The sequence below is a fragment of the Paenibacillus sp. KS-LC4 genome, assembly GCF_036894955.1.
GTDB lineage: Bacteria > Bacillota > Bacilli > Paenibacillales > Paenibacillaceae > Pristimantibacillus.
On sequence record NZ_CP145905.1, the window covers coordinates 2,982,915 to 3,040,585 of the forward strand.

The 57,671-nt window shown below is 48.0% G+C and carries 46 protein-coding genes and 2 riboswitches (2 of these 48 cut by a window edge); of the genes, 41 read left to right on the plus strand and 5 right to left on the minus strand.

Going from position 1 to position 57,671, the window contains the following annotated elements; all coding sequences use genetic code 11:
* The 3 genes from V5J77_RS12725 to V5J77_RS12735 all read left to right on the plus strand — a co-directional run.
* Positions 1-193, plus strand: partial view of a DUF2277 domain-containing protein gene (locus V5J77_RS12725; protein ID WP_338556322.1) — the 3' portion only. It extends 86 nt beyond the left edge of the window; the window shows 193 of its 279 coding nt (coding positions 87-279); its start codon lies beyond the left edge, outside the window; its stop codon occupies positions 191-193.
* Between the two features lie 84 nt (positions 194-277).
* Positions 278-478 carry a hypothetical protein gene (locus V5J77_RS12730; protein WP_338556324.1) on the plus strand — a complete coding sequence of 67 codons (201 nt, stop codon included), beginning with the start codon at positions 278-280 and terminating at the stop codon, positions 476-478.
* Positions 479-588: 110 nt separating this feature from the next.
* Positions 589-1,821, plus strand: a complete 1,233-nt coding sequence (locus tag V5J77_RS12735) for an aminopeptidase (protein ID WP_338556326.1) — start codon at positions 589-591, stop codon at positions 1,819-1,821.
* Between the two features lie 73 nt (positions 1,822-1,894).
* Here V5J77_RS12735 and V5J77_RS12740 read toward each other — a convergent pair whose 3' ends face one another.
* Entirely contained in the window at positions 1,895-2,608 is a 714-nt protein-coding gene (locus tag V5J77_RS12740; protein WP_338556328.1) for a YHYH domain-containing protein, read from the minus strand.
* Between the two features lie 541 nt (positions 2,609-3,149).
* Here V5J77_RS12740 and V5J77_RS12745 point away from each other — a divergent pair.
* Entirely contained in the window at positions 3,150-4,889 is a 1,740-nt protein-coding gene (locus tag V5J77_RS12745; protein WP_338556330.1) for a proline--tRNA ligase, read from the plus strand.
* Between the two features lie 91 nt (positions 4,890-4,980).
* Here V5J77_RS12745 and V5J77_RS12750 read toward each other — a convergent pair whose 3' ends face one another.
* A complete protein-coding gene (locus tag V5J77_RS12750; protein ID WP_338556332.1) occupies positions 4,981-5,325 on the minus strand; it encodes a helix-turn-helix domain-containing protein in 345 nt (114 codons plus the stop codon).
* A 136-nt stretch (positions 5,326-5,461) separates the two neighbouring features.
* Here V5J77_RS12750 and V5J77_RS12755 point away from each other — a divergent pair, with 136 nt between their 5' ends.
* From V5J77_RS12755 to V5J77_RS12790, 8 genes are all read left to right on the plus strand, one after another.
* On the plus strand, positions 5,462-5,833 hold the full coding sequence (locus tag V5J77_RS12755) for a DoxX family protein (RefSeq protein WP_338556334.1): 372 nt from the start codon (positions 5,462-5,464) through the stop codon (positions 5,831-5,833).
* A 207-nt stretch (positions 5,834-6,040) separates the two neighbouring features.
* A riboswitch (purine riboswitch) is annotated at positions 6,041-6,143 on the plus strand.
* Between the two features lie 107 nt (positions 6,144-6,250).
* Positions 6,251-6,811 carry a phosphoribosyltransferase gene (locus V5J77_RS12760; RefSeq protein ID WP_338556336.1) on the plus strand — a complete coding sequence of 187 codons (561 nt, stop codon included), beginning with the start codon at positions 6,251-6,253 and terminating at the stop codon, positions 6,809-6,811.
* 101 nt (positions 6,812-6,912) lie between these two features.
* Entirely contained in the window at positions 6,913-7,968 is a 1,056-nt protein-coding gene (locus V5J77_RS12765; RefSeq protein WP_338556757.1) for an aromatic ring-hydroxylating dioxygenase subunit alpha, read from the plus strand.
* Between the two features lie 254 nt (positions 7,969-8,222).
* Positions 8,223-9,335 carry an MFS transporter gene (locus tag V5J77_RS12770; protein ID WP_338556338.1) on the plus strand — a complete coding sequence of 371 codons (1,113 nt, stop codon included), beginning with the start codon at positions 8,223-8,225 and terminating at the stop codon, positions 9,333-9,335.
* 334 nt (positions 9,336-9,669) lie between these two features.
* Positions 9,670-10,656, plus strand: a complete 987-nt coding sequence (locus V5J77_RS12775; protein WP_338556340.1) for a phosphotransferase — start codon at positions 9,670-9,672, stop codon at positions 10,654-10,656.
* A gap of 14 nt (positions 10,657-10,670) precedes the next feature.
* Positions 10,671-10,946 carry an SDR family NAD(P)-dependent oxidoreductase gene (locus V5J77_RS12780; RefSeq protein WP_338556342.1) on the plus strand — a complete coding sequence of 92 codons (276 nt, stop codon included), beginning with the start codon at positions 10,671-10,673 and terminating at the stop codon, positions 10,944-10,946.
* Positions 10,909-11,040 carry a hypothetical protein gene (locus V5J77_RS12785; protein ID WP_338556344.1) on the plus strand — a complete coding sequence of 44 codons (132 nt, stop codon included), beginning with the start codon at positions 10,909-10,911 and terminating at the stop codon, positions 11,038-11,040. The genes V5J77_RS12780 and V5J77_RS12785 overlap by 38 nt, the downstream gene beginning before the upstream one ends.
* A 59-nt stretch (positions 11,041-11,099) precedes the next feature.
* Positions 11,100-11,181: riboswitch (ZMP/ZTP riboswitch) on the plus strand.
* A 46-nt stretch (positions 11,182-11,227) separates the two neighbouring features.
* Positions 11,228-12,355: a GNAT family N-acetyltransferase gene (locus V5J77_RS12790; RefSeq protein WP_338556346.1), complete on the plus strand. Its 1,128-nt coding sequence runs from the start codon at positions 11,228-11,230 to the stop codon at positions 12,353-12,355.
* A gap of 134 nt (positions 12,356-12,489) precedes the next feature.
* Here the strand turns inward: V5J77_RS12790 and V5J77_RS12795 are convergent, their stop codons facing one another.
* Positions 12,490-13,692, minus strand: a complete 1,203-nt coding sequence (locus V5J77_RS12795; RefSeq protein WP_338556348.1) for an MFS transporter — start codon at positions 13,690-13,692, stop codon at positions 12,490-12,492.
* A 158-nt stretch (positions 13,693-13,850) separates the two neighbouring features.
* Here V5J77_RS12795 and V5J77_RS12800 point away from each other — a divergent pair, with 158 nt between their 5' ends.
* Positions 13,851-14,426, plus strand: coding sequence for a TetR/AcrR family transcriptional regulator (locus tag V5J77_RS12800; RefSeq protein WP_338556350.1), 576 nt, complete (start codon positions 13,851-13,853; stop codon positions 14,424-14,426).
* Positions 14,427-14,511: 85 nt separating this feature from the next.
* Here V5J77_RS12800 and V5J77_RS12805 read toward each other — a convergent pair whose 3' ends face one another.
* Positions 14,512-15,381: an AraC family transcriptional regulator gene (locus V5J77_RS12805; protein ID WP_338556352.1), complete on the minus strand. Its 870-nt coding sequence runs from the start codon at positions 15,379-15,381 to the stop codon at positions 14,512-14,514.
* A 148-nt stretch (positions 15,382-15,529) separates the two neighbouring features.
* Here V5J77_RS12805 and V5J77_RS12810 point away from each other — a divergent pair, with 148 nt between their 5' ends.
* The 10 genes from V5J77_RS12810 to V5J77_RS12855 all read left to right on the plus strand — a co-directional run bounded on the left by V5J77_RS12810 (position 15,530) and on the right by V5J77_RS12855 (position 24,122).
* Positions 15,530-18,223, plus strand: coding sequence for a family 78 glycoside hydrolase catalytic domain (locus V5J77_RS12810; protein ID WP_338556354.1), 2,694 nt, complete (start codon positions 15,530-15,532; stop codon positions 18,221-18,223).
* Positions 18,224-18,426: 203 nt separating this feature from the next.
* Positions 18,427-19,023, plus strand: a complete 597-nt coding sequence (locus V5J77_RS12815) for a biliverdin-producing heme oxygenase (RefSeq protein WP_338556356.1) — start codon at positions 18,427-18,429, stop codon at positions 19,021-19,023.
* 76 nt (positions 19,024-19,099) lie between these two features.
* Complete coding sequence (locus V5J77_RS12820; RefSeq protein WP_338556357.1) at positions 19,100-19,606, plus strand: hypothetical protein; 507 nt, start codon at positions 19,100-19,102, stop codon at positions 19,604-19,606.
* An 11-nt stretch (positions 19,607-19,617) separates the two neighbouring features.
* Positions 19,618-20,535, plus strand: coding sequence for a methyl-accepting chemotaxis protein (locus V5J77_RS12825; protein ID WP_338556759.1), 918 nt, complete (start codon positions 19,618-19,620; stop codon positions 20,533-20,535).
* Positions 20,536-20,839: 304 nt separating this feature from the next.
* Complete coding sequence (locus tag V5J77_RS12830) at positions 20,840-21,985, plus strand: MBL fold metallo-hydrolase (RefSeq protein WP_338556359.1); 1,146 nt, start codon at positions 20,840-20,842, stop codon at positions 21,983-21,985.
* A gap of 79 nt (positions 21,986-22,064) precedes the next feature.
* Positions 22,065-22,643: a sulfurtransferase TusA family protein gene (locus V5J77_RS12835; RefSeq protein ID WP_338556761.1), complete on the plus strand. Its 579-nt coding sequence runs from the start codon at positions 22,065-22,067 to the stop codon at positions 22,641-22,643.
* Positions 22,644-22,692: 49 nt separating this feature from the next.
* Complete coding sequence (locus tag V5J77_RS12840; protein WP_338556361.1) at positions 22,693-22,923, plus strand: sulfurtransferase TusA family protein; 231 nt, start codon at positions 22,693-22,695, stop codon at positions 22,921-22,923.
* Between the two features lie 25 nt (positions 22,924-22,948).
* Entirely contained in the window at positions 22,949-23,428 is a 480-nt protein-coding gene (locus tag V5J77_RS12845; protein ID WP_338556363.1) for a DsrE/DsrF/DrsH-like family protein, read from the plus strand.
* Positions 23,429-23,485: 57 nt separating this feature from the next.
* Complete coding sequence (locus V5J77_RS12850; RefSeq protein WP_338556365.1) at positions 23,486-23,746, plus strand: metal-sensitive transcriptional regulator; 261 nt, start codon at positions 23,486-23,488, stop codon at positions 23,744-23,746.
* A 10-nt stretch (positions 23,747-23,756) separates the two neighbouring features.
* Complete coding sequence (locus V5J77_RS12855; RefSeq protein WP_338556367.1) at positions 23,757-24,122, plus strand: rhodanese-like domain-containing protein; 366 nt, start codon at positions 23,757-23,759, stop codon at positions 24,120-24,122.
* A 168-nt stretch (positions 24,123-24,290) separates the two neighbouring features.
* Here the strand turns inward: V5J77_RS12855 and V5J77_RS12860 are convergent, their stop codons facing one another.
* On the minus strand, positions 24,291-25,169 hold the full coding sequence (locus V5J77_RS12860; protein WP_338556369.1) for a LysR family transcriptional regulator: 879 nt from the start codon (positions 25,167-25,169) through the stop codon (positions 24,291-24,293).
* Between the two features lie 115 nt (positions 25,170-25,284).
* Here V5J77_RS12860 and zwf point away from each other — a divergent pair, with 115 nt between their 5' ends.
* The 18 genes from zwf to V5J77_RS12950 form a co-directional block, all read left to right on the plus strand.
* Complete coding sequence (gene zwf / locus V5J77_RS12865; RefSeq protein ID WP_338556371.1) at positions 25,285-26,811, plus strand: glucose-6-phosphate dehydrogenase; 1,527 nt, start codon at positions 25,285-25,287, stop codon at positions 26,809-26,811.
* Complete coding sequence (tkt, locus tag V5J77_RS12870; RefSeq protein WP_338556763.1) at positions 26,795-28,783, plus strand: transketolase; 1,989 nt, start codon at positions 26,795-26,797, stop codon at positions 28,781-28,783. Before zwf ends, tkt begins: the two co-directional genes overlap by 17 nt.
* 76 nt (positions 28,784-28,859) lie before the next feature.
* On the plus strand, positions 28,860-29,525 hold the full coding sequence (fsa, locus tag V5J77_RS12875; protein ID WP_338556372.1) for a fructose-6-phosphate aldolase: 666 nt from the start codon (positions 28,860-28,862) through the stop codon (positions 29,523-29,525).
* A gap of 128 nt (positions 29,526-29,653) precedes the next feature.
* Positions 29,654-31,072, plus strand: a complete 1,419-nt coding sequence (gene gndA / locus V5J77_RS12880) for an NADP-dependent phosphogluconate dehydrogenase (protein WP_338556374.1) — start codon at positions 29,654-29,656, stop codon at positions 31,070-31,072.
* A gap of 874 nt (positions 31,073-31,946) precedes the next feature.
* Positions 31,947-32,222, plus strand: a complete 276-nt coding sequence (locus V5J77_RS12885; RefSeq protein ID WP_338556375.1) for a phosphopantetheine-binding protein — start codon at positions 31,947-31,949, stop codon at positions 32,220-32,222.
* Positions 32,223-32,225: 3 nt separating this feature from the next.
* Positions 32,226-33,425, plus strand: a complete 1,200-nt coding sequence (locus V5J77_RS12890) for a beta-ketoacyl-[acyl-carrier-protein] synthase family protein (RefSeq protein WP_338556376.1) — start codon at positions 32,226-32,228, stop codon at positions 33,423-33,425.
* Positions 33,426-33,458: 33 nt separating this feature from the next.
* Positions 33,459-33,881 carry a 3-hydroxyacyl-ACP dehydratase FabZ gene (gene fabZ / locus V5J77_RS12895; protein WP_338556378.1) on the plus strand — a complete coding sequence of 141 codons (423 nt, stop codon included), beginning with the start codon at positions 33,459-33,461 and terminating at the stop codon, positions 33,879-33,881.
* A gap of 55 nt (positions 33,882-33,936) precedes the next feature.
* Positions 33,937-35,112 (plus strand): beta-ketoacyl synthase N-terminal-like domain-containing protein, encoded by a 1,176-nt coding sequence (locus V5J77_RS12900; protein ID WP_338556379.1) that lies wholly within the window; start codon positions 33,937-33,939, stop codon positions 35,110-35,112.
* A 4-nt stretch (positions 35,113-35,116) separates the two neighbouring features.
* Positions 35,117-35,857 carry a 3-oxoacyl-[acyl-carrier-protein] reductase gene (gene fabG, locus V5J77_RS12905; RefSeq protein WP_338556380.1) on the plus strand — a complete coding sequence of 247 codons (741 nt, stop codon included), beginning with the start codon at positions 35,117-35,119 and terminating at the stop codon, positions 35,855-35,857.
* Between the two features lie 42 nt (positions 35,858-35,899).
* Positions 35,900-36,175, plus strand: a complete 276-nt coding sequence (locus V5J77_RS12910; protein WP_338556382.1) for a phosphopantetheine-binding protein — start codon at positions 35,900-35,902, stop codon at positions 36,173-36,175.
* A 56-nt stretch (positions 36,176-36,231) separates the two neighbouring features.
* On the plus strand, positions 36,232-38,016 hold the full coding sequence (locus V5J77_RS12915; protein WP_338556384.1) for an ABC transporter ATP-binding protein: 1,785 nt from the start codon (positions 36,232-36,234) through the stop codon (positions 38,014-38,016).
* A gap of 4 nt (positions 38,017-38,020) precedes the next feature.
* Complete coding sequence (locus V5J77_RS12920; RefSeq protein ID WP_338556386.1) at positions 38,021-39,808, plus strand: ABC transporter ATP-binding protein; 1,788 nt, start codon at positions 38,021-38,023, stop codon at positions 39,806-39,808.
* A gap of 64 nt (positions 39,809-39,872) precedes the next feature.
* Positions 39,873-41,900, plus strand: a complete 2,028-nt coding sequence (locus tag V5J77_RS12925; protein ID WP_338556388.1) for a carbamoyltransferase C-terminal domain-containing protein — start codon at positions 39,873-39,875, stop codon at positions 41,898-41,900.
* A 57-nt stretch (positions 41,901-41,957) separates the two neighbouring features.
* Positions 41,958-43,982, plus strand: coding sequence for a carbamoyltransferase C-terminal domain-containing protein (locus tag V5J77_RS12930; RefSeq protein ID WP_338556390.1), 2,025 nt, complete (start codon positions 41,958-41,960; stop codon positions 43,980-43,982).
* A gap of 9 nt (positions 43,983-43,991) precedes the next feature.
* Positions 43,992-44,705, plus strand: coding sequence for an alpha/beta fold hydrolase (locus tag V5J77_RS12935; RefSeq protein WP_338556392.1), 714 nt, complete (start codon positions 43,992-43,994; stop codon positions 44,703-44,705).
* Positions 44,706-44,763: 58 nt separating this feature from the next.
* The gene (locus V5J77_RS12940) at positions 44,764-47,325 is read left to right on the plus strand and encodes a non-ribosomal peptide synthetase (protein WP_338556394.1); all 2,562 of its coding nucleotides are present in this window, start codon (positions 44,764-44,766) and stop codon (positions 47,323-47,325) included.
* Positions 47,326-47,347: 22 nt separating this feature from the next.
* Positions 47,348-55,042 (plus strand): SDR family NAD(P)-dependent oxidoreductase, encoded by a 7,695-nt coding sequence (locus V5J77_RS12945; RefSeq protein ID WP_338556396.1) that lies wholly within the window; start codon positions 47,348-47,350, stop codon positions 55,040-55,042.
* Positions 55,043-55,046: 4 nt separating this feature from the next.
* Positions 55,047-57,671 carry the 5' portion of a beta-ketoacyl synthase N-terminal-like domain-containing protein gene (locus V5J77_RS12950; protein ID WP_338556398.1) on the plus strand. It continues 1,380 nt past the right edge of the window, so only the first 2,625 of its 4,005 coding nucleotides appear in the window; its start codon is at positions 55,047-55,049; its stop codon lies beyond the right edge, outside the window.

Here is a 57,671-nt window from a genome sequence, read left to right on the forward strand (position 1 = left end):
CAAAATATCCGGCTATAACGCCCCATCGAAAGCAAATGAGGAGGCTTTCCGCCTTGCAGTTGCCGAAGTCGCTGCTGCTGCGGAAAAGCTGATGGGGACGCTTGTAACGAATGCCGAGCCACGCAATCGCGAAATCGAGACGGAGCGCGCACGCGCCAAATCAGCCAAACGTTTTGGCACAGTCAACGGTTAGCAGCATTATTTAGCAGAAGATCGGGGGAGAGCGCTTATACCTCGATCTTTTTTTAGCGTAAGGAAGGGGGAGAGCAGTTCACTTATGAAATGGAAGGTCATCGCTTATGGAGACAGTCATTTAGTTTGCCGTAAAACGTGGCACTCGCCCTTATGGATGGGAATTGTAAAAAAAGACATTCGCACGGTTACGCTTAAAAATCGAACCTTTTCAGTTGAGGTGTTTGCAGACTGTTCAACGTCTGAGCTTGCCCACAAGCTTCTAAAGCTAGTGGAACGGCCATAGACTAGTCATATTTGTGATCATTTGTAAAGACGATTATAATGAAAGTAAGTTCGTAGTTCTTTTACAAATGTGCGCTGCACATTATCCAATTGAAAAGGGGAATTTTACATATGAATCCTACACAGCAGCAATTAGAAAACTACGCGGCTTTGGCCGTCAGAACAGGTGTCAATGTCCAGAAAGGGCAGACGGTTGTCCTTATGTCTCCGATAGCAGCGGCACCGCTGGCAAGATTAATTGCCGCCAAGGCTTATGAAGCGGGAGCGAGGCATGTACAAGTGGAGTATAACGATGAGGAGCTTGCTCGCATCAAATACAAAATGGCGCCGGAAGAGGCTTTTGGAGAATACCCTATGTGGCGTGCTAAGGCTTGGGAAGGGTATGTCGAGCAAGGAGCAGCGTTTATCACTATTTATTCACCGAACCCAGAGCTTCTGAATGGAGTAGATTCTAATCGGGTGGCGACAGCAACGAAGGCTGCTTCGACTGCGCTCAGCGGCTATCGCGCTGCATTGATGAATCATTCGAACGCATGGACGCTCATTTCTTATGCGACGCCAGAGTGGGCAGCTAAGGTATTTCCAGATGTATCCCCAGAGGAAGCGGTACAAAAGCTATGGGAGCGGATTATTGAGGCGACACGCATCGGTTTGGAAAACCCGATTGAGGCTTGGAGCGAGCATAATGCCAAGCTGCTGCAAGTGGTGGAGCTGCTGAATAGCAAGCGTTATCGTCAGCTGCGCTATAATGCGCCGGGCACTGACTTAACGATAGATTTGCCAGAAGGCCATATCTGGCTAGGCGGAGCTAAGGAAAATGCCAAAGGCGTGCTGTTTAATCCGAACTTGCCGACGGAGGAAGTATTTACGATGCCGCATAAGGATGGTGTAAACGGCACCGTTCGCAGCACGAAGCCGCTCAATTACAACGGCCAGGTTATCGACGGCTTCTCCTTGACGTTTAAGGCTGGTAAGGTGACGGAGTATTCGGCTGAAAAGGGCTACGAAGCGTTAGCGCATTTGGTAGGAACGGATGAAGGGGCAGCGAGGCTCGGTGAAGTTGCATTGGTGCCGCACAACTCGCCGATATCCAACTCAAATGTCATTTTCTTTAACACCCTCTATGATGAAAATGCTTCCTGCCATTTAGCGCTGGGCCAGGCTTATCCGGTCAATCTGGCTGGCGGTACAGCTATGTCACCAGAGGAGCTGCTTGCAAATGGAGCGAATCGCAGTCTTGTGCATGAGGACTTTATGATCGGTTCAGCAGAGATGAACATTGATGGCATTACGCAGGACGGATCAGCAGAGCCTATCTTCCGCAATGGCAACTGGGCAATTTAATACTCTAAAACAAAAAGGAGCGACCCTGATGCGGGGCGCTCCTTTTGTATTAAACGATGGACTAATTAACGTTTTATTTGACAGATACATGAACAGTTGATTGATCAACGGAAGTGATTTTTCCATTTACCCATTTCATGGCAGGTCTGAGAGGAAGGTAATAAGAATCGTTCGCTTTGACTGCCTTTACATCTGTGTAAGTACCGTTTAGATAAATTTTATAAGTTGTATTTTGAATAAGCAACTTATTTTTATTTTTTTTCAGTATAATATCTTCATTCGATGCAATGGAAAGGGAAAATCCAAATGCTTTTGAAAAGTCGCGCAGTGCAATGTAAGATGTATCATTAATGCTGATTAGGCTTTTGCTTGGTGTAAACGTTTTATTATTAATCGACAGATTCAAATCAAGATTAGTATAAATTTGGCCGCTATCTGTATAGTAGTTACAGTCCCAAACTCTTTCATAGTAATTATAATAAGTGTCACTGGAAGTATAACGATCTTCTACCTTTTTGCAATGGGGGTAGGGGGCATATTGATTGTTAATTACATTGACTTTTGTAATTGGTGTTGAGGAGCTTGAACTGGACGAACTAGAGCTGGATGACGAACTGCTGCCGCCATTGTGAGTATGATAACCTGTACATAAGCCTTTTGCTTGCGATTTTGCCGAGCAGTTATGTCCACCACTGCTGTCTGTGCGTCCGGAATGTGCAAACGCTGAGGATGTCATCATACAACAAACGAGTACACATACAAGATAGATTGCTAAATTCTTCTTCATAAAAAACCTCCCAATATTTATATTTTCTATTTGACGTATTTATAATACCATATATACAGATACGAATAGCGTTGCATTTATAATTTTCGAAAAAATTATTTTTAAATTTCTCACACAACGTGAATTACAGTTGTAATTTGGATGTAAAGCAAAATATCGTTGTCACACCAAAATTTATTCGAAAATGAACCCCTTGACTCTTACGATGTTTTCAGTTATTGTAATTGAAATTATAAGGTTCTAAATAAGGATATACTGCAATAGCGTTGACCAAGAAAGAAGCGCTCAAGCTTCGCTGTCCAGAGAAGAAACCCGCAGGCTGCAAGGTTTCTCGTCGCGAACGAGCCTTTTCCTGCCTTGCGAGCTGCGACGGGAATTCAACCGTTGCCGGAGCATGCCGTTATCATGTTTGAGGAGCGCGAGGCTTATTGTTTGCTTTGCGGTCAAACTAGGGTGGTATCACGACACATTCGTCCCTGACGATGTGTCTTTTTTTATTTTTCATACAAAGTCGTTGAATGAACAAAGGGGAGTGCGGCTCATGCGCCAAAGTCAATTATTGCTTCATACATTACGGGATTCACCTGCGGACGCTGAGGTGATAAGCCATCAGCTTATGCTGCGTGCTGGTTATATTCGCCAGCTGGCTGCGGGGATATATACCTATATGCCTCTTGGAAGGCGCGTGCTGCGCAAGGTGGAGCAGATTGTCCGGGAGGAAATGGACCGAGCAGGCGCTCAGGAGCTGCTTATGCCTGCGATGCAGCCAGCTGATTTATGGCGGGAATCTGGACGCTACTCTGTCTATGGACCAGAGCTGATTCGATTGAAGGACCGCCACGAGCGTGAATTTGCATTAGGGCCAACGCATGAGGAGGTCATTACTTCCTTGGTGCGAAATGAGATTAGCTCTTACCGGAAGCTGCCAGTTACCTTGTATCAAATTCAAACGAAGTTTCGAGACGAGCGCCGCCCGCGTTTTGGATTGCTTCGCAGCCGGGAATTTCTCATGAAGGATGCCTATTCCTTTGATGCTGACTGGGAGGGATTAGACGCCTCCTACTGGAATATGTACCTTGCGTATGAACGGATTTTCAATCGCTGTGGCGTTAATTTCCGTGCAGTTGAAGCTGATGCCGGAGCCATTGGCGGAGAAGGCGGGACGCATGAATTTATGGCGCTTGCGGATATCGGTGAAGATACGATTGCCGTATGCGACAGCTGTGCGTATGCAGCCAATTTAGAAAAGGCGGAGTCTGTGGCAGCGACGTTCGAGGAGATGCCAGCAGGCGGGGCGCTTGATGACGGGACGCCAGTGGAGAAATTTTATACGCCAAATATGAAGACAATTGACGAATTGGTTCAGGCGCTTGATGTTAATGCAGCAAATATTATTAAGACGATGATTTGTCTCGTGGATGAGCGCTTAGTCGCCGTGCTTATTCGCGGCGATCATGAGATGAATGAAATTAAAGTGAAAAATGCGCTTGGTGCCGAAAATGCAGCAATTGCCGATGCCGATACCATTCAGCGGCTAACAGGAGCGCCTGTCGGCTTTATTGGCCCAATCGGTCTTGAGCTTCCCTTGCTGGTTGATGAAGCTGTTATGAGCATGACGTCTGCCATCGCAGGTGCCAATGAACTAGACTATCACCAACGTCATATCATTCCTGCACGGGATTTCACTCCTCTGCAAATTGGCGACTTCCGAAATGCGGCACAAGGAGATGGTTGTCCGCGCTGCGAAGAAGGAAAGCTGCAATTTTTTCGCGGCATTGAAGTGGGGCATGTGTTCAAGCTTGGCACCAAATACAGTGAACAGCTTGGCGCTGCTGTTCTGGATCAAGCAGGCAAAAGCATGCCAATGATTATGGGCTGCTATGGGATTGGCGTATCCCGCATTTTATCTGCGGTGGTAGAGCAGCATCATGATGCTGCTGGAATGGTGTGGCCGCTGGCACTTGCGCCGTATCATGTACATCTGATTCCGATATCGGCGAAGGATGAGACGCATATGAAGGTCGCTCAGCAGCTATATGACGAGCTGCAAAGCAGCGGGGTGGAAGTATTGCTCGATGATCGGGAAGAGCGACCAGGCATTAAATTCAAGGATTCGGATCTAATCGGTATTCCGCTGCGTATCGTTATTGGCAAAGATGCGGGGCATGGGCAGATCGAATTTGTTCAGCGCCTTGGCAATCAGAAGGAGCTTATCGGTACTGAAGAAATTGGCGAGCGCGTGAGGCAAATTTTAACCAACCATTATAGAGCTAGGACATAGGCGTATTAAAAAGAGCATTCTCGTTATTGAGTATGCTCTTTTTATGCTGCTTAGCTTAGAGCTACGTTCAAAATCGTGTCAGGCTAGCTCATCATTTAACTTCGCGGCTCTCACCATAACGTTCATTGAGATGCTCAATATGGGATTTCCCCCATTCATTCATGGCCTGCAGCAAGGGGCCCATTCCCATGCCGTATTCCGTAATGGAATATTCAACCTTGGGAGGGATTTGCAAATATATTTCGCGATGAACGATGTTATGGTATTCTAATTCCCGCAATTGCGAGGTAAGCATTTTTTTCGTAATGTCCGGCAGGGCCTTTTGGAGCTCGCTGAATCTCATCGTACCTTGCGAAAAAAGCTGATACAAAATAATAGGCTTCCATTTTCCTACTAGAATTTCTAATGCCGTTTCAACCTTGCAATCCTCGGGCATATGCTCGTTCTCCTCTTTCGTAGCTTAGGGTATCTTTTTGTATACTAGGTTTAATTAAAGTTCCTACTTCTAATAAATTACTCTAGAGCTTATTATACATCTATGATTTAAACATACTCAAGGAGGAATCGTTAAGATGAAATGGCTTGTACGAATATTGCAAGGACTGCTAGTGCTTGGATTTTTAATGTTTGGGTTTATGAAGGTGAGTGGAGATAGTGCCCAAGTGGCGGCCTTTAATGACATTTATGGATATGGTACAGCATTCATGTATGTTGTGGGAGTTGTTGAGATTTTGGGAGCTGTCGGATTGTTGATCGGCTATTGGAGAAAGCAGCTGATCCCTATCTTTAGCGGCTTATTGGCTGCTGTTATGGCAGGAGCTGTATTTACGCATTTTAAGGCTGGTCAAGGATTTGAAGCAGCGGGCATGCCACTCATTTTGCTGGTATTAGCTTTGATCGTGCTTTTCGGACAAATTAAGCTGCTCGCTAATGACAGACCATAGGGAGTCGCAAAGCTTGCAGAGCTTAATCGAGGAAAATATATCGGTAGTCTAAGACAGTATTGACCTGTCGATGACTGCCGCTATTTCTATTACTAAGGTAATTCTAGCAACTATGTGGTAGATAACATTACATAAAAATCGTCATTGACAGTGGAGAAGTGTGGTGTTATTATAATGAAAGATTTTAATGTTAGATAAGTTAACATTAAATCATAAAAACGTTATTCTTGTATAAGCCCATTAATAAGGTATGGGCGTTTCTACAGGCAACCGTGAATTGCCCCAGGCTACAAGAGACTGTTAGCGACTCATTTTTCCTGTTTAGCCATGCCCTAGGGCGGATTGTGGCAGGAAGATGAAGCTGAGGTCTCCTAGGTCTGGGGTTTTTAATTAGAGAAATGTAAGGGAGAGAACCATATGAGCCTCACAAACGCCAGACTATCCGAATCCATTACGAATGCCAGAACGGTTAAAATCCAGAAAACGAAGGATACCTTTTATGATTTTAAACTTTATCCGTTTGGCGAGCGGGGAACGTATATCGCTCCAGAGCTTATAAATGAAATTACCGAAAATTTGGCGGTGAGCATTCAGGACCATTTTCAGGATTACGATTATATCGTTTCGCCGGAGCCCGGAGGTCACACATGGGGAATGCTTGCGGCGTATAAGCTGCTGAAGCCAATTAACATTTTAAGACTGAGCACAGATTTATATAAAGATATTCATTTGGAGGCCAAGCGCGAGACGGCGTACAACGAGAATCGCATTTGCTTTGATGGCTTTCAAGCAGGCGACCATATTCTGCTCGTTGATGATGTAATCAGCTCGGGTGCAACGATTCGCTCGATTGCTGCCCAGATGGACACGATGGGAGTCAAGCTTGTCGGCGTGCAGGCGATCATAGCCAAAGGCGAGCATTACCGCAAGCTGGAGGAAGACTTGAACGTTCCGGTACGCATTCTTAGCCAAGTTTAATTGTAACGCACGATAAACAGGCAGCTTAAACTGGTAGCCTTTACAGGCACGCATTAGACTAAGCGGTTAATTACGATAAAGAGGTGAACGATATGACAATAATGGAGCAAAACACGACGGCAGCAGCTAAAAAAAGGGAAGAAAGCGATTTACCGCGGAATTGTACCTTTAGTCCTGAGGATTGGCATGTATTAGCGCAGTATTGGTATCCGATTGCAATTGCAAGTGAGATTGCGGATAAGCCAGTGGCCGTAACGCTGCTTGATATGAAGCTCGTCTGCTATCGCAGCGGCGATCGAGTCGTCGTCGCCCGTGACCTTTGCTTTCACCGCGGAGCTCCGCTAAGCAAGGGCTGGATAGAAAATGGCGAAATCGTGTGCCCGTACCATGGCTTCCGCTACAATTGCGAAGGCAAATGCACGGCGGTACCCGCGCATCCCGATTCACGCATTTCTCCTAAGCTAAAGCTTATCACCTATCCGGTCGTAGAGCGTTACGGCTTGATCTGGACGTCTCTGATGTCCTTAGAGGAAAATATTCCGGCCTTCCCCCACTGGGATGATCCCGATTATTTGAATATTTTGGTGCCGAGCTTTGATATTGCCGGCTCTGCTGGTCGCCAAATGGAAGGCTTTCTGGATGTGTCGCATTTTGCTTATGTGCATACGGAAACGTTCGGCGACCGCAATAACACCGAGGTGCCGCAGTATAAGGTGAAGCGGGAAGGGCAGGAGCTGCTTGCCGAATATTGGAGCACGGTCAGCAACTATGGCAAGGGACAGGATAATCCAGCACCAGATGGCTTTATGTGGCTGCGCGAATTCCGTGTTTTCCCGCCATTCGCTGCATCGCTTACCGTTTATTTTCCAGATGAGGGGAGACTCCATATATTAAATTGCGCCTCTCCCGTATCGGCCCGCTATACAAGGCTTTTCTGCCCAATAACGCGAAATTTTGATAAAGATGCCCCGATTCAGGCTACGATTGATTTTAACTTGAAGGTGTTCCAGGAGGATGCCGATATGGTCGAAGCACAAACGCCGGAGGATTTGCCGCTTGATCTTCAGGCGGAAGCACATATTCCGGCAGACCGCACCTCAATCGCTTACCGCCAGCTGCTAACGGAGCTTGGTCTAGGCAAAAACTACACGTCCTAATAACCTTTATATAGGGAGGTTCGTTAACAAGCAGGAAACAAGGGGCTAGCCTTCCGGGCTGGCTCTTTTCCTGTTTTATGGCGAGTTCATTTGTAATTGTGCTTTTTTTAGCTGGAAAGCAGATTTTCGGCTGCTGCTAATGATAAAGTAATAGAGAATAAGATTTGATGCTGACTTTGGAGATGACAACTTGAGAAAATTGAGTCTTTATTATTTTTTTTTATTATTTAGCTTTATCATCGTTTGGTCCATACATGAGTATTTATTTAAGTGAGAAGGGTATAAGTCTCATCAGCATTGGCCTGATTTTGTCGATGCTATCGCTAACAGGAATTCTCGCACAGCCGATAATGGGGATTTTAAATGATCGATTATCCGATCCCAGACGTATCCTGCTGCTGTGTCTGCTGCTTACGCCTTTATTAGCATGCGGTTATTATTTTTTTGATACGGTCGTTGCGTTATGTTTAGTGTCCTTCTTCTATGCGATGTTTCAATCGTCCACTGCGCCATTGAGTGATGTGCTGACGGTTGAAATCGCGAATAGTCAAGGATTTTCCTTCGGCAGCATCAGGCTTTGGGGTGCGCTGAGCTTTGCGCTCGGCTCGTTCATTACCGGGTTTGTATATGGCAACATCGGATATAGTGCCAGCTTCATTAGCTATGCATTACTTATGGTTGTGGCACTCATAACGTTTTATACCATCCCGTATAAGGCGGTAACGAGAGCGAAGGTGTCTGTGAAGCAGCATGCTTCACAAATCTTGAAGCATCAAAGCTTCTTGACCTTCGTGCTGTTCAGCTTTCTTATTTCTACGTCGATTGCGATGAATTTCAACTTCCTTCCGATTTACTTCAAGGAGGCAGGCTTTGATAAAGGCTGGATTGGGGCTGCTTACAGCATTGCCGCTATTATTGAGGTTCCAATGTTCTGGTTCGCGGTTAAGCTGCATAGACGCTTTGGTTTAATTTCAATGATGATGCTGGCTGCTTTTTGCTACAGCTTGAAATGCCTCGTTATGGCTTTCTCCACTCAGGTGGGGCTGGTGCTTGCGGTACAGCTGTTTGATGGCATCGCCTTTGCATTCATGGCAAGCGCTTCGGTTGAGGTGATTAATCGCTATGCGCCAAGCTATGCCAAAGCGACGTATCAGACGTTATTTGTGGCGCTCACTTCCGGCATTGGAGGAATTATTGGCAGTGCCCTGGGAGGAGTCGTCATTGCGAGTTGGGGCGTTAACAAGCTGTATTTACTGCTGTTCAGCTTATGCTTTATTGCGATGGTCGGTTTTACAGCAAGGCGCAAGCAGCTAGAGCCTCGTCCTGCCGGGTCGGCAAACCAAGTAGGAAAAAGGATTCCCTCTTAAATGTAGAGCAGCTGCCCAGAAGTCATTTGGGTCTTTAAATCAGGTTTATATTTACAAATATAGGTTTGGTGTTATAAACTGAAAGTGCTTTCATTCAGAAGCTTTAACAGGATCGGTCCATTATGTAGTTGAAGGGAGTGAGCGGCATGAACAGCCGGGCTAATACGATGATAATGAATATGATGGTGATTGTGAATTAAATAGTCAGGCAGGCGCTAGCCGTCTGTCACTCTCATGGATAGTTGCTGTTTGATGTTAAAAACCGCATGGCTATGCCTGCGGTTTTTTTGCGCGCTAAAATAGCGCAAACTGAGCTAAAGGGGCTGCAAAATAAATGATAAAATTCAAATATTTGTTTAATAATGTCGAATTGGCCGAGATGCTGCTGCAAAATTGGTGTTATGACGAGGATTCGCTTGATCTGTTTAACTATTACCGGATATCGTCCAACGCCATTTATCCGTTTCGGTTTGAAGGAAATACAAGGCTGCTGCGCTTTGCGCCGGAATTGGAGAAAAATAAGGCCAATACGCTAGCGGAGCTTGCATTTATCGCCTACTTGAAGGACAATGGCTTCAACGTTCTGGAAGCGATTGCATCGAAGCAAGGAGCTGTGCTTGTGGAAGCAGCAACACCCTGGGGAGATTACACAGCTTCCGTATTTAAGCGTGTGCCTGGGCAAGCCTTTGAGCAAAGCGGTTTCGATGCTGCTGCCCTATTTACCTATGGGAAGACGCTAGGTCAGCTTCACTGCTTGTCTAGCGCTTATTCTCCTGAGACCTATCGCCGCTGGTCGTATAAAGAGGTACTGGAGTGGATTGAGGTGGAGCTGTCAGCCTTCCCGAAGGAAACAGCGGCGCTTAACGAGGTGCAGCAACTCAGGAGCTATTTTCAGACGTTGCCGGTTTCTAATACGTATTTCGGTCTTATTCATTATGATTTCGAATGTGATAATGTGTTTTATGATTCGGACAACGGCTGCTGCCATGTCATTGATTTTGATGATGCGATGTATCATTGGTATGCGATGGACATTTATGTAGCGCTGGATAACCTGCAGGAGTTTATTGCTCCAGAGGATTGGCTGCTTAAGAAGCAGCATTTCATAGACGGCTATACGTCCGAGTTTGTATGGAATGTGGAGACGGAGGCAATGCTGCCTGGCTGCAAGCGGTTTAATAGCCTGTACAAATATGCTCGTGTAAAGCGGGCGATGGCAGAAGCATGGAACAACGAACCGATGTGGATGGTACAGCTGCGCAGCAGCCTGGAGCAGTCGCTCAAGGAAGCAGAGGCTTGCTTCGGGCAAAAAATCAAATAAAGGGAGCTGGGAGCATGAACATTTTAATTACAGGGGCAGGGCGAGGACTTGGCTATGAGCTGACGAGCGCGGCGCTTGCGCGAGGGCATACGGTTGTGGCAGGTGTCCGCAACCCTAATGAAGCGAATGTCAAGCTGACGGTACTTGTAGAAAAGTATGGCGAGCGGCTATCGCTAGTGGAGCTGGATGTCACGAATGAATCAGGCATTGCAGCGTATGCTGAGCATTCATCCTGGCTGGATGCGGACGGATATGGGCGGTGGAGAAGCGCCGCTGGATGCGCGCGATAGCGCGCGTGGCATCATTGGGCTATTGGAGCAGCGCCGCATGCTGGACAGCCGTTTTATGTTTGCTAATCACGAAGGAAATCCGCTGCCAATTTAGAAAAAAGTCGGCTTTAGTTATTGACAATTAACGGATATCAGCTATACTTGCTTTAATTATTTGGTATGCGTAACTGGCGAAAACGTAGAGTACTACGGGGGAGCGCATATGTCATAGCAGCCGTTCGCCTGGGCAAAGTATTTGGTCACCTGACCAAATACTTTTCTTTTTTTAAGGAGAGGGAAAAATGAAGCAGACGAGAAATGTAGCCGTGTTAGTTTATGAGAGAGTGGATACACTTGATTTTGCTGGTCCGTTTGATATATTTGCTATCTCAAGTGGAAAAGACCGGGATTTTAGAGTGTACACGGTTGGCGAGACGAAGGAAGCTTTGCATACGCTTAGCGGCATTGCGATTACACCAGCGTATAGCTTCGACGATTGTCCTGAGCCTGATCTATTAATCGTTCCTGGAGGTATGGGCTCGCGCACGGAAATGCACAATGAGAAGCTGACGAATTGGATACGCCAAACGGCACAGCATGCTGAGCTTGTTCTATCTGTATGCACAGGTGCGCTGCTGCTCGCCAAAGCGAACTTGCTTAATGGGCTGCACATTACAACGAACCGCCGGGCGCTCGATTTGCTTCGCGAGCTTGCGCCTTCCAGTGCTGTGATGGTTGAAAATGTTCGTTACGTAGATAACGGGAAATTCATCATGTCCGCAGGAGTGACGGCAGGCATGGACGCTGCACTTTATGTTGTGGCAAGGCTGCACGGCCTAGAGTGGGCTGAGCAAACAGCAGCTATTATTGAATATGATTGGCATGAAGAGAAGTGTCCGGGTAGCCCGGGCCCGAGCTTGTCAGTGCCTGCCTCGAAAGTTGAGCTTGAAATTAATCGTGCTGCACCTCATGATCTTGAAGCAATGCTTCGTTTATACAAGGAGGCAGCCCGCTGGATCTATGAGGCGAAGGGCTTGCGCCAGTGGAGCGAGGATGCTTTTACAATGGAATATTTATACAATTTTATTAAAGAAAAAGAAGTATTCGTCGCTTACTTGCAGGGCGAGCTTGCGGGCTGTTTTTCGGTCGAATGGGATGACGAGCCGATCTGGGGAGAGCAATTTCATATGGATGCCGGTTATGTGCATCGACTGGCTGTAGCGCGCAGTATCAAGGGGCAAGGCATTGGCGCTCAACTGCTCGCTTGGTCGGAAGCTTATATTCGCGAGCGTGAAAAATCCTTTATGCGGCTCGATTGCATGGCAGAAAATCCATCGCTTAACGCCTTTTATGTTAGCTGTGGCTTGAATTTATGTGGCAGATACGACGCAGAGGGCTGGAGCGCAAATTTATATGAGAAAAAGCTATAACCGCCTATGAAGGGAAACTGCTAGAGCAGCCTCCAGAGAGAGTGTGTGTACAAAAAAGGAAGCGCTTGACTTGCTCCTTCAGGCTTGGTTCAAGCAGCGCTTCCCCTTTTTTTTGTGCTAAGCCATATTAAGCATTAGGCATTTCCTGATGACTCTTTTACCTCGGTTAAGTAATATAGAAAGGCAATGACTGGCAGAGCGATACCGATCAAGGAAGCTAACGTCCATCCCCCATAAGCATAAGCCCATCCTCCCAAAAAGGAACCTACAGCTCCACCGATGAAGAAAATCGCCATGAACAATCCATTAAGGCGACCCCGCATCTCACTGCCTAGCGAATAGATCACGCGCTGACCCAATACGAGATTTCCAGACACACCCATGTCCAGAGCGATAGCAGCAGCTAGCAGCAGCGCCAGAGCGGCGAAAGAATCCCCACGCACGAGATAGGCAGTCAAAAAGGAAAGAGCAGAGACGGCAATTGCGATGCCGCTTAGTAGTTTAGTCAAGCCGCGATCAGCCAGTCTGCCGGCAATAGGTGCCGCTACGGCTCCTGCTACACCAGCGAGAGCGAATAAGGCGATACCTTGCTGGGTTAAATGAAAATATTCAGCTAAACGCAGCGGAATGACGGTCCAGAATAAGCTAAAGGAGCCAAATAAGCAAGCTTGATAAAAGGCGCGGCGACGTAAAATAGGCGTTGCCTTCAATAACGAGCCTAATGAGCGAATTAAGGCTCCATATTGAAGGGACGGTGCTGGCTTCCGCTGTGGAAGGGCGCGGGATAGAACAACGGCGAGCATTAGGATGACGATGGCGGATAAAATAAAAACTGCCCGCCAGCCCAAATATTCCGTCATGAGACTGGCTAATGGACGAGCAAACATAATGCCTAGCAGCAGGCCGCTCATGACATTGCCTACGACGCGTCCGCGCTGCTCCTCTGCTGCGAGGAAAGTGGCATAGGGCACGAGAATTTGCGCAGCAACCGAGCCTATTCCTAGAAATAAAGCAGCAGCTAAGAAGAGCGATGTATTAGAGGCGAATATCGTTCCGATTAACGCGATAAGGACGACAATTAATGAGGCGATGATTAAACGCCGATTTTCAATCAAATCACTTAGCGGCACGATAAACAATAGGCCGATGACATAACCGACTTGAGTAAGCGTCACGATTAATCCCGCTGCACCTAGCGGTATTCCGATGGAAGTGCTAATCGGCCCGATTAACGTCTGGGCATAATACAGATTTGCGACAATGAGACCGCAAGCAGCGGCTAGAAGAAGCATGAGCCAGTTCGGGATGGAGTTGTCCTTGGACTGTAAGCTGTTCATAATAAGAGGCCTTCTTTCTGTTTAAATGGATGGTGTCAATGCTTTGTATCTTTATGGCTATATTATATACTATACGTACAGTATTTAAAATGTTTTTTTTCAACGCGCCCAAAATTTTATATAATGTAAAGAAAAGTCTACAAAAGGAGCTAAAACTATTGAATGCAAAAAGAGGGAGACCTCGCAACGTAGAAGCGGAGCGTGCAATATTAACAGCCTCCTACAACTTGCTGCTTGAAATTGGATTTGGCGGCGTTACTGTTGATAAAATTGCTGAGCAGGCTCAGGTGAGTAAAGCGACCATCTACAAATGGTGGCCTAATAAAGGAGCCGTTGTGATGGCGGGTTTTATGTATGCGATAAGTGAAAGGCTGCCGATACCGGATACGGGTTCTGTCTTTGAAGATATTTTGCTCCATGCGACTCAATTATCTCGATTTTTAACAAGTCGTGAAGGAAGCGTCATTACGGAAATTATTGGAGAGGGACAAGTTGATGATAAGCTTGCAGTCGCTTTACGAGAGGAGTATGTCCGCCCACGCCGCGCCGAAGCGCGGCAGCTGCTCATGCGAGGGATTGAGCGCGGGGAGCTGAAGCGTGAGCTAGATGTCGAATTGAGTATAGATTTACTATATGGGCCGATTTTCTATCGGTTGTTAGTGACAGGAGATGGGCTAGAGGACAAGATCATGAAGTCATTAATAACGAGCGCTTTCGAAGGGATTAAGCAATAGCTGGGATAGGAGGCTGGTAGAACAAGCTTGACCGCAGTGCCGCTGCAAGACAATTGAAGCCCTGCTGTAAACCGAACTAATGGCCTCATCTAAACTGCTTGCGATATTGGCTCGGTGTCTGACCGACCCTCTTCTTGAACAGTGCATTAAAAGAGTCGATGTGGCTATAGCCGACCATTGCGGCAATTGTACTAATTTTAAGCTGTGTTAAGCGTAAATGCTCACAGCTTTTTTGTATGCGCAGCTGATTCAAATAGCTTCCAAAGGTTTGCCCGGTATTTTGAACAAATAACCGCTGCAAATGTCGGACGCTCCAGCCAGAGCGTGTGGCCAGCATCGCAAGTGTCAGTTCCTCATGGACATGCTGCTCCATAAACTGAACGAGCATGTTGAAGTGAGAGACATCTTTTATAATCAACGGGTGTTCGTCGCTTCGCAGTCGGTGAGTGGTAATGACCAATTGCACGAGAAGGGTGTACAAGTATGTGCTTGCGCCAGCTGCCGAGAAGGAAAACTCCTGATACATGGCGACGAGCAGCTTTTCTATGGAGCCATCGCGGTCTTGAATCGTATGATAGGTGGCTTGATCACTTTGCAGCTCCTCTAAATAAGAGGCCGGCAGTGGATCGGTCACAAAAAAGGTGGACATCGCTTGCAGCAGCTGCGGCGCAAATAAGCAATTGTATACGATGAGCGGATGCTCGGATGGATCGGAGGTAGAAGGTCTGAACACATGTGGAACGCCAACCGGTATGGTGAAAAATAGCCCTTTGCTCACAGCAACGATATCATCGCCAATATGATGAAAGCCCTTTCCTTCGGCAACGAAGGTGAACTCTACAAAATCATGGGCATGGAGAGGGAGATTAAAATCCTCCGAGCAGCGATTAACAAAAATCAGAAGCTGCTCGCCAAAAAAATGCTCGCCTTTAAACCACTGCACAGGTCGTTTCATAGCTATGCTCCCCCTTTAACTGGATGGCTGAATAACCGGGATATGTTGGCCTTTATACAAGGTTTTTTTCTGGTTATGGTCGCTATAATTATACGATAACAGGGTAAGTAATGAACAGCAGCTTTTCCTGATTAGAGGAGGTCGTCTCATGATCCAGATCGTTAAAGTCAGATGTGAATATTTGGATAATCCACTGGGCATTGACGTGCTACAGCCAAGAATCAGCTGGCAAATTCAAGCGGAGGCAAGAGACATTAAGCAGCAGGCGTACCAGCTGCAAGTATCACTTGATCCAGCGTTTGGGCATCTTTTATGGGATTCTGGCCGGAACGCTTCTGGTCAATCTGTTCATGTCGTGCTGGATCAAATCGAGCTGCAAGCGCGCACGCGTTATTTTTACCGGGTAAAGGTGTGGATTGGCGGGCAGGCTTTGGAGAGCAGTGATTGGTCAGAAACGGCCTTTTTTGAAACCGGTCTCATGGACTACAGCCAGTGGACTGCGGAGTGGATTAGCGCGCCATCCCATTTGGCTGCGAGGGAAGAGGATGCGGAGCGCTGTCCGCTGCTCAGAACCTTTGTCACCGTTGAAAAAACGGTCAAAAGCGCACGGATTTACGCTACAGCGCTAGGCATGTATGAGCTGCAATGGAATGGCAATCGCATTGGCGACTGCTATTTTACACCAGGGTGGACAAGCTACGGCAAACGGCTGCAATATCAGGTGTACGATGTAACGGAGCAGCTTAGCGTGGGCACGCATGGGATTGGCGCACTGCTAGGTAATGGCTGGTATAAAGGAGAGCTAGGCTGGAAGCAGGAAAAAGAAACCTATGGCTCGCGCACGGCGCTGCTCTTCCAGCTTCATATTAGCTATGAGGACGGCACGGAGGACGTTGTCGTGTCAGGCAGCAATTGGCAAGCGACGGGAAGCGCAATTCTGATGTCGGAGATATATCATGGCGAGCGCTACGACGCCCGGCTGGAGCTGGAATGGCATAACGGGCAAGCGACAGATTCAGACATCTGGCATTCGGTTGAAATCATTGCCCAGTCTAAATCAATAATTACTCAGCAGGTAAATGAGCCTGTTCGCACTGCCGAAACGCTTAAGCCAATTGCTGTCATTCATACGCCGGACGGCGATACGGTGCTTGATTTTGGCCAAAACATGGTCGGCTGGGTGAAATTTGAGGTTGAAGGAGTCGCCGGACAACTGGTTGAATTGCAGCATGCTGAGGTACTGGATCAGGCTGGCAACTTCTATACGGAGAATATGCGCAATGCCGTGCAGCGCATCCAGTATACATTGAAGGGGAGGGGGAAGGAGACCTTTCAGCCGCATTTCACCTTTCAAGGCTTCCGCTATGTAAAGCTGACAGGCTTTAAGGCGCCGATAAAGCTTGAGGCTTTTAGCGGCATTGTGCTGCATTCGGATATGGAGCGTACAGGCTTTTTTGAATGCTCGGATCCGAAGGTGAACCAACTGCATCACAATATCGTCTGGGGACAAAAAGGTAATTTTGTCGATGTGCCGACCGATTGCCCGCAGCGAGACGAACGGCTTGGGTGGACGGGAGACGCACAGATGTTCATTCGAACAGCTTCTTATGTGATGAATGTTGCTCCATTTTTCACGAAATGGCTGCTAGATTTAAAAGCTGACCAGACGCCAGAAGGGGGGATTCCGTTCTACATTCCTAATCTGAAGCCTGAGTTTTCCGAAGGCTGGGGGGATATAAGTCATTCCTCCGCGGCCTGGGGCGATGCGGCGGTCATCTGTCCATGGACGCTGTATGAAGCGTATGGCGATACAAGGCTGCTGGAGGCTCAATATGACAGCATGAACCAATGGATTCAGTATATTTTTGAGCAGGGCAGCGATCCTTATTTGTGGAATACCGGTTTCCACTTTGGCGATTGGCTCGGGCTTGATTCCAAGGCGGGCAGCTATGTCGGGGCAACCGATAGAGATTTTGTAGCAACAGCTTATTACGCTTATTCGGTATCGCTTGTTGCAAAAGCAGCTAAAGCATTAGGGAAGGCTGCGGACCACGAGCGACTTGCGTCTTGGCATAAGAAAATTATTGCTGCATTCCAGCATGAGTTCGTGACCCCGTCCGGGCGGTTGTCTGTCCCGACACAAACGGCGCACGTTCTGGCGCTGCGCTTCGGCCTCGTATCGGGGACAGCGAAAGAGAAAGCCGAGCATAAGCTTGCGGAGCTGTTAAAGGAACAAAATGACCATCTGACGACAGGTTTTGTTGGAACACCGTATTTAAATCCTGTGCTTAGCGAGGCTGGGCGCAATGATCTGGCTTATCGCTTGCTGCTGCAAGAGGATTATCCATCCTGGCTATATCAAATTACGAAAGGCGCCACGACGATTTGGGAGCATTGGGATGGCATCAAGGAGGATGGCAGCTTCTGGAGCGCAGATATGAACTCCTTCAACCATTATGCCTATGGCGCTATCGGAGAATGGCTGTACAGCTACGTGGCAGGCATTCAGCCAGATGAGGAGCAGCCGGGATTCAAGCATGTGAAAATCAGCCCGCAGCCGGGACCGGGTTTGACATGGGCTGAAGCGAGGCTTACGACGATGTATGGAATGGTCGTATCCTCCTGGCGCTGCACAGAAGCGGGACAAATGGAAATTCAGGTGACGGTGCCGGGCAATGCCTCTGCAACGCTCAAGCTTCCAGGGGCGCAATCGGCAGCCCGCGTGCTTGAAAATGGTGCTGCGCTTGCCCAAGCGGCGGGCATAACCGCAATTCATGAAGAAGCAGGAAGTGTGACGCTTACGCTCGGCTCAGGCCACTATCATTTTTCTTACGACAACTAATGATATAACGTTCAGCGATTGTGTGCTTAGACAGAGATCCATGAAGAAACACTTTGATAATATTAATTTTCTCAGTTATAATTACGTATTGATCATACGATGAGAACTTACATTATCAGCGTGAAGCACAGTGTTGTTTATGCAGACAAGTGTTTCTTCTTTGAAGGCGAAGAGCCTACAAATGGATAGGAGTGAGCGCCCCCATGAACGTCATGGCCCGATTGAAGGAAGAGACTGCTGTGAATCACAAGCAGATCGAAGATAACCGCTTTGCCAAAGCCATCATGAATCAAACGTTAAACGTAATGGACTACTCCCTTTACCTACAGAAGTTTTACGGTTTTATTCAGCCTATTGAGCGCCATATTGCTGCTTTATTACATAAGCAAAACGTGCAGGAGCTTGGCGAGTTTATTCAAAGCCGTGCGAAAACTCCGCTGTTGGAGCGCGATTTGCTTGCACTCGGCTTAAGCGAGGAGCAAGTGCAGCAGCTTCCCGGCTGCAAGCAGCCTCCTGAGCTCGCTACTGTCGCGGCCGTGCTTGGTTATATGTATGTCATTGAAGGCTCTACAATGGGCGGCCAAATCATTACGAAGCAGGTCCGCAAATTTTTGCCGCTTACAGAGGAGGTTAGCGAGGGAACGGCTTATTTTAATGCTTATGGCTCTGAAACTCGGGCCAAATGGGCAGAATTTAGCCAAATGGTCACGCAGTCTGTATTAACGGAAGAGGACGCTAATCAAGTTGTTGAGTCAGCGAAGCAAACGTTTTTGACTCTGGAGGCTTGGTTTAATGCTTAACAGAAAGAGTGATTCACCTGCCTTGAACCGCACGTTATAGACAGGTGAGGACTTTATCACCCAAGAAGCGTTGGACTTGACGAATTGCGATAAGGAGCCTATACATATTCCGGGTTACATTCAGCCGCATCGTGTACTGCTGGCGGCCCGACTGGATGCAAATAACGAAATTGTACCATGCAGCCGGAACACGAATGACAGGCTGGGACTCGCCCCGGAGGAATTGTTTGCAAGCCCATTGTCAGCGCTAATTGGGGATTCTTGTGTTAGAGGGATTATAGAACGAGAGCTTAAAGCCTCTGACACATCAGACTTAAATGATCTAATTGTATTGATTGAAGTCGGCGGGAAACCGTCCGACTTTTTCTGTATTGTGCATAAAAGTGAAGAGCTTGTCATCGTGGAATTGGAGTCGATCTCCAACAGTGAAACGAATGGCTTTGTAACCGTCAGTATCGGAGCTGTGATTATTGCTCCAACAAAGCCCGTTGACGGCTTGCTGCTGACTGCTAAAGCTGAAGCGGCCCTTTATGAAGCCAAGAGAGATGGGAAAAACCGGGTTGTGCTGTGGGAAGGGGAATAACATTGGATAACGTGAGGACGCGTATTGGAGAAAGTACACAGGTGCTGGAAGGAAAAGCGGTAATATTTGCCTTGGAGCAGTCTTTAGCTATGATTGAGTTTAATTTGCAAGGAGATGTATTGTGGGCCAATGAGCATTTTGCTCAGGCTCTAGGTTATCAGGTTGAAGAATTGTCCGGTAGAAATCACCGAGAGCTCTGTAAGTCCGATTTTGCAAATAGCTATGCATACACGCAGCTATGGGATAATTTGCGGCAAGGCATCTCTTTTCAGAAAAAAATAGTTCGCGTGGCGAAAGATGGCAGCAGCATCCTCCTTGAAGCGACGTATATGCCTGTGCTTAATGAAGAGGGCAAGGCAGTGGCTGTTCTAAAAGTAGCGACAGACATTTCGGCCCGAGAAAAAGCCGTCACTCAAATTATGAACGATTTGCAGCTAATGGCAGCCGATCTGCTGGAACGGACAAGAATAGGCGTCGATCGCAGTAAGCAAGTCGCCTCTGTCATCGAGCATGTTGTCAACGATAATGAAATTCAAATTGATTTTCTGCAAGCGCTGGAGCAGCAAACACAAGCTGTGAGGGGCATCGTTCAGACGATACGCGACTTTGCTTCACAGACCAATTTACTCGCTTTAAACGCAGCAATTGAAGCGGCGCATGCCGGCGAGCATGGACGCGGGTTTAATATTGTTGCGATGGAGGTAAAAAAGCTTGCCCAGCATGTGCAGGAGGCAGCGAGCGAAATTCAGCACTCCCTGGAGGGGATTTCGAAGCAGGTTGGAAAGGTAAGTGGAAGCTCCAAAAGCACGAAGGAGAAAATTTTCAGCAGTCAGCAGGAGATCAGGAAGGCTGTTGGCGATTTTGCCGGAATAGGCGAAGCGGCCGGGCAACTGGATGAGCAGGCTAAAGTGTTAAATCAGATGCTGTAATGTTTAGAGCTCAAGAATGTTGATTTTACGACATTTTTGGGCTTTTACTTTTTTAATCCATTATCGTATGCGGACTCTGCATGGCGTTTGATGCTTTGCCGACATTCGAACATGCTTGCAAGATTATTAGCATAAGCCGTTCATTCAAATGTTGTTGACAGAGGAACATATACACGGTATTATGCTTTTATACCCCATGGGGTATAAATTTTTTTCTTTTAAATACCCTATGGGGTATGTGAAAGTGGGCAACGCTTTTATAAACGAATCATAATTGCAGCATTTTAAGGAGGAAGATACTTCGATGGAGACTACTGCAATACAGGCGATGAATGCTCAAGAGCTAACGAAGAAGATTATAAATAATGAGGAGCTCTTCATATTGGATGTACGCAACACGACGGAATTTGCCAGCTGGAGGATCGAGGGCGGAAAAACAGAAATCATCAATATACCCTATTTTGATTTGTTAGATGGGATTGAGCCTGCTTTGACACAAATTCCGGGCGATCAACATATTCTCGTAGTCTGCTCCAAGGAAGGCTCCTCTATATTTATTGCCGAGCAGCTGGCGGAGGCTGGAATGAATGGTATCCACTATTTGGAAGGCGGAATGAAGGCGTGGAGCGAATATTTGTGGCCCGTTAAGGTTGGGGATCTAAAGGATAAGGGCGAAATCTATCAGTTCGTCCGCATGGGTAAAGGCTGCCTCTCTTACATGATTGTGTCGAATGGTGAAGCGGCAGTGGTCGATACCTTGCGAATGACCGATGTTTTCAATCAATTCGCGAAAGACAAGGGTGTTCAAATTAAGCATACACTCGACACACATTTGCATGCCGATCATATATCCGGAGGAAGGCATCTAGCGAATATGAATGACGCCACATATTGGTTGCCGCCTAAGGATGCGAACGAGGTTGCCTTTGCGTATGAGGCGCTGGAGGAAGGAAAACAAATTCAGGTAGGGGATACAAGCATCATTATTAAACCAATTTACTCGCCGGGACACACGATTGGGAGCACGTCGCTTATTGTCGACGATCACTATTTGCTAAGCGGTGATATTCTATTCGTAGAATCCATTGGCCGTCCAGATTTGGCAGGCAAAGCGGCGGACTGGGTTGCGGATTTAAGAACGTCATTATATGAAACGTACAAAAACTTATCCCCCGATCTCATTGTTCTGCCTGCTCACTTTGGTAAAGCTGCGGAGCTAGGAGCAGGAGGCAAAGTTTCAGCTCGACTCGGTGATCTGTTTGTATCTAATGCGGGGCTAAACATCAACAGCGAGGATGAGTTCAGGGTTGCAGTAACGGAGCAACTCCCGCCTCAACCAAATGCTTATCAGGAAATACGTCAAACGAATATGGGGCGAATCACGCCAAACGAAGCGGAGCAGCGCGAAATGGAAATGGGACCGAACCGCTGCGCTATTCATGATAGGTAGAAAGAGAAATTTTTTTGAACATTTAGATACCCATACGGGTATTAGTGTTTTATAAATAAAAATAAAGAGGTGTGTAATGATGTCAGCAAGCATTCAAACCAATCATTTATTAAATTGTGAAGGCTTAGCTTGTCCGCTGCCGGTTGTGAAAACAAAAAAAGCAATGGAGGGCATGCTGCCGGGCGAAGTGCTTGAAATACGTGCAACGGATAAAGGCTCGATTGCGGATTTGCAGAGTTGGACGACTAGAATTGGCCATCTCTATATTGGAGTGAAAGAGGAGGGAGCTGTCTTCCGGCATTTTATACGGAAAGCTTCGGAAAACGAAACGAAGCCCGAGGTTAAGCATCCGCTTATTATCAGCAATGAAGAGCTTGGCAAAAAACTAGCCTCTGGCGACAGCATTAAGGTGCTGGATGTCCGTGAGCCGGCAGAATACTGCTTCCAACGCATCCCTGGGGCCATATCCATTCCGATGGGTGAGCTGGAGCAGAAGCTCGGTCAACTGTCTCCAGAGGAAGAGTATGCTGTCGTATGCAGAACAGGCACCAGAAGCGATTTAGCGTGCCAGCTTCTCGTGGAGCAAGGATTTTCCAAAGTCAACAACGTTATTCCTGGCATGTCGATGTGGGACGGCCCTGTAGAACGCGACGAATAATGAAAAATCAATTGAAAAACAAAATGAAATGCACTGGAGGAAAAATCAAATGGCGGATATTGTAATTGATGCTAAAGGACTAGCTTGCCCTTTGCCAATCGTAAAAGCAAAGAGGGGAATCGATTCCATTCAAAGTGGCCAAACGATGGAACTGTATACAACCGACAAAGGGTCCATGAGCGATTTTCAAGCATGGGTGAAGCAAACCAACCATGAGCTTTTAGAAGCTAAAGAAGCAAACGGAGTGTATACGTTTATGGTAAAAAAAGGAAGTAAGTAAAGCTTAACGAGAAGGGGTGGCCTGCGTGGCTGATAATGAGAAAACAACGATTGTATTGTTTAGCGGTGAACTTGATAAAGCAATTGCAGCATTTATTATTGCGAATGGAGCGGCAGCTTATGATCACGAGGTGACGATATTTTTTACCTTTTGGGGACTGAACACGCTTCGGAAGGATCAGCCGATTACACTTAAGAAAAGTATACTTGAGAAAATGTTTGGAAAAATGATGCCTCGCGGCGCGGATAAGCTCGGACTTTCGAAAATGAATTTTGGCGGAATAGGGCCCCAAATGATCAAGCATGTGATGAAAAAGCACAATGTGCTTACTCTCCCGCAATTGATTGAGCTCGCTCAAGAGCAAGGGGTTAAGCTCGTTGCCTGTACGATGACAATGGATTTGCTAGGCTTGCAAAAGGAAGAATTAATGGACGGAATTGACTATGCCGGTGTTGCAGCCTATTTGGGGGACGCTGCGGATGCCAAGGTGAACTTGTTCATTTGATGCTTCCATTCCCCATTAAGGTTATAATATACCTATATACGTATAGGGGGCTACTGCATGAAATACGATGATGATATGAAAAGACGCCTTAATCGGGCGGAGGGGCAAGTGCGCGGCGTGCTCAAGATGATGGAAGAAGGGAAAAATTGCAAAGATGTCGTGAGTCAGCTGTCTGCTGTACGCAGTGCGATTGATAAAACGCTGGCTCTAGTAGTGGCGGTTAATTTGGAGCAATGTATTATGGAAGAGCAGGAAGCAGGCAGGGATAGCAGTAAATTAGTGAAGGAAGCGGTAGAGCTTTTAATAAAAAGCAGGTAGGTGAGCATTAATGATTGTAATATATATATTGCTGGCCATGTTTTTGCTATGGACGCTGTACCAATCATTCGCATCGGTCAAAGGCCTGCGTAATTTAACAGCGCAACAGTTTAAAAGCGAATATAAAGGCAATAAGCTGATAGATGTTCGAGAAAGTCATGAGTTTAAAGGAAGGCATATTGCAGGCGCTGTTAATATTCCGCTAAGTCAGCTCTCACAGCGTTTGGATGAAATCCCGCAAGATCGGCAAGTGTATTTATACTGCCAAAGCGGGATGCGCAGCAAGCAAGCCGCCAAGCTGTTGAGCCGGAGCGGATACAGCCAGCTCGCCCACCTTAGAGGCGGCATCATGTCTTGGAATGGTCCTACGCAATAGCAAGCATGATTATGTGAAACGAGAGTTGATGCTTTACAGGGGTAAGCTGCATGATACAGCAAATGGTAGATTGAGTTAGCCAATGAGATGCTCTCATTGGCTTTTACTTTATGGGCATTTTCTACATCGCTCACTCGCACTCGCATGCGGAGCAGCGATGACGAAGCTCTAGTGCACAAGCTCAATGAATCGGCTCGCTGTGCTTGACAGCGGCAAATTCCGCATTTTCATAATTCCGACATGGGATGGAGGCAGCTGAACGTCCAATTGAATTTCGAAGAGCGAGCCTTCCTCCAGCTCCTTTGATATAAATTCCCTCGTTACATACGAAATACCTAGACCTCTCCGGGCAAATTCGATCAGCAGATCGACGCTTCCGACCTCGATTTCGGGCTTCAATACATAACCATAGCTTTGAAAAAGCTCCGTAATAGCCATTCGCGCCCGGCTATTGCGGGAAAACAGAATGACGGGATGCTGGAGCAGCTGCTCCAGCGTCAAAATGTCATTTTTCAGCTCCGCATAGCGCTCTCCTGCAACAAAACAATCCTTTAATTGAATGCTCTCGCGCACCTCTAGCTGGGAATCGACAATCGGCATACGAACGACGCCGAGGTCAATTTTGCCTTCCTTCAGGAAAGAAATAACTTCCGGCGTCGTGCCATGATTGAGATGTAATCTGATTTCGGGATACATGTAATGAAAGTTTTCCAAATACGGCAGCAAATAATGCTTGAACAGCGAATCGCTGCCGCCAATCCGCAGCTCTCCGCTCTCCAAATTTTTCAGCGCAGCCATTTTCTCCTCGGCAAGGGAAATTAATATTTGCGACTGCTCTATGTAGGAGTACAAAATCGTACCCTCCTGTGTTAGCGCGACTCCTTTGGAATTTCGATAAAACAAGGTGATGCCGAAGCTGTTCTCCAACTGTTTAATGGCATGACTAACGCTAGGCTGCGTGAGGTACAGAGCGTTGGCGGCTTTCGTTAAGCTCCCTGTTTTGGCGGCCCAATAAAAAACCTTGTACAATTCGTAATTATTGATCATAGACAGCGTCTATACCTCCTCTTTAATATATTAATTACTTGTATGGCTCTTAAACGTATTATAGTGTAACTAAGAAAAAGAAACCATAGCTAACGAATTGGAAGGAGAACGGAAGATGGAGCCAACCACTTTTGTGTTGTTTGGAGCGACAGGGGATTTAGCAAAAAGAAAAATCTACCCCGCTTTGTATAATTTGTTCATCGAGCAGAAGCTGCCGCAAGCATTCTCCTTGATTGGCCTTGGACGAAGAGAGCTGACGAATGAAATCTTTCAGGCGAATGTCGAGCAATCTCTCCGTGATTTTTCCAGACGGGAAATAAAGGACGAGGCGAGCGTGAAGGCTTTTTTACAAGCATTCCGTTACCAGGTTCTAAACATAGACCATAAGGAAGATTATTTGCAATTGCTTCAAATGATTGAACAGCGGGAACAAGCTTTAAATCTTGCCCCTAATCGCTTGTTTTATTTATCAGTTGGGCCGGAGTTTTTCGAAACGATTGCTTCCAACATTCAGGCAAGCGGGCTTGGATCAGCGAAAGGGTGGAAACGTCTCGTCATTGAGAAGCCTTTCGGTCATGACCTGCAATCTGCCCGCGATTTGAATGCAAGCCTTAGCCGCTCCTTCAAGGAAGAGGAAGTTTACCGCATTGATCATTACCTCGGCAAGCCGATGGTTCAAAGACTCGAAGCTTTGCAGCAGACGAATCCGGTCATTCAGGCACTTTGGAATAATCATTACATTGCCAACGTGCAAATTACAGCGAATGAAACGGTAGGCGTAGAGGAAAGAGCCGGTTATTACGATCATGTCGGCGCACTTAGAGACATGTTCCAGAACCATTTGCTGCAATTGCTTATGATGACAGCTGTTCAGCTGCCGCAGAAAAGCGATGCTGAAAAGGTTCGATTCAAGAAAAAGCAGGTGATGGAGGCTCTTGAGCCGCTGCAAAAGCAAGATGTTGGTCTGAGCATCATTCGCGGACAGTACAGCGCTGGAGATATTCAAGGCAAGGCGGTTGTCGGCTATAAGTCGGAGCCAGGTATTGCCGAAACGTCGATGAATGAGACCTTTATTGCAGCTAAATTGCAAATTGACGATTATTTTTGGCGGGGCGTGCCTTTCTATATTCGTACCGGCAAAAGAATGAAAGAAAAGTCGACGCGAATTGTCATTGAATTTAAGGAGCCGCTCAAACAAGCGCCTTCCGAAATCGAAGACGGTGTGGCGCCTAATCTGCTCGTCATTGAAATGAGCCCCAATGAAAGCATTACGCTTCAGCTCAACTCAAAGGATTCGCAGCAAAATGGCGAGTTCAAGCCGATACAAATCGATTTTCACCCGAACAAGGAAGAGCTTCCTGAAGCTTATGAAAATTTGATTTACGATGCGCTGAACGGCAATCCGACATTTTTCGCGCATTGGGATGAGGTTGAATTGTCATGGGCTTGGGTTCAGCCGATTTTGGAAGCCTTTGATGAAAATTTGGTTCCGCTCCATCATTATGCTGCTGGCACTTACGGGCCGGCGGAATCCGATGCTTTGCTAGCGGAAGACGGCTACCACTGGTGGTTCGATACTAAGCTGGAACAACAATCTGAAACAGAGAAGGGACAATCATATGCCTATCACACAACCTATTGATCAGTTAGCGATTGACACGATTCGTACGTTATCCATTGATGCCATTAACAGCGCCAATTCCGGTCACCCAGGTCTTCCTATGGGGGCAGCTCCAATGGCTTACACGTTATGGTCGAAATTTCTGAGCCACAATCCCGGTCATTCGAAATGGTTCAACCGCGATCGTTTTGTGCTTTCGGCGGGGCATGGCTCGGCGCTGCTCTACAGCCTGCTGCACTTATCCGGCTATGAGGTGTCGCTTGAGGATTTGAAGCAATTCCGCAAATTGAACAGTAAGACGCCGGGCCATCCTGAGTTTGGGCATACGGATGGTGTAGATGCGACGACTGGCCCGCTTGGTCAAGGGGTTGCTATGGCTGTCGGTATGGCAATGGCAGAGGCGCATCTGGCTGCAAAATTTAACCAGGACGGATTTCCAATCATCGACCATTATACGTATGCGCTTGTGGGTGACGGCTGTTTGATGGAAGGGATTTCCTACGAGGCGATGTCCATGGCTGGCCATATGAAGCTGGACAAATTGATCGTATTGTATGATTCGAACGATATTTCCCTCGACGGAGAATTAAATCTTTCTTTTGGGGAGAATATTCAAAAAAGAGCGGAATCCGCGAATTGGCAATACCTCCGTGTAGAAGACGGCAATGACATTTCTACTATCGCTGAGGCGATTGCGGCTGCCAAGAACAACGAATCACAGCCAACACTCATTGAAATTCGGACGATTATCGGTTACGGCAGTAAAGTTGCGGGCACGAATAAAGTGCATGGCAATCCACTTGGCAAAGAAGAAGCCGTGGCGACGAAAGCCGCTTATGGCTGGCCGTATGAAGAGGAGTTCACTGTTCCGGCTGAAGTCAAAGCTCATTATGAGCAGTTGAAGCTTGAGGGCGCGGTTAAAGAAGCGGAATGGAATAAGCAGCTTGCTTCCTACACAGCGCAATATCCAGAACTGGGCAAGGAGCTGGCTCAGGTCATCAAAGGAACGGTCACGATTGATGCGGCTGACATTTTAACCTTTGATGCCTCCAAGACGATTTCAACTCGCGTAGCGAGCGGTGAAGCGATCAATCATTATGTAAAAACCGTTCCATCCATCTTCGGGGGCAGTGCAGATCTATCGCATTCCACAATGACTGATATTAAAGGCGAAGAGACGTTCGCGGTTAAATCGTATGCGGGGCGCAATATTTATTTCGGCGTTCGTGAGCATGCTATGGGAGCGGCAGGCAATGGCATGGCGCTGCATGGCGGCGTAAAACCATTCGTCAGCACCTTCTTCGTATTCAGCGATTATTTGCGCCCTTCGATTCGGCTAGCTGCCTTGCAGAAGCTGCCGGTTACGTATGTATTTACGCATGATTCCATTGCTGTCGGTGAAGATGGTCCTACGCATGAGCCGGTCGAGCATTTGGCGGCGCTTCGCACGATTCCGGGTCTTACGGTTATTCGTCCAACGGATGCCAATGAAACGTCTAGCGCATGGGCTTATGCTTTGCAGCAAAATGACGGTCCGGTTGCGCTCGTGCTGAGCAGACAAAATCTGCCGATCTACGAAGCAACGAAAGGCAACGTTGCAGAAGTGGCTAAAGGCGCTTATATTCTGACAGAAACAAGCGAGAAGCCAGACGTTATTTTGATCGCTACAGGCTCAGAGGTTTCGCTTGCTGTTAGTGCTAAAGCTGAGCTGGAGAAGGAGAACCTATCCGTTCGCGTCGTGGCTATGCCAAGCAGAGAGCTGTTCGAGCGTCAATCAGCAGCCTACAAGCAAAGCGTTCTCCCTGATTCGGTGTCGAATCGCATCGCTATTGAAGCGGGCATTTCGCTCGGCTGGGAGCGTTATGCGGGACCGAGCGGCAAAGTATTGTCCATTGATACGTTTGGTGCATCAGGCCCGGGCAACCAGGTGATGGATTATTTCGGCTTCTCAACTGCCAATGTCGTGAGTCTGGCAAAAGATTTGTTGAAATAATTGAAAAACGCTGCAATCAAATTTAATATAGAAGTGCAAAACAAAAATGAACCCAAAAAAACGGAGGTAATTGATTATGAAATTTTTTATTGATACAGCTAATGTGGAAGATATTAAGAAAGCTTATAAAATCGGCGTATTATCCGGTGTTACTACTAACCCGTCTTTGGTTGCTAAAGAAGGCGTGAAATTTGAGGATCGTATTGCTGAAATTTTGCAAATTGTACCTGAGGTTGAATCCGTTTCTGCCGAAGTAACACCTAATGCGATTACAGCGGAAGAAATGATCGCTGAAGCGAACGAGCTGATCAAAATCAACAACAACGATAAAAATATTACAATCAAGCTTCCGATGAACCTTGCTGGGCTGGAAACTTGTCGTTATCTGACGAAAAAAGGCGTGAAAACGAACGTAACGCTTATTTTCACAGTCAACCAAGCGCTTCTGGCTGCTCGTGCTGGCGCAACTTATGTTTCTCCATTCCTCGGCCGTCTGGACGATATTTCGGAGGATGGCGTACTGCTCGTGTCGAAAATTGCTGAATTGTTCCGCACACACCAACTGGATGCGCAAATTATTGCGGCTTCGGTTCGTCACCCGGATCACGTTACTCGCGTAGCGATGGCTGGCGCGCATATTGCAACGGTACCATTCGCGGTTATCGAGCAAATTTCGAAGCATCCGCTTACTGATCAAGGTCTGGAGAAATTTGCTGCTGATTGGAAAAAAACTTCCCTGTAAGAAGGGGAGTTTGAGGCTATAAGTCATTTAAGGCACTTAGGTTTATAGGGAATTTGCCGCCAGTGTGGGGCGATAGCCGTTTGAGATTGTATAAAAAAGAGTTTGAATAGGATTGGGAGGCAGAAACCGTGAGTAAACAGCAAATTGGTGTCGTGGGCCTTGCCGTTATGGGCAAAAACCTCGCTTTAAATATTGAAAGCAGAGGCTTCTCGGTTGCACTATTCAACCGTTCCCCGGAAAAAACAAATGAGCTTCTGGAAGAAGCAAAAGGTAAAAATTTCGTAGGGGCATACAGCGTTGAAGAGTTTGTAAACTCGCTAGAAACTCCACGCAGAATTTTGATTATGGTAAAAGCAGGCGCGGCAACAGATGATACGATTAATCAGCTTGTACCTTTTCTGGATCAAGGCGACATCTTGATTGATGGCGGCAACGCTTATTTCCCTGATACGCAAAGAAGAAATGAAGAGCTTTCGGCTAAGGGCTTCCGCTTTATTGGCGCGGGCGTTTCCGGCGGCGAAGAGGGCGCGCTTAAAGGACCAGCGATTATGCCAGGCGGTCAAAAAGACGCTTACGAGCTCGTTGAGCCGATCCTGACAGCCATTTCTGCAAAAGTGAATGGCGATGCTTGCTCCACTTATATTGGCGAAGGCGGCGCTGGACACTATGTGAAGATGGTGCACAACGGCATTGAGTATGGCGATATGCAGCTTATTGGCGAAGCGTATCATTTGCTGAAGGATGTATTGGGCGTCAGCACAACTGAGCTGCATAACATTTTTACCGAATGGAATAATGGTGAGCTGGACAGCTATTTAATCGAAATTACAGCTGACATTTTCTCGAAAACAGATCCAGCTACAGGCAAGCCAATGGTCGATGTCATTCTTGATTCCGCAGGCCAGAAGGGAACGGGCAAATGGACAAGCCAAAGTGCGCTTGATCTCGGCGTTCCATTGTCGATTATTACCGAATCCGTATTCTCACGCTTCATCTCTGCGATGAAAGAGGAGCGTGTAGCGGCAAGCAAGAAGCTGAATGGCCCTGCGGTATCGAGTTATGACGGTGATCCGCACGAGTTTGTTGAAGCGGTGCGAAAAGCGCTGTTCGCCAGCAAAATCGCTTCGTACGCTCAAGGCTTTGCACAAATGCGCGCTGCTTCTGATACGTACAACTGGAACCTGAACTACGGCAGCATCGCCATGATTTTCCGTGGCGGCTGCATCATCCGTGCAGGCTTCCTGCAAAATATTAAAGATGCCTACGACCGTGACCCGGAACTGAAAAACCTGTTCCTCGATGATTATTTCGGCGGCATCGTAGACAACTACCAAGAGGCTTGGAGAAAAGTGATTGCGATTGCTGTAACAAGAGGAATTCCAGTTCCTGCTTTTGCTTCGGCACTGGCTTATTATGACAGCTACCGTACAGAAAGACTGCCAGCTAACCTGCTGCAGGCGCAGCGCGACTATTTTGGAGCGCATACGTTTGAGCGTCTGGATCAACAAGGCAGCTTCCATTTTCAATGGATGGAAAATAACGAATAGGAAATACTCAGTTACAAATAAGTAAATATTTGGTAAAAATAACGAGAAGATTGACCTCGCAATTGCGAGGTCAGCTTTTGTTGAATTTTACAGAAATAACGGCGAGTCACTAAAAAATGATGCTCTCCTAGCGTGTGGATGCAGGAGAAGCTGAAATACTGCGTTTTATGAGCTAATGAATAGATGATGGGCTTTGTTCGATAGGCCAGCTGCTGAAAATGTTCAGTAGCTGGCTTTTCATGTTCAAATTGTCTAATTTTTAGGTGGTTTCATATCATATTTTTATGGTGTTATGTGGATGGTATTTGTGGTATAGTGGGAATAGCACTTTTTTTTCCACCTAAGGGAGGATGATCCTATACAAATTCATGCCCCGCTAGAGCGATCCCAATAAAAAATTCCGATTATTCGCCAAAATCAGAAAGCGCTGACACCAGCTGGCGACAAATAAAAGTTACATGATTTGTAACTTAAATATAAATATAGACATAAAAATAAATATTGTAAAAAAACATAGAATTATGGTATAACTTTATTAACGGCGTTATTGGTTGCACCGACGGCCGCATCTTTGTTAAGCAATATTCCTCAAGAGATATAGTCGTCTACTCCTTTAGCGACACATTCAACTATGAATGAACTTCTCTCAACCCACCCACAGCTTTTGCTTTCCTTTCTAACACACTTTCATCCAGATGAGTTTGTACAAATGAAGACTGCTGTTTAAGCTGCACTGCCTATGTTATTTCCATGTAAGGAGTGAGTGCCGAGCGATGATTATCCAAAGATAATGAAAGCGCTCTCTAACTTAACGGTTATTTAAGCTGACTCAGGAATGACATGCAATCTTTTATCCAATGAAGGAGCTGAAACAATGGAAAACGTACAGCTATCGATCGAAAATCAAATTAAACACATGATTGTTACTAAGTTTGGATTGGACATCTCGCCAGAGGAGATCAACGATGATGACCCGCTATTCGATGTGAATGAACAGGGTGAAGGACTCGATCTGGATTCAGTTGACGCTTTGGAACTGGCGGTTGGACTGAAGGAGCTTTTTGGCGTTAAGCCACAAAGTAGTGATATGTCTGTTTTCAAGAGCGTTCGCTCGATTGCAAACATCATCCGCAGCACGATCGGGGATTAGTCGATGAGCAGACCGCAAGCCGTAGTAACCGGAATTGGAATTATCGCGCCAGGCGGCTCAAACAGAGAAGCTTTCTTCCAGTCCATTGTGAATGGCGCCAGCGGGCTTCGGGCACACGATAAGCTGAACAAGCTTGGCGTAAGCAGCGAGGTAGCCGGCAGCGTTGACAAGCTGTATCGAGAAATGGAAGAGGATGAGCGGGCTGTTCAAATGACTTATGCCGCGCTTGATGAAGCTTTGGCGGACAGTGGACTGACGAAAGAGGATATTGGCAAGCTGGAGGCAAGAGCGGGCTTGTCTCTTTCAGAATCTGTCCCCGGTCATATTAAAACGATGAGATATATTCAAAATAATCGGGAGCAGAAGTGGAATGACCCCGATGGGCTGATTGAAATTCCATCGCTGCTTTCACATATTGTTTCGTATGTAGACATAAGGGGCCAAGCCTACACAACGATGTCGGCCTGTGCCGCTGGAACGGCGGGAGCAGGAATTGCTCTAGATGCTATTAGGGGCGGAATGGCTGATTTAATGGTCGTTGTTGGAGCAGAGCCCTTATCGGATAACTACATTGCCGGGTTTCACAGCCTTCAGTCCATGAGTCTGGGCGGCTGTGTGCCATTTGATCAGGATAGGGACGGCATGTCGCTTGGCGAAGGAGCCGCCGTCTTTATCGTGGAAACGCTGAATGGAGCGAAGGCAAGAGGGGCTCACATCTACGGCGAGCTGCTGGGATACGGCTTAAGCAATGATGCCTATCATATTACAAGTCCCGATCCAGAAGGAGAAGGGGCTGTACGGACGATGCGGATGGCCTTGGAGGATGCGGGCTTGCAGCCGGGAGACATTGATTATGTCAATGCCCATGGCACAGCAACCGAACTGAATGACTTAATGGAGATGAGAGCGTTGTCCAAGGTTTTTGGAGCCGAGGAGAAGCCGTCCCAGGTTATGATTTCTTCAACGAAGGGGGTTACTGGCCACTGCTTGGGAGCTGCGGGAAGCGTGGAGCTGGCGGCAACCTTGCTTGCCATAGATCGCGGCATTGTGCCTCCAACTGCATTTCTGAAGAAGCAGCCGGAACCATTTCAGCACCTTCAGATTGTGAAAGGGAACGCTGAGGAACGGTCCATTAAATACGCGATGTCCAACTCGTACGCCTTCTTCGGCCATTCTGCAAGTATAGTTGTCGGAAAGGTCTAAGCATTATACACCATATGCTGGGAGCTGTCAGGGATGGAAACGATTGATATTGCAAGAGGCTTGCCTCATCGCTACCCGTTTGTCATGGTAGATCGAATTACGGAGACGCTTTACATGAAGCGTTCCAAAGGCTACAAAAACATAAGCTTTAATGAACAGTGGGCAGTTGGACATTTCCCCGATGAGCCTATTTATCCAGGCGTTCTCATGATTGAGACGATGGCGCAGGTCGGCGGATTTATTTTTTACAACGAGGAGAGCCCTGCGGCCAACAAATTTTATTTAAGTGCGGTTAACCAAATCAAGTTCATGCATCCGGTTGTACCGGGCGATACATTTACGGTAGAAGCAGAATTGGTAGAATCCTTCCATATCTTCCACCAGATTAAATGTACGGCTGCAGTCGGCGATAAAGTAGTCGCTTCTGGACTGCTAACCTTAAGCTATTCCAATTAAAAAAAGGTGGTCTTACATTCCGCAGTGCATAATTCATAAATTTGGGAGAATCCATATGCATAAAATATTTGTTACGGCTGTTGGAGCGATAAGCTGTGCAGGGTCCGGTGCAGATGAGTTTTGGGAAGGCATAAACGCACAGGCGGCGGTGAGGCCCGATGAGCTTAAGCTGCCGGTGGATATTCCGCAAAATATTGAAAATCGGGTGGCAAGACGGATGGATCGGTTTTCACGGTTGACCATGAGCGCCTCGAAACAAGTGCTTGATGAAGATTTGATCGCGCAGGAGCAATGGGATCATAACCGGATTGGAACTGTTTTTACGACAGGATATGGTCCCTTGGTATCTAACCTTGCCCTTAGCAATCAAATTGTCTCAGGTGGCGTCGATATGGTGAGCCCCACCGTTTTCGCAAGTACGGTATATAACTCGGGAATCGGCCATGTTTGCTTGAGCTTAAAGCTGAAGGGTGCGAGCACCATACTAACGGGCAGCAATGCGGTTGCCTATGCATCTGATCTGCTCAAAAGCGGTAAGGCCGATGCGATATTATGCGGCGGGGTAGAGGAATATTGCCCAGAGCTGCTCGATTCCTTTCAGCAGCAGAACTACGTCACAAAGGATGAAAATCATTTGTGCCGACCTCTCGACCGAAATAGAAGCGGAACGAGAATGACAGAAGGCGCCGCTGCATTGCTGCTTGAGACAGAGAGCGTGTTAGTCAGCAGTCCGGAACGTATCGTTTGTGAGGTTGTCGGGTATGCAAGTTTAATCGGGAAAGGCTACCTTGGCAAAGACCGCGCTGATGCGGATTCAAAGCTGTTCGCTCGTGTGATGGATATGGCGCTCAAGCATGCCTCGATTTCTCCAAGCGTTATTGATGGCATTTTGATGGCTGCCGGGGGTGGACGCTATGCCGATAAGGCGGAAGCCCAAGCTATTCATGAAGTTTTTGGCCAGCGTGCCGCTTCCATACCGGTTGCTTCAATTAAAGGGGCAACAGGCGAAACGCTTGGCGCTTCGTATATGTTGAATGTCGCAGCGGGTGCTCTAGCCATTGCCAAAGGGAGCATGCCTTTAACGGCAGGCTGCATCGAGCCGGATACCTCTTTAGAGCTGGATATCGTCCATCAAAAGCCGCGTTTGGGCAATTACGAATATATATTAGTGAACGGATATGATGTCAACGGATGCTTGCACAGCGTTATCCTTGGAACGGTTCGGAGGTGAACCCTTGAAATTTGCCGATAAAGTCGTCTTTATTACCGGAGGAGCGAAGGGAATCGGCTGCGCCATCGTACAGGCTTTTGCCAGTGAAGGGGCTACCGTGCTCTTTACCTATAAAAGCAGTGAGGAAGAAGCTGAGAAGCTGGAAGCTGCCCTGCAGGAAAAGGGGGGCAAGGCGAAAGCGTTCGCGCTGGATGTATCCGATCATATGAATGCGCTTGCTGTAATAGAGGAGGCTGTCCAGCAGTTTGGAAAGATTGATGTGCTGGTCAACAATGCGGGCGTAACGGAGGATGGTTTTCTGATGCTGATGGAGGAATCCTCCTGGGACAACGTCATCAATACCAATTTGAAAGGCGCCTACAATTGCTGCAAAGCGGTGCTGCCTTCGATGATCAGCAAGAGGCGCGGAGTCATCGTGAATATTTCTTCCGTTTCCGCTTTAACGGGTGCTTCAAGTCAGACGAATTATAGTGCGTCCAAGGCTGGTCTCATTGGCTTGACTCGATCACTATCAAGAGAAGTGTCTGGAAAAAACATCCGTGTAAATGCCATTGCACCAGGTTATATCGTGACGGATATGCTCGGGAAAGTTCCCGATCGCGTGCGCCGTCATTTTGTTGATAAAATTGCCTGCGGCCGGTTAGGCGAGGCTGATGAAATTGCAAAGGTAGCCCTATTCCTAGCTTCTGACGATGCAAGCTACATATATGGACAGACGATTATTGTCGATGGAGGAATGATTTAAGGCAGCCTTGAAAGTAAAAACGAACGATTTTAGGGAGGTTAAATGATGAGTGGGGAATTAAAAGTAGCGGACTTTAATATGAGGTTTTATGAAATTTTGCAAAAAAATATGGAGCTGTTGACGATTGATGAGAGTGTATTGCAATCGGATTTGGAAACGGTAGGCCTTAACTCGATTTCTTTCGTTAAATTAATTGTAGCCTTGGAAAATGAGTTTGATGTCGAGTTTGAAAATGAAATTTTGATTATCGACCATTTTGCTACCTTGGGGCAGTTTAAGGATAGCGTACAAAAGCTTGTAGAAGGGCAAAATCATTAATTTTCTCCGCTCGCAGGGCTCTGTGAGGCAATCTTACCCTATAGTGGAGGGCACTTATGCAAATAGCACGCCGTAACTCCGCATTTTTTTCAATGCGCCGGTTGTTTGTCTTTCTTAAGCCCTATCGGTATTGGATAGCACTAAAGCTGATAAGCACCATCATTATAGCGGCAAATGATATTTTGCTCATCTATATTATTAATCTTTTATTTTCTTCTACCCAGACTGGTGATATGGAAGGCGTAATACAGGTTGTAAAATTAATTCTCCTTTTTATAGTGACAGGGATCATTGTTAATTTCTTCAGTGTGTATTCGTCAGGACGCTATAGCGCCTTGGTAACCCGAGATTTAAAAAATAAAGTTAGCGAGCATATTAATAAACTGCCTATTTCGTATATGGAATCGCGCCACTCTGGCGACTTTAGCTCCAGAATGACGAACAGCATCAATCAAATAGAAGGGTTTATTTACAATGATTTTGCTGCTCTTATTTTTCACATTGTCCGGGTCGCTGCCTGTATTGCCGTTATGTTTTATATGAATTGGCAGCTTACGCTGTTTTGCTTCGGCATGCTGCTGTTTATGACCTTTTTGAGTGAAAAAGTCAGTCGCCCATTAGGTCAATATGCAGCAGATGTCCAGCAAAGCATGGCTCAAATGAGCACCGTTGTTCAAGATACCATTGGCGGTATCTATATGATTAAGTCATACAATCTAGTACAGGCTGTGTATCAAAAGTGCCAGCTGCTGCTTGACAAGCTGCTTGAACATTTTCTGAAAATCGAGAAACGCGTTGCTGCGATTGGAGCACTCAGTGTATTTATCCGAACGGCTCCGCTGGTTGTATTTTTTCTGTTCGGCGGATATTTGGTTAGCGAAGGACAGCTTTTAATAGGCGCTTTAATCGCGTTTGTGCAGTTCATCAATTATCTTGTGTCCGGGATGGGAGAAATTCCAAATCAGATTAGCCGATTCAAGATGACGGCTGGCGTTGTCGAGCATCTGTTTGAATTGCTGGATGCTGAAACAGAACGGATAGATGGCAAGCAGCCGGAAAACCTTTCGGTATCAGCACCTGCACTTGAATTTAAACAGGTTACTTTTTCCTATGATGATCATACGAAGGTGCTTGACGAGGTCAGCTTTACATTGCCGCAAGGTAAAACGGTCGCCTTGGTGGGGCCAAGCGGTTCAGGCAAATCGACGATCTTTAAGCTTATAACCGGCTTTTATGATTATAAGGGTGGGCAAATCAAGCTGTACAACGAGCCGCTCACCGATTGGAGGCTATCATCCGCAAGGGCGCTCATTTCACATGTTTCGCAGGATACCTTCCTTTTTCCAGGCTCTATTGCCGAAAATATTGCATGCACGGATGAGGGCTACCGCATTGAGGATGTAGAAACCGCAGCTAAGCTTGCAAATATCCATGAATTTATTCGGGTATTACCACAGGGGTACGATACGCTTGTCGGTGAGCGGGGGGTTAAGCTGTCAGGTGGACAAAAGCAGCGGATAGCGATTGCCAGGGCCATATTGAAGGATGCCCCCATTTTGCTGCTCGATGAGGCAACTTCGGCGCTTGATTCTGAATCCGAACAGCTTGTGCAACAATCCATTAACCGGATTATGCGAAACAAAACGGTTTTGGTCGTCGCACATCGCCTGTCTACGGTCATGAATGCGGACCATATTTTGGTGCTGAACGAGGGGCGTATTGAAGAAAGCGGCACACATGAAGAGCTGCTTGCCAATAACGGCACTTATCATCGTCTTTACAACAATCAGGCAAGCAAGCATGGAGACCAGCCGTATGGGCTTGGTCAAGAGGGGGCATAGTTGCTTGAAGATAAGCAATAAACAACAAATGGCGAGACTTGCCCAATTGCTTGGTCGGCGTAAACTAACTTTTATTTTCAGTTTTCTGGGCTTCGGTCTCATGAGCTCAAGCGTATCCATTATTACAGCCATGCTGGTCTCTACATTTCTCGATGCGATAACCGAGAAAAATATGGCTGCCGTAATGACGCTCACCATCCAGTTCATGCTCATCGTCATTGCTATGTGTATACTAACGCCACTTTTCCAATATTGGTACGGTAAAACGGTCAAGACAATTATGAACAGCATGCGGCTTCGCGTTTTTCATCATATGGAGAAGCTTCCTGTTACTTATTACGAGAACAGCCATAGCGGTGACAGCCTGTCCAGAATAACAAATGATTTGCAGACGATGGAAAATGCCTTTTCTGGAGAAGCGCTTACGCTTCTTTCCTTAATGGCTACCGGAACAATATCAGCCGTCATTATGTTTTATCTGGATTGGAGATTTGCCGTTGCCATGATTTTGTTAGGAATGCTGTCTACGTATGTAAATTCAAGATACGCTAAGCCGTTCCGAACGCTTGGCACCGAAATTCAGGAGCAGTCCGGCGTTCAGCTTGAACGCTTAACGAATCTTGTTGCTGGTACACAGGTGAGCAGAACGTTTCAGATGGTCGATGGGATGAACCGCAAGTACAAGGAAACGACGACTCGGCTTGCAGATTTGTTTTTACAACGAGCGAAGAAAAGCGCCTATTTAACAAGCACTAATTATTTTCTGCTGTGGATTAATAATGGCGGAGCTTTTATTATTGGAGCTTTTATGCTGATTAACGGCCAGCTGACAATCGGCAGCTTGCTGGGGGTTATTTTGCTGTTGGAGAACGTAACGAATCTTTTCCGCAATCTAGGCGTTTTCTGGTCCAACTTGCAATCCTCGCTGGCGGGGGCTGACCGGGTGTTTGAGCTGCTGGATGTAGCAGAAGAACCCGAGCGATACGCTGCGGTCTCGAAGGAAGCTGAAGTCGCATGCTCAAACGAAAATATAATGCTCGATTTCAAAAACGTATCGTTTGCCTATCACAAAGACGAAAATGTGTTAAATCGCTTGAATCTTCAGGTAGACAAAGGGCAGCATGTCGCGCTTGTAGGGCCCAGCGGGGGCGGCAAAAGCACGATTATGAAGCTGCTGCTTGGTTTTTATCCATTCTCCGACGGCGACATTCGAATTGAGGGCAAAAGCTTTGGGGAATATTCATTAGAAGAGCTAAGGGACAGGATGGCCTACGTTTCTCAGGATCCCTATCTATTTGAAGGAACGATCGAGCAAAATATTCGCTACGGAAAATTGGACGCGACGACTGCAGAGGTTGTAGAGGCGGCGCGTGCAGCGTTTGCCCATGATTTTATTTCGGAGCAGACAGATGGGTATAAAACCGCGGTTGGCGAAAGAGGCGTGAGGCTGTCTGGTGGTCAAAAGCAGCGAATAGCTATCGCCCGAGCTATATTGAAAAACGCGCCGATTTTGCTGCTTGATGAGGCTACTTCAGCATTGGACAGCGATTCGGAGCTGGCGGTCCAGCAAGGAATCGAGCGGCTGATGGAAGGGAAAACGACGATTGCTATCGCCCATCGGCTGTCCACCATTGAGCAAGCTGACATGATCGTAGTCGTTGACGGCGGGAATATTATGGAGCAGGGCAAGCATGACGAGCTTCTGGCAGCAGGTGGCGCATACAGCAGGCTGTATCATACACAGAAGCGAACACAGGAATGGCTTCCACAAGCCTTGCAGCAAGAAGCTTGAGTGTGAAAGCTTGCGGCAACGCTACTGTACACTAAATATAGAGGAATTAAGGGAGGATACATGAATGAGGATACTTGGCATAAGCGGCGGAATTGATTTCCCTCATGAGGACGGGTTTGTTACGACCATCTTGAATTCGGAGATTCATGATGCTTCAGCCGTATTAATTGAGGACGGGCAAGTGGTCGCCGCCTATGAGGAAGAACGTTTAAACCGCATTAAGCACTCAGGAAAGCTGCCGATTTTATCGATTCGCCGTTGTCTGGAGCTAGGAGGAGTACGTTTGGACGATGTGGATAAAATCGTCTTTTACTGTGAAGAAGCTCAGTTTAAATACGAAACGACTACCCATCGGCATCAATTTCGGCAATTTCCGTACAGTGATCCAAAGGCGTGGGTGGTCGAACGACTAAAGCAATTTTTTGATACGGATTTTAAGAAAGAGAATGTAGTGTTTGAAAATCATCATTATTGTCATGCTGCAAGCGCCTATTATATGTCCGGCTTTGATGAAGCGCTTGTCGTTACAATAGATGGTGCCTCCTTGGAAGGCAATGCCGGAATTGTGCTTGATGCTGTAGGAACCTCGCTCAAGCCGCTAAGCCATATTACTAACGATGACAGCTTAGGTGCCTTTTATACACAAATTATCGAGTTTCTCGGCTATACGACTCATGATGAATACAAAGTAATGGGGCTCGCTCCTTATGGAGATCCTGCCAAATTCAGAAGGCTGTTCAAGAAAGCTTTCACCCTGCTGCCTGAAGGTAAATTCAAGCTTAATAGAAGCTTTTATTATGTGCTGATGGATTTAATGTCTAATCCCCGTTTGAAGGGTGAGCTGTTTACACAGGAGCATAAGGACATAGCGGCTGCGCTTCAGGAAGCACTCGAAAACGTTGTCATGCATATGCTCGTCCATTTTCAACAGGCGACCGGACGTAAAAAGCTATGCATGGCAGGCGGGGTTGCGCATAACTGTACGCTAAATGGAAAAATTTTGTACTCGGGTTTATTCGACGAAGTGTTTGTGCAGCCTGCCGCCCATGATGCGGGCAATGCGCTTGGAGGAGCACTGCTGCAGTCCCGTAAGCTCGCTCCAAGCTTGCAGACAGAAACGCTGCGTCATCTCTACTGGGGAAGCGCCATTCAAAGCAATGATCGCATTCTAGAAATTTTGAAGCAATGGGATCGGTTTGTTACCTACCGCAAAACAGATCATGTTGTCGAAGCTGCGGCTAAGTTAATTGCGGAGGGAGCCGTTATCGGTTGGGTGCAGGGACGCTCGGAGTTTGGCCCTCGGGCGCTAGGCAACCGCAGCATTTTGGCTGATCCGCGTCCAGTGGAAAACAAAAGCATTATCAATGCCATGGTGAAAAAAAGGGAGGGCTACCGGCCGTTTGCTCCTTCCATATTGGAAGAGTATGCAGACGATTATTATGTGCTGCCGCAGACAAAAGCTCCTTACGCCTACATGAATTTCGTGCTGAAGACGAGGGAGGACAAGCAGGAGCTGCTCGGCGCGGTTACTCACGTAGACGGAACGGCGCGCATTCAAACGGTATCTCGTGAAACGAATGAAAGGTACTGGCACTTAATTGATGAATTCCGCAAGCTGACGGGTGTGCCGGTGCTGCTTAATACTTCGTTTAACAACAATGCGGAGCCTATTGTAGATTCAGAAGAGGACGCCATTGTCAGCTTCCTGACGACTAATATTAACACTTTAATTATCGGTGACTACATCATCGACAAAAAAACAGTTGGCAAGGAACAATTTATGAAGTTTGTACCGAAACGGCCGCTTAGCTCGGAGCTGAAGAAATCGGTCGGCTATACAGCTGAAGGAGGCAAGAAAGTCAGCTGCGGAATACGCCTCCACTTTGGAGATAAATATAAGACTGCGTTATCGGAAGAGATGTATCGGCTGCTAGAGCTATCCGACGGGGAAAAGACGCTGGCAGAGCTGGTTGAGCTAGCAGGCTGCGGCAGTAAGACTGAAGAGGATATCGTAGATGAAATGATAGAATTATGGTCTTTGCGGCTGGTGCATTTACGGCCATTCGAAACCATTGCATTAGCTACCGTCTGAAGGATGCAGTAAAGGCGGAGAAGGAAAATCTATTAAAGGATAGATAGGAGGATGTACATGCTAGTGCTGGGTCTTAATGGCGGCATTGAATTGCCGCATGAGGATTTAAAGGTGTTTGGCTATGGCGGAATTGCGCATGACTCTGCTGCTGTTCTTATTAAAGATGGGGTGGTCATAGCGGCCTCTGAGGAAGAAAGGCTTAACCGGGTAAAGCATACCGGCAAGGCTCCGCTGCAAACGATCCTATTATGCTTAAAGCGGCTCGGCATTACGTTCGCGGATATTGATAAGGTTGTTATAACGACAAGAGAGCAGGAGACCAATCTGCTTGTGCGGGATGACTTTTTCTATCGCGATTCCTTGCATAAAAATTCGAGAGAGCTGCTGGTAGATTTCTTTTACCAGATTGACGGCACGAAATATGACCCGAATCGAATCGTTTTTGTCGACCACCACATTTGCCATGCAGCCAGCGCGCATTTCATGTCCGGCTTTGATCGCAGCTTGACGGTTACAATTGACGGGGAATCGCAGGAGGGCTACGCCGGCTATATTATTAGTGCCGAAGGAACGGACTTCAAAATCCTTGACCGCATCTCCAATGAAAACAGCTTGGGCTCCTTCTATATTTCGGTTATCCGTATGCTGGGCTACCACCAGCATGATGAATACAAGGTAATGGGCCTCGCGCCGTACGGCGATCCAAGCAAATTCAGACGGATGCTCAGAAAAGCATATGTTCTGCTTCCCGAAGGCAAGTTCAAAATTAATTTGGCCTGGTCAACTGCTCTTTTCGATTTTATGACGCCTAGAAAGAAGGGCGGTCCCATTACGCAGGAGCATATGGATTTGGCCGCTTCCTTGCAGGAGGCGCTCGAAACGATTGTCATGCATATGCTAACGCATTATCAGCAGGCAACCGGACATACGAAGCTTGCCATGGCAGGCGGTGTAGCCCATAACTGCTCCATGAATGGAAAAGTACTTTATGCGGGGCTTTTTGATGAGGTTTTCGTACAGCCGGCGGCACATGATGCAGGCAATGCGCTAGGCGGCGCCTTGTTCGTATCCAATAAATTTGCGCCTGACAAGTCGCTGGAGAAGCTGGAGCATCTGTATTGGGGAAGCGAAATTCAAGGCAATGAGGGCTTGGAGCAAATATTAAAACGGTGGGAGCGTTTCGTCAGCTTCCGCAAGGTGGACAACATCGCCGAGGAGACAGCCAAACGAATTGCCGATGGGGCTGTTTTTGGCTGGGTTCAGGGGCGCTCCGAATTTGGTCCTCGTGCGCTAGGCAACCGCAGCATTCTTGCTGATCCAAGGCCAGCGGAGAACAAAAGCATTATTAACGAGATGGTGAAGAAACGGGAGGGCTACCGGCCGTTTGCACCATCCATTTTGGAAGAGCATGTAGGCGACTACTATGAGCTGCCGCGTACGAAAGCACCTTACTCGTATATGAATTTTGTACTTATGACAAAAGAGGATAAGCAGCCGCTGCTTGGAGCCGTTACACATGTCGATGGCACTGCCCGCATTCAGACGGTCTCAAAAGAAACGAATGAACGGTATTGGGAGCTCATTAATGAATTCCGTAAATTGACCGGGGTACCGATTTTGCTGAATACGTCGTTCAACAACAACGTTGAGCCCATCGTAGATTCGGAGGAGGATGCAATTGCAAGCTTCCTGACGACGAATATTCACTACTTGGCTATCGGCGATTATATGGTAGACAAAAAGGAAGTAGACAATGCTGATTATTTGCATATGGTGCCGACGAGGCTGATCAATTCGGAATTGAAAAAATCAATTGGCTATTCCGCTGACGGGACGAAACGCACGCTTCATGAAGTAAGGCTTCATTTTGGAGATAAATACAAAAAAGCGATTCCGGAGGAAGTGTTCCTCATGCTGGAGCTTTCAGACGGCCATAAATCGCTGGACGAGCTTGCTGATGAACTAGGCTGCACTGCGCTGACAAAATCGGAAATAGCAGAGCATTTTATCGAGCTTTGGTCGCTTCGACTCGTTCATCTCAGACCATCCGAGCGCGTTGCAGCCCTATCGGCTAAGGGGTAAGGAGTCAGGATGAAGAAGCTGAAGCTGCTTGCCTTTCCTTTTGCCGGTGCCTCGTCCATGTATTATTACAAGTGGAAAAAACATATGTCCGACCATATCGACTTTGTTCCTGTGAAGCTGGCAGGCAGAGGTGCCCGGCCAAGAGATCCTTTGTACAACACCTTTGATGAGGCGATTGAGGACGTGTATGAGCAAGTCGACAACATTATTGACGATGGTCCTTATGCTTTTTTTGGTCATAGCATGGGAAGTATGCTTGCTTATGAATTGTCGCATAAGTTGAGGCAGCAAAAACGTCATGACCCTACGATGATATTCGTGTCCGGCAGATGGGCTCCCCATATTACAAGACCGGATTTAGTCAATCCAAGCACGCCGGACGAGCAGCTTAAAGAGCGGCTGCTGGAGCTTGGAGGAACATCTAAGGAGCTGTTTGAAAATTCGCTGCTTGCGGATGCATTTATTCCGATATTGCGTGCCGATTTTTATGCGATGGAATCCTATGTTTATGACGGCAGCAGAGAGCCCTTGTCAACAGCGATTAATGCGATGACAGGCGTGAAGGACTGGGATGTCAATAAGCGGGATTTTGCCGAATGGGGCAAGCATACGACTGGGGAGTTTTCAGTCCATAAATTTATGGGCGGACATTTTTACATTAATGACAGCTTTGACACGGTCATTCAGCATATCAATCGCACTTTGCTAAGCAGCGTACGCTAAGCAAGCGAATTGACCTTTGCGCTGGACCTATAAAACGAATGGGGGTGAGCCAGCGGTTATGGACAAGCAGCAGCTCATGCATCATATTTTCGCAGCAAACCGTGAAATAGTTGATCGGGGAATTACATTTATCAACGAGGCAGACGAGGAAGAGTTTGTCTCCTACAGCCAGCTTTACGAGCGTTCGCTATGTCTGCTTCAGGACTTGCGTCAACACGGGGTGCAGGCGGGCCACGAGCTGTTGTTGCAAATACAGGATAACCGATTGTTTCTTGAAGTTTTCTGGGCTTGCATACTGGGGCGGATCATCGCCGTCCCGGTAACCGTGGCAACCAATGATGAAACGAAGCTGAAGGTCAATAAGGTTTGGGGTAAATTAGGCACCCCGCATATGATTGGCAGCGAAGCAACGATGAACGGTTTGGCTTCTTTTGCAGAGGAGAACCCGGAATGTGGTCCAAGTGTTGACGTCATGAAAGCCCGATTTATAAATACGGCGTCCTTAAAAGGGGAAAGCAGTGCGGAGCTTATGGAGGCTCAGCCGGAGGATATTGCCTTTATTCAATTCTCTTCTGGATCGACGGGCGACCCAAAAGGTGTGATTCTAACCCATAGCAACGTGATGGCGAACGTTGCAGCTATGCAGAAGGTATGGAATTTAGATGCAGGCGGGCGGGTATTAAGCTGGATGCCGCTCACGCATGACATGGGTTTAATTGCGATGCATCTGTTGCATGCCTTTACACAATCCTCGCAGTTTATTATGCGGACGAAGCTGTTTATTCTTAACCCGCTTCTGTGGATAGAGAAGGCGAATAAGCATCGCATTAATATGCTGTACAGTCCTAATTTCGGCTATAAATATTTTTTGGCCTTTTATGATCAAGAGCATGACTACGGCTGGGACTTATCCGGCCTATCCTGCCTTTGCAACGGGGCCGAGCCCATATCAACGGAAATTAGCGAGCGTTTTATAGAGCAGCTAGCAAAGTATAATCTCCCGCAGACAGCTATGAGACCGGCATACGGGCTTGCTGAGGGAACGGTTGGCGTTTGCTTCACCCCTCAGCTTGAGCCGTTCAAGTCTGTGGCTGTGGATCGGAGATTTCTCCAGGTAGGAGAGACCGTGCGATTACTCCAACGAGGGGAGCCAAACAGTCTGCTTTATGTAGATGTTGGTGGTCCCATTGACAGCTGCGAAGTTATGATTGCGGATGAACAGGGCAGTCCGCTTCCTATGTGTACGGTTGGTTACATTTTAATTAAAGGGCCGAGCGTCACCCGAGGCTACTATAACGAACCAGAAGCAGCTGAAAAGCTGGCAGATGGCTGGCTGAATACAGCGGATATTGGATTTATGCTTCATGGGCGGCTAGTCGTTGTTGGAAGGGCAAAGGACATCTTATTCGTCAACGGGCAAAATGTTTTTTTCCATGACATTGAAAGAGTGGCGGAGGAAGTAGACGGGGTCGAGCTATGGAACGTCGCAGCCTGCGCTGCGAAAGGGAAGCTGGCGGATACGGAGGAAGCATGCTTGTTCCTGCTGTACAGAAGTAAAAATCTGGAGGCGTTCTGCGGGCTTGCCAGCCGGGTCAAGCAGCATATTCACCGGAAAATGGGCATCTTTATCGACCATGTTATCCCTGTCAAATCCATACCGAAAACAACGAGCGGAAAAATACAGCGCTATAAGCTGGGGGAGCAATACACGAGCGGGCAGTTTGACTCGCTCATTCGTAATATAGAGAGCATCAAAAGCAAGCAGGCTGCCTCTGAAAATACAGAGCAGCTGCTGCTTAGGCTCTGCCAAGACTTGCTGGGACGGGAGCTTGGCATCCACGACCACTTTAATGAAAGCGGAGGCAACTCGCTCATTCTCACCCAGCTCTCCGATGAGCTGGAAAAATGGCATGGCTTGCGCGTATCTGTGCCTGACCTGTATAAATATCCGACGATTGATAAACTGACTGCGTTTATTGATCGCGGCGGGAGTCTACGCCTACCTTCCGTCAGCATGGATGAGGCCTACTTTAACAAGGAGGGCAGTCAGGGCGTTTCAACCTTTGAGGCTGAGCTGGATTCTGAAACATGCAGCGTGCTGCAAGCTATGGCTGATGAGGCGAAGACGGACCTCAAGCATGTTCTGTTGTCCGGTTTCCTTTATTTGCTGAAGCTGGCATCCGGCGAGGACATAATTCATGTTCAAGTGGCAGCTGATGAAAATCAGTTCCGCTCGCTGACCATTGATTTTGCAGAGGTCAATTCCTTGGAGGCGCTAATTGAACTCGCTGTAACAAAGCTGGAAGCCCGCAGCGGCAATGAGGATGGAGATGACGATGACTCCGTTTATACAGCCAAGGATCTGGATCGCATCCAGCAAAGTGAAGAGCTGCGAATTTTACCGCTTTTCGTTATTCAGGCAGATGCCGCATCCACGCAAGGTCAATGGCTTGAAGTGTTCGATCTTGTGGTCGAGCTTGCAGAATACGATGAGCAAGTCGAGGTGCTGTGCGGCTTTAACTCCCGAAAACTGAAGGAGCACAAAATAAAGGAGCTTTTTACCCAATACATGCTGCTGCTCGCTGATATCGTGGAGAATAGCGATAAGGTTTCGGTCTAGCGAACCGCTGAAGAACAGGGGGATGAAGTTGAAGACGAAGTCGCCGGATTTGACGCAATTGCGTTTAAGAAGCCAGGACGAACTGCCAAAGGCAGCCATAAAGGAAGTAAGCAACCACGATATTGCTATCATCGGCATTTATACGCGTTTTCCAAATGCCCGCAATACAGAGGCGTTCTGGCAAAATATTAAAAATGGGGTAAGCTGCGTCACGAAATTTCCGGAAAAACGCCGGGAGGATGCTGATCGGTATGTCAGATACTCGGGACAAGCGGAACTGCCATACTCCAATGGTGCGTACCTTGAGGATATTGACGCATTTGACTACTCCTTCTTCAATATTCCGCCGAAGGAAGCGCTGCTGATGAATCCTCGTCAGCGTGTATTTTTAGAGGCGGCATGGAATGTGTTTGAAGATGCGGGATACGGGCCGCAGCAGCTTTCTGGCAGCAACATTGGGGTTTATGCCGGACACATCGGAGACGTTGAAAGCTATGTATACCGGGAGATGATTGAGGCCGTTGATCCCACCCTGGCATCAGCAGCGATGCCGGGAAATTTATCTTCTATTATTCCAAGCCGGATTTCTTATTTGCTTAACTTCAAAGGGCCCAGCATGACGGTAGATACCGCATGCTCCTCCTCGCTTATAGCTGTCGATCTGGCCTGCCAGGCGCTTCGCCGAGGAGACTGCGAAATGGCGCTGGCTGGCGCAGTGCGCCTTAATCTGCTTCCGCAAAACAAAAATCACGCGAAGCTGGGCATCGAGTCTACGGACGATGAGACCCGCGCTTTTGATGATGAAGCCGACGGATCAGGAATGGGGGAAGGCGCTGCGATTGTTCTGCTCAAGCCACTCAGCAAAGCGAAGCGGGATGGCGATTCGATCTACTGCGTCATCAAGGGCAGCGCGGTGAATCAGGATGGCGCCTCTATGGGAATTACGGCTCCGAATCCTTCCGCCCAAACGGCCGTTCTTCGTAAGGCTTGGAAGGAGGCGGGCATTGATCCGGCAACGATTGCCTATATCGAAACACATGGCACGGGGACAAAGCTTGGCGACCCGATTGAAATTGAAGGAATTAGCAAAGCGTTCGAAAAGTATACGGACAAAAAGCAATTTTGTGCGATCGGATCTGTGAAGACGAATATTGGCCATCTCTATGATTGTGCAGGAATAGCCGGGCTAATTAAAGCGGCACTGGCGCTCAAGCATCAGCTGCTTCCGCCAAGCCTCCACTTCAAGAAGCCGAATAAACAAATTCCTTTTATTGATTCGCCAGTATACATAAACACGTCCCAGAAGCCATGGGCGCAAGGAGAGGCTCCGCGGCGCTGCGGTGTCAGCTCATTCGGCTTGTCGGGTACCAACTGTCATATGGTGCTGGAGGAATATACCCCTCAGACAGCGGCCACTGAACAGGCGGCAGCCGCCCCGGAGCCATCGTATATGATTCCGCTATCGGCGAAAAGCGAGGAAGCGCTTCATACGCTGCTTCTCCATATGGGCGAATATTTTGAAGGGGAGCAAAGGGCCAGCCTTAAGGATATTAGCTATACGCTGGCGGCAGGGCGCGATCATCATCCGCTTCGTCTCGCTTTTATTGCCGCAGATATCGCCGATCTTAAGCAGAAGCTGCATCAGCTCATCGCAAGTCGGCAGCCTTTAATGGGCTTGAATGTTCCTTGGCTCTCTAATGGTGCATCGAAGCCGGCGGGCGATCATGCTCATTCCGCACAGCTAGCCGAGCGGCTTGTCAAACAGTTGAAAACCGCTGACGTACTTGAGCGCCCAGAGCTGCTCCAGCAAATCGCAGAGCTGTACACGGCTGGAGCGGCCATTGGATGGTCCGCTATGTACAGAGGAAATAAAGCCAAAAGGGCGCATATCCCCGTTTATCCGTTTGAGCGGAAGCGCAGCTGGCTGCAAATTCCAGAGTCTGCGCCTGCTGAGCGTGAAAACGCACTCTTTTACACGATGAAGTGGATGGAGGAGGCAGCAGAGCATGGAGTCCGCACCTTGCGGGGAGAAACGGTTCTTATTATGGGCGAATGGCAGCAGCTCTCGCAGCAGCTAGAGGAGGAAGGCGTTCATTGCATTCAGGTTAAACGGGGCTCGTACTATCAGGTGCTTAGCCCGGAATCCTACATCATCAGCGAGAAAGAGGAAGATTACGACAAACTGACGGAAGCTATTAAACATGTGAAGTTTACAAAAATACTGCATTTGCTTTGCTACAACGGACCGAATGAGCTGATATCGGCGGAGCAGCTTAGTGAAAGGCAGAGCTTAGGCGTGTTCAGCTTGTTCCATTTGACTAAAGCGCTCCTGCGTGCAGGCGTCGGACATAAGCATGAAATCATTATTGCAGCCGACTATGTAAACCGAATTACCGGAGAGGAAGCGTGCCTGAAGCCAGAAAACTCGCCATTGTTCGGCTTAGGTAAAGTCATTGGCATTGAATACCCGCATATTACTTGCAGAGCGATAGATGTAGATGCTTTGACTACGGCACGCGATGTCATTGCGGAGATGGGTCTTAGCAAAAAGACTTATCAAATCGCTTATCGGAACGGCGAGCGTTTTGCAGAAATAATGGAAGAGACGGATGTTGAGAAAATGCAGGGCAAGCCCGTTTCAGTGAAAGAGGAAGGCGTGTATGTCATCACAGGCGGCGCTGGAAACCTTGGTCTACTTACGGCAAAACATTTGGCGTCCAAAGGAAAAATAAATTTGGCGCTGTTAAACCGTACCCCGCTGCCAAAGCAGGAGGACTGGCCCTCGCATTTGGAGCAGGATGACGGCTCACGGCTGCATGACACCATTAAGAAGCTGCAAGAAATTGCTGCTACTGGAGCACAGGTTGAGTGTATCCCGCTTAACGTCACCTCGCTCGATGAAATGAGCGCCGCCATGGAGAGGCTGCGGCAAAAGTATGGAAAAATAAATGGCGTCATCCATGCGGCTGGCGTAGCGGGCAGAGGCTTTCTCATTCGCAAGGACACCGCCGTATTCGAAGAGGTGCTAAATCCGAAGGTTATGGGCACCTGGATTTTAGATAAAGTCACCGAGCAGGATGAGCTCGACTTCTTCGTTTTATTTTCGTCAGGCGTTTCACTTGTTGGCGAGATGGGGCAAGGCGATTATACCGCTGCCAACTGCTATCTGGATGCTTTTGCTGATTATCGAAGGAAGCGCGGAAAGCCAGCTCTTGCCATTAACTGGGTCGTGTGGGACGGTGCGCGAATGGGTGAAGGAACGAGCGAAACGATCGACAGCATTTTCAAAACGCTGCCCGCAGCATTAGCGCTCCATGGCTTCGATCAAGCCGTCAGCAAAGATCTGGGACGTGTATTAATCGGTGAGGTGAATACGTCTAATCCGCGAGGTTTGGAGCTGTTCAGCAAGGATGTTTTCCACTTGCCAGAGAAGCTGCGAGCTATCATGTTTAGTGACAGCAGCAAGGAGCAGGCGGTTCTAGGCAAGACGCAGCGGGCGCAGGAGGCGAAGGTGAAGCTGCTAGGCAGCAAAAACGGCTCCTATTCCGAAGTGGAGCAGACGCTGGCGAGTCTGTACCGCGAGGTGCTCGGCTATGAGGAGCTGAGTATCCACGATACTTTCTTCGAGCTAGGCGGAGATTCGGTGCAACTGCATCGCTTGCATAAGCTGGTAGATCAGCGGTACACGGGACAAACCTCAATAGCCGATTTGTTCGCTTACGCTTCAATAGCCAGGCTGGCGTCATTTTTGACAAAGGAAGACAGCAAAGCAATCAAGCCAAATACCGCTGCTAGGCATGCTCCTGCCTCGCATGAGGATGACATCGCTATTATCGGAATGTCTGCGCTGTTTCCAGGAGCAGATTCCGTTGACCAATACTGGACAAACATCAGCAACGCCGTAGATTGCACAGGGCCTATCCCGCAAGAGCGGCGCATTTACGCAGAGGATTATCTGGCAGCTACAGGTCAGTCTCCGGCTGAACATCCCGGCTATATGGACTGCGCTTTTGTGGAAGGCATTGATGAGTTTGATTATCGGTTTTTCCGAATATCGCCGAAGGAAGCTAATTTGACCGACCCGTGCCAGAGGGTGTTTATGCAGAAGGCGTGGCATGCCATTGAGGATGCGGGATATGGCGGTGATAAGCTGCGCGGCAGTCGCACAGGCATTTATGTCGGGTTTGCCAACATTATTCGCGATTCGTATCAGAAGATGCTGACTGATGTTGATCCTGTCATGATGTCGGAAGCGATTGTCGGCAACGTATCCGCGATGCTTCCAAGCCGCATTTCCCATATGCTTGATTTGAAGGGGCCGACTATGGTCGTGGATACGGCCTGCTCCTCCTCATTAGTTGCTGTGCATTTGGCTAGTAATGCGATTCGGGGCGGCGATTGCGACATGGCGATAGTCGGCGGCGTCAAGCTATTTCTTATTCCGCTTGATCATGAGCATAACAAAATTGGCATTGAATCCACGGATGGGAAAACGCGCACCTTCGACGCCTATGCGGATGGCTCAGGCAGCGGCGAAGGAACAGCGGCCATCATACTCAAGCCGCTAAGCAAAGCCAAGGCGGATGGCGACCATATTCATGCCGTTATTAAAGGGAGTGCCATCAATCAGGATGGCGCATCAATGGGCATTACCGCGCCAAATCCTGCCGCACAGACTGACGTAATAACGCGGGCGTGGGAGAAGGCGGGCATTCACCCAGAGTCAATCGCCTTTTTTGAAGCCCATGGTACAGGTACTGCTCTTGGCGATCCGATTGAAATCAGCGGCTTGAAGCAGGCGATCGAGTCTTATACGGACAAGAAGCAGTTTTGTGCAATCGGTTCGGTAAAGTCGAACATCGGGCATCTAAATGAAGGGGCCGGAATGGCGTCCATTATTAAATCGGTCATGGCGCTCAAGCATCGGGTCATACCGCCGACACTCTACTTCCAAACGCCAAATCCAAAAATCGACCTGCATGATTCTCCGCTGTTCATCAACGCCCAGTCAAGAAAATGGGAAAATGAAGAGCAGCCCATGAGATGCGCGGTCAGCTCATTTGGCCTAAGCGGCACGAACTGTCACATGATTATTGAGGAGTACACACCGGAGGCTACAGAATCTAATGAGGAAGCGAAGTGTCAAGCACCGCCTCAAATATTGACTTTATCAGCAGCCAGCAAAGGATCGCTTATAAGGCTGATCCGACAGTATGCCAACCGCTTTGAGAATGGCACTGCCGGGACACTTGCTGACATCTGTTATACGGCGAATACAGGGAGAGGACATTACGCTCACCGCCTTGCCCTGATGGTCTCTGATGGGGCTGACCTGATCGGCAAGCTGAAGCATTTGGCCGAGCAGGAGAGCTTAAGCCCGCTTTCAGCGGCAGGAGTGTATTACGGCGAATATCGGGCGGTAAGCGATGAGCGTAGCATTCGCAACCCAGGCGACATTACAGAGGCGAGAAAAAGCGAGCTCGGTCGAGCAGGCGAGCAAGCCGTCATGGCGCTGGAAAACGTACCGGCGGCAGCACGTACCGAAGCGCTGGAGCAGCTTTGCCAGCTTTATGTACAGGGCGCAGATATCCCGTGGGAGCAGCTCTACGCCGAACAAAAGCACGCCAAAGTTCAATTGCCAGTCTATCCGTTCGAGCGGACAAAATGCTGGGCGGACTTTCCTAAATATGCGAAGCAAGCTTTGCCCCGTACGGCTTCTGCTGCCGCTGCTGACACTGCTGTAGCAGTGGATAAGCTGCCAGCTGCCTTTACGATGAGCTGGAAGCAGCAGGAACGATTAGTAGTTTCAGCGGCCAAGCCCGCTGATGGTGTGACCGTCATCGTCCGGGACAGCGACGGCTTTGCTGAGCGTTTGGCTAGCGCATTAAGAGATCAGGGCAGGCAGGTACTTATCGCGCATCCCCCTGATTGGTCCATTAGCGAGGAGACAGCTGCTGCAGAAGGGAGAATGCTAGCTGACTATAGCCAGCTTTTGCAGGAGGCAGCGGAGCAGGGAATTGCTCAAATTATCCATTGCGGCAGCCTGACGAGAAGCGGCATATCCAGCATAGAAGAGCTGAAAGCAAGCCAGCATAGAGGTGCAATGAGCTTGTTCCTGATCATGAAGGCATGGGCTGCCTGCGGTTTTGAGCAAGCTGCGGAAATAGTCGTGTTGACTGAAAATGCTTGCCGCATTTCAGGGGTAGAACGGCAGCTTCGACCCGAAAATGCTCCGCTGCTTGGGCTAGCTAAAGCACTCTCCAAGGAGCATTCGAATATAAGCTGTCGCAGCATCGACATGGACGAAGAGCCGAAGCTAGAGGATATTTTGTCAGAATTATCAATGAATTCAGACAGCAGACTCGTTGCTTTTCGAAATGGAATTCGTTATGTTGAGGTATTTGAGCCATGCAGCAGTCTAAATACGCCTAACGGCGAGGAACTGACTGTTCAAGCGGGAGCCGTCTATCTCATAACGGGCGGCACAGGCGGAATAGGACTTGAAACGGCAAAATGGCTAAGCATCAAAGGCCGCATAAAGCTGGTGCTAGTCAATCGCTCCGAACTGCCTGATCGGCGGACCTGGGATAGCATATTGCTGCAAAACGAGGATCTCAAGCTCTGCGAGAAAATAGCAGCCATTCGGGAGATCGAAGCTAGTGGCTCTGAGGTCATTTTATATCGCTCTGATGTATCCCAATACGATGAAACCGCGGCAATGCTGGAAGATATCCGGCTAACGCACGGGGAAATCAAAGGAATCGTACACGGAGCAGGAATAGCACGTACTGAGTCCATCATGGAGAAGAGCTTGGATACGTTTGAGCAAGTCATCCGTGCCAAAATCTACGGCACATGGCTGCTGGATCAGCTGACTCAGCAGGATCGTCTTGATTTCTTCATTATGTATTCTTCTATTGCGACGATGCTTGAGACGGGCTATCAAAGCGACTATCTGGCGGCAAACGCTTATCTTGATGCCTATAGTGCAGCGCCATCCAGCGATGGAAGACGAAGGCTGACGATTAATTGGACGACATGGCAAGGCAAGGGAATGGCTTCTGATCAAAATTTTCAGGCGGATACGATTTTTAAAACGATACAGGCTGCCCGTGCGCTGGAGCTGCTGGACCTTGTTTGGTGCACGCCGGAAAGCAGAGTTTTGATCGGGGAACTGAATTTGGAGAGCAGGATGGCGTTGTGGCTGCATAACTATGCGATTCAATTATCAGCTGACATTGCGACAAGCCTTGAGACGTTGAACGAACGACTGGCGCAAGTGCCGGAAAGATCATCTAAGTCTGCCGGATATGCAGCTGTTACGCTGATCGGCAGCGAGCATGATGCGTTCAGCGAAACCGAGCGGCAGGTTGCCGAGGCTTGTAAAGGGGTGCTCGGATTTACGGAAATCGACATCCACGAAAGCTTTTTCGAAATGGGAGCTGACTCGCTCATGATTCGCCAAATTTATCAGAAGCTTTCGCAGCTATATACCGAAGAAGTTGTCATTACCGACATGTTCGAGTACCCGACGGTTCATAAGCTGGCTAAGCATATCGAACGGCGGCAAGTAGGGATGGACACGGCTGCTGCTGCCCCGATAAACAATCGGACAGTATTGCAGGATGACGAATTAAACCGGATGTTTGACGAGCTTGATAATGGGGCGCTCGATCTTGAACAGGTGCTCTCCAAGCTCGGCTCCAAAGAGAGGTGAGAATATGGACAAGGCTTACAAATATTTGGTGCAGGGTGTTCAGGACAAAAAGATTGACAGGCAGGTAGCTATTGACTTGATTAAGCTGCTTGAGACAGAAGCTGTAACGGATGCCGGCGATATTGCGATTATCGGCATGGCTGCCAAGCTCCCGTCTGCGAGCACGATAGAGGAGTTTTGGGAGGTTGTCGAAAGCGGCGTTGATTGCATAACCGGATTTCCAGATACGCGCAGCGGCGATATTAGCCGTTACCTTCGATTCAAGGGGGTTCCTGAAGAGGAAATCCGTTATAACAAAAGCGCTTATTTACCTGAAATCGATAAATTTGATTATAAGTTTTTTAAGTTGTCCCCTCGTGAAGCAAGTTTGATGGACCCGTGCCAGAGAATGTTTCTGGAGACAAGCTGGCAGGCCGTTGAGGATGCGGGCTACGGAGGAAGCAGGCTGGAGGGCTCAAAGACAGGCGTGTTCGTCGGCTATGCCAGCAATTATAGGGACATGTACGCCAAAATGATTGAGGACATTGATCCTACTGCGCTTTCGATTGGCTTGGTCGGAAACTTGAACGCCGTCATCTCCGGCAGAATTTCTTATTTGCTCGATTTGAAGGGGACAAGCATGGTTATTGATACGGCTTGCTCCTCCTCGCTTGTTGCGATAGATTCGGCCTGCCAGGCGCTGCGCAGCCGCACTTGCGAAATGGCAATTGCTGGCGGCATCAACATTAATACGGTGCCGATCAGCAAGGACTATATGCAGACTGGCATAGAATCGACCGATGGGGTGTCGCGGACGTTTGACAACCATTCGAACGGTTCTGGGGTAGGAGAAGGCATTGGCGCAATCGTTCTGAAGCCGCTAAAGGACGCCTTGAGAGATAAGGATGTCATCTATGCGGTCATTAAAGGGAGCGCCACCAACCAGGACGGCCGGTCAGCAGGACTTACCGCGCCAAACCCGCAAGCACAGACAGATGTTATTTTACAGGCGTGGGAAAATGCCGGCATCGACCCGGAAACGATTGCTTATATTGAGACTCACGGCACTGGCACCAATTTGGGTGATCCGATTGAAATTCAAGGCATTCATTCGGCTTTCCGCAGACATACGAGCAAAAAACAATTTTGCGCGGTCAGCTCCGTGAAGACGAATATTGGTCATTTAAGCGAGGCAGCTGGCATCGTAAGCGTCATAAAAGCAGTCATGGCATTGAAGACGAAGCAGCTGCCGCCTTCGATCCATTTTAACCATCCGAATCGGTCGATTCCGTTTGAAGACTCGCCGGTGTACGTAAGCGCAAAGCTGCGTGCGTGGGAAACGGATGGAGGACCGCGAAGATGCGGGGTAAGCGCCTTCGGCATCAGTGGAACGAATTGTCACGTTGTACTGGAGGAGGCTCCTGCACAAGCAGTCGCGGAGCAAAAGCCCAGGACGCCGCGATTGTTCACATTGTCTGCCAAGTCGGAACAAATACTGCTTGAATTAATTAACCTTTATTCAAATTATTTGGCGCATAACGACCAGCTGAATTTAGATGAGGTTTGCTATACCGCAAATTCTGGCAGAGGTCATTACTCGCATCGGCTAGCGCTGCTTCCGACAAGCATAGCAGATTTGCGGGACAAGCTTGTCAATGCTCGTCTTGACGATAGCGAAGGAGCAAGATATTACGGGGCTCATCGGCTCATTGACTCCTCTAAGGAGGCGCTTGAAGCAAACGATTTGAAGGTCAAGGAGCAGGAGCGGCTAAGCGCAGAGGCGGCGGCAATAATAGCTGCTTACTGGGCTGAGCCCGATGCGCCCAGCAGCCTGATCGAGCAAGTAGCAGGGCTGTATGTCAAAGGCGCCGATGTGGATTGGGATTTGCTTGCTGGAGAAGTGAAGCCTTCAAAGGCATCGCTTCCTGCGTACCCTTTCGAGCGGAGCAGATGCTGGATCGATGCCCCGCTGCAGCAGCAAGTACAGTCTCTAGCAGAAGAAGAGCGCGGACTGTTTTACGGGTTTAACTGGAGAGCGGAGCAGCTGTCAGAGGATGCGGAGCGCGCACAAATGGCTGATGTGCTCATTATCGAGGACGAATGCCGTTCATCGTTTGTGCAGGCGACAATCGACAAGCTGAGGGAGCAAGGGAGAAATGTTATTGTAGCTTCCCTTGGAAGCAGCTTTGCGAGGATTGAAGCTAACCACTATTCGCTTACGTGCAATGAAGGCGATTATGACCAGCTGATGGTTGACCTGCTGGGGCGTCCCGTTACCCACATTTTGCATATGTGCGGACTATCCGAGAGACTTGCTGCCGAAACGCTGGAGCAGTTGGAGCAAAGCCAGCAGCACGGGATATACAGCCTGCTCTATTTAACAAGATCGCTCATGAGGCACGACCCGAGGTCAAAACGGCATATGCTGTTGTTTACGAAGCTGCTGCATGCGGTAACGGGACTGGAAGCTAAATTAAACCCAGAATGGGCAACGCTTGTTGGCTTAGGTAAGGTTATTCCACAGGAGTTTACACAAATCGCATGCAAAGCGGTAGATATTGACGACTTCACGCAAGTAGAGGCCATCTGGCCGGAATTGGAGCATTTTACGAAGCAATATCACGTGTCTTATCGCGAAGGCTGTCGGTAT

Coding starts and splice junctions, on each gene's coding strand:
- V5J77_RS12740 (WP_338556328.1), bottom strand. CDS start 2,608: ATGAAGAAGAATTTAGCAATCTATCTTGTATGTGTACTCGTTTGTTGT.
- V5J77_RS12775 (WP_338556340.1), top strand. CDS start 9,670: ATGATAAAATTCAAATATTTGTTTAATAATGTCGAATTGGCCGAGATG.
- V5J77_RS12855 (WP_338556367.1), top strand. CDS start 23,757: ATGATTGTAATATATATATTGCTGGCCATGTTTTTGCTATGGACGCTG.
- V5J77_RS12890 (WP_338556376.1), top strand. CDS start 32,226: ATGAGCAGACCGCAAGCCGTAGTAACCGGAATTGGAATTATCGCGCCA.
- V5J77_RS12850 (WP_338556365.1), top strand. CDS start 23,486: ATGAAATACGATGATGATATGAAAAGACGCCTTAATCGGGCGGAGGGG.
- V5J77_RS12860 (WP_338556369.1), bottom strand. CDS start 25,169: ATGATCAATAATTACGAATTGTACAAGGTTTTTTATTGGGCCGCCAAA.
- V5J77_RS12935 (WP_338556392.1), top strand. CDS start 43,992: ATGAAGAAGCTGAAGCTGCTTGCCTTTCCTTTTGCCGGTGCCTCGTCC.
- V5J77_RS12770 (WP_338556338.1), top strand. CDS start 8,223: ATGAGTATTTATTTAAGTGAGAAGGGTATAAGTCTCATCAGCATTGGC.
- V5J77_RS12830 (WP_338556359.1), top strand. CDS start 20,840: ATGGAGACTACTGCAATACAGGCGATGAATGCTCAAGAGCTAACGAAG.
- V5J77_RS12760 (WP_338556336.1), top strand. CDS start 6,251: ATGAGCCTCACAAACGCCAGACTATCCGAATCCATTACGAATGCCAGA.
- V5J77_RS12925 (WP_338556388.1), top strand. CDS start 39,873: ATGAGGATACTTGGCATAAGCGGCGGAATTGATTTCCCTCATGAGGAC.
- V5J77_RS12940 (WP_338556394.1), top strand. CDS start 44,764: ATGGACAAGCAGCAGCTCATGCATCATATTTTCGCAGCAAACCGTGAA.
- zwf (WP_338556371.1), top strand. CDS start 25,285: ATGGAGCCAACCACTTTTGTGTTGTTTGGAGCGACAGGGGATTTAGCA.
- V5J77_RS12730 (WP_338556324.1), top strand. CDS start 278: ATGAAATGGAAGGTCATCGCTTATGGAGACAGTCATTTAGTTTGCCGT.
- V5J77_RS12735 (WP_338556326.1), top strand. CDS start 589: ATGAATCCTACACAGCAGCAATTAGAAAACTACGCGGCTTTGGCCGTC.
- V5J77_RS12765 (WP_338556757.1), top strand. CDS start 6,913: ATGGAGCAAAACACGACGGCAGCAGCTAAAAAAAGGGAAGAAAGCGAT.
- V5J77_RS12780 (WP_338556342.1), top strand. CDS start 10,671: ATGAACATTTTAATTACAGGGGCAGGGCGAGGACTTGGCTATGAGCTG.
- V5J77_RS12810 (WP_338556354.1), top strand. CDS start 15,530: ATGATCCAGATCGTTAAAGTCAGATGTGAATATTTGGATAATCCACTG.
- V5J77_RS12835 (WP_338556761.1), top strand. CDS start 22,065: ATGTCAGCAAGCATTCAAACCAATCATTTATTAAATTGTGAAGGCTTA.
- V5J77_RS12745 (WP_338556330.1), top strand. CDS start 3,150: ATGCGCCAAAGTCAATTATTGCTTCATACATTACGGGATTCACCTGCG.
- V5J77_RS12815 (WP_338556356.1), top strand. CDS start 18,427: ATGAACGTCATGGCCCGATTGAAGGAAGAGACTGCTGTGAATCACAAG.
- V5J77_RS12790 (WP_338556346.1), top strand. CDS start 11,228: ATGAAGCAGACGAGAAATGTAGCCGTGTTAGTTTATGAGAGAGTGGAT.
- fsa (WP_338556372.1), top strand. CDS start 28,860: ATGAAATTTTTTATTGATACAGCTAATGTGGAAGATATTAAGAAAGCT.
- V5J77_RS12755 (WP_338556334.1), top strand. CDS start 5,462: ATGAAATGGCTTGTACGAATATTGCAAGGACTGCTAGTGCTTGGATTT.
- fabZ (WP_338556378.1), top strand. CDS start 33,459: ATGGAAACGATTGATATTGCAAGAGGCTTGCCTCATCGCTACCCGTTT.
- V5J77_RS12930 (WP_338556390.1), top strand. CDS start 41,958: ATGCTAGTGCTGGGTCTTAATGGCGGCATTGAATTGCCGCATGAGGAT.
- V5J77_RS12785 (WP_338556344.1), top strand. CDS start 10,909: ATGGGCGGTGGAGAAGCGCCGCTGGATGCGCGCGATAGCGCGCGTGGC.
- V5J77_RS12885 (WP_338556375.1), top strand. CDS start 31,947: ATGGAAAACGTACAGCTATCGATCGAAAATCAAATTAAACACATGATT.
- V5J77_RS12915 (WP_338556384.1), top strand. CDS start 36,232: ATGCAAATAGCACGCCGTAACTCCGCATTTTTTTCAATGCGCCGGTTG.
- V5J77_RS12750 (WP_338556332.1), bottom strand. CDS start 5,325: ATGCCCGAGGATTGCAAGGTTGAAACGGCATTAGAAATTCTAGTAGGA.
- V5J77_RS12805 (WP_338556352.1), bottom strand. CDS start 15,381: ATGAAACGACCTGTGCAGTGGTTTAAAGGCGAGCATTTTTTTGGCGAG.
- V5J77_RS12795 (WP_338556348.1), bottom strand. CDS start 13,692: ATGAACAGCTTACAGTCCAAGGACAACTCCATCCCGAACTGGCTCATG.
- V5J77_RS12945 (WP_338556396.1), top strand. CDS start 47,348: ATGAAGTTGAAGACGAAGTCGCCGGATTTGACGCAATTGCGTTTAAGA.
- V5J77_RS12840 (WP_338556361.1), top strand. CDS start 22,693: ATGGCGGATATTGTAATTGATGCTAAAGGACTAGCTTGCCCTTTGCCA.
- V5J77_RS12900 (WP_338556379.1), top strand. CDS start 33,937: ATGCATAAAATATTTGTTACGGCTGTTGGAGCGATAAGCTGTGCAGGG.
- V5J77_RS12910 (WP_338556382.1), top strand. CDS start 35,900: ATGATGAGTGGGGAATTAAAAGTAGCGGACTTTAATATGAGGTTTTAT.